The sequence below is a fragment of the Aeromicrobium sp. P5_D10 genome (genome assembly GCF_054049535.1).
The window spans coordinates 1-56,376 of the sequence record NZ_JBFUME010000015.1 but is presented as its reverse complement, the minus strand read 5'-3'; the positions used below and the strand labels follow the sequence as shown (position 1 = coordinate 56,376).

Sequence of the window (56,376 nt, the reverse complement as noted above, 5' to 3'; positions counted from 1 at the left end):
TCCGCCGACCAGCGCCAGCAGATCGCCGGTGAGCGCCCGGGCCGACAACGAGAAGTCCACACCGGTGATGACGAGGACACCCGCGACGGCCACCGCGATCCCGGCGACAACCGCCACCGGCGACCTCTCGCCCCGGAAGCGGTCGACGATCACGACGAACACGACCTGCATGCTGACCATCGCGGTGGCCGCCGCGACCGACGTCATCTTCAGCGCCGTGCACCAGGTCGCGAAATGCGCCGCGAGCATCAGGCCCGCGAAGATCAGGGTGCGCCAGCCATCTCGCCCGAGCGTGCGAAGATCGCCGCTGCCTTGCACCGCCGCGAACGGGAGCACCGCCATCGTCCCGAGAGCATTGCGCCAGAATGCGATCGCGAGCGCCGGTGCGACGGCTCCGGCCATCAGCGGGCCCGATGCGGAGACGCCGATGATGGCGACCGCGATCAGGAAGTAGTTCACCAGGCCAGTCTGCCGTGCCCCCGCCCCTCACCCCTGGGCGGTGCGCTGGCGTCCACTTCCGCTCTGATCTTGGACGCTGGCGCACCGCCCCGGGGGGGGTCTTGGTCAGCCGAGCGCGACGGGCAGCAGGCCCCGTCTCGTGTTCTCCGCGATCTGTTCGAGCGCATCCGCCAACGCCGGGTAGGCGAACTCGAAACCCGACTCGGTCAGCACCCGAGACTCGACCCACCGGCTCTTGAGCACCAGTTCGGCCTCCGTGCGGATGATCCTCGCCCCCGCCTCCAGCAACCACCGCGGCTCGGGGATCCCGCGACGTCGACCCATGGATCGACGAACCTGGCTCATCAGCTCACGATTGGTGACGACGTCAGGAGCGGCGACGTTGACGGGGCCGGCGATCTCGTCGTGTTCGTGGAGGTGCACGATCGCCCGTGCGACATCCTCTACGTGCACCCAGCTGAACTGTTGCCGTCCATCGCCCATCCGACCGCCGAAGCCGATCCGTGCCAGGTTGATGAACGGGTTGACCGCTCCCCCGCCTGCGCCGAGCACGATCGTCATCCGCAGCGCGATCTTGCGCACATCGGTCGGGGCATCCCACAACTCCCGCTCCCAGGCACGCGCGACCTCGACCGAGAAGCCGGATCCGATCTCACCCGTCGCCTCGCCCATCGGACGGTCTCGGGCGTCGCGATAGATCGTGCCGGTGCTGGCGTTGACCCATAGACGGGGCGGCGTCTCGACGCGGCTCAGAGCCGACCCCAACGCGGCAGTCGTCTCGACGCGGGACCGGAAGATCTCGTCGGCATTGCGCTTGGAGTACCGGCAACTGACCGACCGCCCGGCGAGGTTGACCAGCAGGTCGGCCCCATCGAGCAACCGCTCGACAGAAGCCGGATCGTCCCACACCCCATCTGCGGATGATCCGCGCCCGATGGTCAGGACCCGCACCCCGGACGATTCCAGGTGCGCCCGCAAGTACCCGCCGATATAGCCCGACGCCCCCGCGATGACGGCAGTCTTGAGATCTCTCACAGTTCCTCCTGAATTGAACGTGTTCAAATCAGACGGTAGACCAATTTCTGAACATGTTCAACTCGACGGTGAGGCGATCAGCCCCAGGACTTCTCGAGTTCCGCGAGAGACGACTCCAGATGAGTCAACAGGCGCTGCAGATGAGGCACCGAGCGGCGGCATCCGGTCAGACCGAAATCGAGGTATTTGTCTCGACTCGTCAGCGTGATGTTGAGCGCCTGCCCGTCGAGAACGATCGAGACCGGGTACATACCGTCGAGCTTCGCGCCGTTGAAGTACATCGGATTGCGAGGACCCGGCACATTCGACACGATCACGTTGAACGGCGGATGCGTGTACTTGACGAATCCCGGGATCGGCGTCAGCGCGAGCGGCAGCATCTGCAGTGCCGAGAAGGCCAGGATCTGGGTCGGCGACAGATCTCCCATGATCTTCTTGGCCTGCCGCGAGGAGTAGGCGATCTCTTCGAGCCGGGTCGCACCCTGCTCCCGGTCGGTTGCCAGGTTGACGACGATCGCGCCCACCGCATTTCCACCGTCGTCCATTCCCGCAGACTCGGCCCGCAACGCCAGCGACACCGGGACCATCGCCGTCATCGGATCATCCGGCAGCGCATGCTGTTCCAGCAGATACTCCCGCAACGCTCCGGAGACCATCGCGAGCACAACATCGTTCAGCGTCGTCGCCGAAGACTTCGCAACCCGTTGGATGCGCTCGATCTCCCACGACTGAGCCGCGAAACGGCGCGCCCCGCCCACCGGCCCGTTGAGGATCGTCTTCGGCGCACGCGGCAAAGTGATGTCGCCGTCGCGGACGATCTGGTTGCCGATGCGCAAGGACGCCGGCACGAGGCCGGCGATATCGCCCAGAGCACCGGCGCCCGTCCGCAGCAGCCCCATGGGATCGATCCCCCGCTTGGATCCGCCCGCGCCGCGTGGCGTCAACGCCCACGGGGGGAGACAGTCCCGCGCCTCGGGATCCTCGCTCAAGGACCGCTGCATGAGCCGCAGCGCCGAGACACCGTCGACCATCGAGTGATGGATCTTGCTGTAGACCGCGACGCGTCCGTCGGCCAGCCCTTCGACCACGTGCGCTTCCCACAACGGGCGATGACGGTCGAGCAATGAGCCGTGCCAGCGCGATGTCAGCTGGAGCAATTCACGAATCCGCCCGGGCTGCGGGACGGCCGAATGCCTCACATGATGGTCGAAGTCGATCGTCTCGTCGACCGTCCACCACGTGTTGCCGACCGAGCCGACAGGATCGGCGGGCCGCTTGCGGAACAACGGCGAGATATTGCCTGCGTGGCGAAACGCCTCGACCATCTCGCGCACATGCTCGGGCCCGGCATCTTCTGGCGGAACGAACAGCTGCAATCCCCCGACGTGCATCGGGTGCTCCCGCGACTCGACCAGCAGGAACATCGAGTCAGTGGGCGGCATGAACGGCATATGGCAGGTCCTCCGACGAAATGGGGATGGCTCGCAGTAGGCTAACGATCTGTTGTGACGCAAGTCACTGTATGTGACGTTCTCGTGAACTGTGGGCGTCGCACAAGGATCGTTCCCAGGGAGGACGAATCACATGGTGCATCTCGCAATCGCCGCCGAGCCTCACTACTTCCGCGGAGCCAGTGTGCAATCCAAGCTCCTCGGATTCGGCCTGCGCCGCACCGTGCGGCCAGTCCTCAACGCCTGGGCCTATCTGCCGTTCGAGCTGTTCCCTCCCAACGTCGTCGAGCACGCCGCGAAACTGCTGCCCGTCCATCCGGGCACCATGTGGCGCTCGGTCGACCACGCGACGTCACGCAGTGAATGGCTGCAGGCCAAGGGCGTGAGCGATATCCACGGTGGCAACGACAATGCGATCTTGTACTTCCATGGCGGCGCCTTCTTGACGTGCGGGATCAACACGCACCGCCGACTCGTCTCGCGCATCTCCTACGCCGCGCAGCAACCCGTGCTGAGCGTCGGCTACCGGCAAATGCCGCTCGCGACGATCGCCGAATCGATCTCCGACGGAGTCGACGCTTTCGCGTGGCTGCTCGAGCAGGGCTACCGGGCCGAGAACATCACGATCGCCGGCGACTCGGCCGGCGGCTACCTCGCGTTCAGCGTCGCCCGGGCCGTGATCGACAAGGGTCATGACCGGCCCGCCGGCGTCGTGGCGATCTCGCCACTGCTCGACTTCAGTCCTTCCGGCAAGCAGGTACATCGCAATGCCAATCGCTGCCAGACGTTCCCGGCTCGCGCCGTCGAAAGGCTGACCCATGTGGTCGAACGCATGGAAGAGCGCCGCGGCGTCGCAGGTCAGCGCATCGATCCGGTCAACATGTCCCTGGCCGATATGCCGCCGACTTTGATCCACGTCGGGTCGCGAGAGGTGCTGATGGCCGATGCCGAGCTGATGGCCAATCGGCTCGTGGCGGCCGGCGTGCCGTGTGATCTCCAGGTCTGGGAGAAGCAGGTCCACGTGTTCCAGGCAGCCGCATCCTGGGTCCCCGAGGCACGGCTCGCGATCGACGAGATCGGCGCATTCGTCCGCGATCTGGCCGAACGCGAGCTGCCCGTTCCGCAAGCGACGCAGGTCAGCATGCCTGAGACAGAACGCGTCGCGGCCGTACGCTGATCAGGTGACCGTCTCGAATCTCATCGCCGACCTGGCCAAGAAGTCAGGACTCGTCTGGGTCTCGTACGGCGGTGGCACCCACGCGATCTGGCACGAGTGGGTCGGCGATGCGGTGTGCCTCGTCACCGGCGGAACCGAACAGCAACTGCCCGGAATCGCCGATCAGCAGACCGTGACACTGCTCCTGCGCAGCAAGTCAACGCGCGCACTGGTAGCCGAGGCGCCCGCGCACGTCGAGGTCGTGGCGCCGGATTCTCCTCATTGGGAGGCCGTCACCACAGCTCTCAAAACCGGCCGCCTCAACCTGCACGACAGCGCCAACGCGATCGAGCGCTGGGCCCACGAGTCAGTCGTCATCCGCCTCGTGCCGACCGGCGTCGCCACGGTCTCCGGCGAGCTGCCCACCGGCATCGGACACACCGCTCCACGCCTCACTCACTAGCCGTCGGAGAAGGTGCGGGCGTCACGTGTCGGCGTGACAATGGGACCGGAGGCGAACATGACGAAACACAGCATCGATGAGAACGATCTCGAGGTCCACGACCAAAAAGACGCCGCCGCCGGGGTGACCGGAGTGGCCGTCGCGATGAAGCGCTCGCTGTCGCGCATGGGCGTGAAGACCACCGCCAAGACGCTGCTCAAGCTCAACCAGGCCGACGGCTTCGACTGCATGAGTTGCGCGTGGCCCGATCCGGATCCGGAGAACCGTCACACGGCCGAGTTCTGCGAGAACGGTGCGAAGGCCGTCGCCGACGAGGCCACGAGCGACCGGGTGACGCCGCAGTTCTTCGCCAACCACAGTCTCGACGAGCTGCGAGCCCGCGACGACTACTGGCTCAACGAGCAGGGCCGCATCACTCACCCGGTCGTCAAGCGTCCCGGCGGGACGCACTACGAGCCCATCGAGTGGGACGCCGCCTATGCGCTGATCGCCGAACACCTCTCCTCGATCGATCCCGACCAGGCCACGTTCTACACCAGCGGACGAGCGTCCAACGAGGCTGCGTTCCTGTACCAGCTGTTCGTCCGCGCCTACGGCACCAACAACCTGCCGGACTGCTCCAACATGTGTCACGAGTCGAGCGGCACGGCTCTGACGGAGTCGATCGGCATCGGCAAGGGCAGCGTGAGTCTGCGCGACATCTACGACGCCGAGTGCATCGTGATCGCCGGGCAGAACCCTGGTACCAACCATCCCCGAATGCTGTCGGCACTCGAGATCGCCAAGCGTCGCGGCGCCAAGATCATCGCGATCAATCCGCTGCGCGAGGCCGGGCTCACCAACTTCCGCAATCCGCAGGTGCCCCGCGGGGTCGTCGGCAAGGGCACCGACATCGCCGATCTCCACCTGCCGGTGCGCCTCAACGGCGATCTCGCGCTGTTCCAGGGCATCGGCCGCCTGCTGGTCGAGTGGGATGCCCTCGACCACGAGTTCATCCGCAAGCACTCACAGGGATTCGACGAGTGGAGCGCGCACGTCCTGGCCGCCGACTGGCAGCAGATCGAGGAAGTCACCGGTCTGAGCCGAGCGCAGATCACCGAGGCCGCGGAGCTGATCCGGGCCTCCGACGCGACGATCTACTGCTGGGCCATGGGTCTGACGCAGCACCGCAACTCGGTCGCCACGATCCGCGAGGTCTGCAACCTGGCACTGGCACGTGGCGACATCGGCAAGCGCGGCGCCGGACTCTGCCCGGTACGCGGGCACTCCAACGTGCAGGGCGATCGCACGATGGGCATTTGGGAGAGGGCGCCCCAGCACTTCCTGGACGCTCTTCAGGACGAGTTCGGCTTCGACCCGCCTCGCGAGCACGGCCTCGACACCGTCGACACGATCCGCGGCATGCGCGACGGCAAGGTCACCTTCTTCATGGGGCTCGGCGGCAACTTCGTCAAGGCCGCTCCCGACACCGAGGTCACCGCTGCGGCCCTGCGCCGAGCCGGCATGACCGTTCAGGTCTCGACCAAGCTCAACCGGTCACACCTCGACTGCGGCGAGACTGCTCTCATCCTGCCCACGATGGGACGCACCGAGCGCAATCTGTCGTCGACCGGCGAGGAGCAGTTCATCTCGGTCGAGGACTCGATGTCCGCGGTGCACGCATCGCGCGGGGTCGTCGATCCGGTCAGCAACCACGTGCGCTCCGAGATCGCGATCATCGCCGGCATCGCCCAGGCGACGATCGGCGACCGGCACGGCATCGACTGGGCGGCGATGGCCGACGACTACGACCTCATCCGCCGGCACATCTCGCACGTCGTGCCCGGCTGCGAGGAGTACACCCACAACGTCGACCGTCCTGGGGGCTTCGTGCTGCCGCATCCGCCGCGCGACTCCCGCACGTTCGAAACCGCGTCGGGCAAGGCCGAGTTCGTGCCGTCGCCGTTGGAGGTGCTGCAGGTCGCCGAAGGCCATCTAGTGCTGCAGACCCTGCGCAGCCACGATCAGTTCAACACCGTGATCTACGGCCTGAGCGACCGCTACCGCGGTATCGAGAACGGCCGCCGGGTGATCTTCCTGCACCCCGACGACATCCGCGACCAGGGGTTCGCAGACCGCGACCTGGTCGACATCGTGGCGCACTGGGCCGACGACGATGTCGTCCGCGTGGCCGAACGCTTCCGCATCGTGGAGTACGACACACCCCGAGGATCCGCGGCCGCCTACTACCCGGAGACCAACCCCCTGGTGCCGTTGGACTCGACCGCGTCGGGCAGCAACCAGCCGACATCCAAGTCCGTGATCGTCCGGCTCGTGCCGGCCGGCACCGGCCGCCGGCAGACTGTGCCGTCCGACGGTCAGGACGGTGTGGGCGCCGACGACGGACACAAGTCCAACCGCCAGCCCAAGCACCTGAGCTGAAGCCTCAGAACAAGTCTGCGGCCTTGGCGACCGTCTCGTAGATGCCGTAGACCAACGGCACCGCCACGACGATCCAGGCGATGACGATCAGCGGTCCGGCCGACGACACCGGGACGTCGTGCTCGGCTGCGACGGCGGCTGCCTCGGGGTCTTCACGACGATCCTGCGTGGCCGGTTCGTGGAACCGGGAGGCCACCGGCCTGATCAACAGATTGGCGCAGAACCCGACGGCCAGGATCGCGACCATCGTCAGCAACGCCGGGCGGTAGTCACCTGCGTTGAGCTGACCCGGCTCTCCTTGCGTGTCGAGGATGCCGTTCACGATCAATGGGCCCGCCACTCCGGCAGCCGCCCACGCCGTCAGTAACCGGCCGTGGATCGCGCCCACCTGGAAGGTCCCGAACAGATCGCGCAGATAGGCCGGAGCCGTCGCGAATCCGCCGCCGTAGAAGCTGAGGATCACGCCGGCGAGCAGGGCGAACAGCGTCGTGCTGCTCGAGCCCTGGGTGGCCAGCAATGCGTAGAGGACGAGCCCGACGCCCAGGTAGACCACGTAGATGTTCTTGCGGCCCACGACGTCCGAGGTCGACGACCAGATGAACCGGCCGGCCAGATTGAACAGCGACAGCAAACCGACGAAGCCGCCCGCCGCTGCGGCGGTGACCGACGACGTCGATCCGTCACGGAAGAAGTCCTGGATCATCGGTGCGGCCTGCTCCAGGATGCCGATGCCTGCAGTGACATTACAGAACAAGACGACCCACAGCAGCCAGAACTGCGGTGTCTTGATCGCGTTATTGGCCGAGACGTTGTCGGTCGTCACCAAAGCCTTGGCCTTGACCGTCGACGGGTCGAACCCCTGCGGCTTCCAGCCCTCCGCCGGTACCCGGATGAGCCAGGCCCCGAACATCATCAGCACCAGGTAGATCAGACCGAGCGTCACGAACAGCTTCGCGACCGCCGACCCCGAGGCCACGCCGGTCGCGGTGTCGTACGAGTCGTCGAACAGGCCCAGCAGCTTGGACGACAGCGGGCTCGCGATCATCGCGCCGCCGCCGAAGCCCATGATCGCCATGCCGGTCGCGAGTCCGGGACGATCGGGGAACCATTTGATCAGCGTCGAGACCGGCGAGATGTACCCGATGCCCAGACCGATGCCGCCTATGAAGCCGTAGCCCAGATAGACGAGCCACAGCTGATCGGTCGCGATGCCCAGCGAGCCGATCATGAATCCGCCTGACCAGAACAGCGCGGCGGCGAACATCGCCCGGCGGGGTCCCCCGGTGTCGACCCACGTGCCGAACACCGCCGCGGACAGCCCGAGCATGACGATCGCGATCGAGAAGATCACGCCGATCTTGGTCAGGCTGGAGTCGAAGTGCGCGACGAGCGACGCCTTGTAGACGCTGGTGGCGTACACCTGCCCGATGCACAGGTGCACTGCGAGCGCGGCCGTCGGGATGAGCCAGCGGTTGAAGCCGGGCTTGGCGACGGTGTGCCGACGATCCAGAAGTGTGAGCGACATGGTTCCCCCAGGATGTGTGACGCAGTTCTTAACGTAGGCCTGGATGTCATGGACCGCACGCCAAGCCGCTCCGGCGCCCCCGGCCGACGCGCAGGTAGGGTTTACCCGTGAGCGCAACGGCCGGTCGTATCTTCTTGTCCCGCATCGTCGGGCAGGCAGTCTTCGACCCCGCCGGCGATCAGGTCGGGAAACTGCGCGATGTCGTGGTCGCGGTCCGATCGGCCAAACAGCGACCGCGAGTCCTCGGGATCGTCGTCGAGGTCCTCGGGCGTCGTCGTGTGTTCCTGCCCATCACCCGGGTGACCTCACTGGATTCTGGTCAGATCATCACGACCGGCGTGCTCAATGTGCGCAAGTTCGAACAGCGTCGCACCGAGACCCTCGCGATCCACGAACTCCTCGACCGCACCGTGACCCTCCCCGACGGGAGCCTGGGCACGATCTACGACCTGGCGATGGTGCAAGACCCCCGTCGCGACTGGTACATCAGCGATCTGGCGGTGCAGGAGGCCGGCAAGCGCTTCGGACGTCGCGGGCCCCAGCACGTCTTCGAGTGGGACGAGGTCAGCGGAGTCACGAGCGATGAGACGGGCCAGGGCGCGACCCACCTGCTCGCGATGATGGACGAGATGCGGGCCGCCGATCTCGCGAACGCCCTACGCGATCTGACGCCGAAACGGCGCGTCGAAGTCGTCACAGAACTCGACGACGAGCGCCTTGCCGACGTCCTTGAGGAACTGCCCGAGAAATTCCAGGTCGAGATCCTCGGCGTGCTCGATCCGGGCCGCGCGGTCGACGTCCTGACCGAGATGGATCCCGACGACGCGGCCGATCTCCTCGGTGAGCTGCCCGTCGCGACCGCCGAACAGCTCCTGGCACAGATGGAGCCGGAGGACGCCGACGACGTGCGCCGCCTGCTGTCGTACGAGGAGCGCACTGCCGGCGGCATGATGACGACCGAACCGGTCGTGCTACCCGCCGACGCCACGATCGCCGAGGCGCTCGCGCGCATCCGCAATCCCGATCTCATCCCGGCACTCGCCTCGATGGCCTATGTGTGCCGCTCCCCCTTGGAGACGCCGACCGGAAAGTTCCTCGGCGTCGTGCACTTCCAGGCGCTGCTGCGTGAGCCGCCGTCGACACTCGTAGGCGCGATCGTCGACAACGGAATCGACTGGCCCCGCCCCGGGGCGTCGCTCGAACACGTCGCCAATCTGCTGGCCGCCTACAACATGGTGGCGCTGCCGGTCGTCGACGAGAATTCGCATCTGCTCGGGGCGGTGACCATCGACGACGTTCTCGACCATCTGCTGCCCGAAGGCTGGCGAGAGAGTGATCCCGACAACGCTGAGGTGGTCGAACGTGGCTGAACGCGCACGACTCGACCAGCCCAAGGAAGTCCGGCGCGGCTTCCGGCCCCGCCGCGGCGAGGTCGACCCCGAACGCTTCGGACGTTTCGCCGAGTCGGCGGCCCGATTCCTCGGCACCGCCAAGTTCATCGCCTGGATGACGGTCTTCATCGCGATCTGGATCATCTGGAACGTTCCTCAAGGACCTGATCGTCCGCGCTGGGACGAGTACCCGTTCATCTTCTTGACGCTGATCCTGTCGTTGCAGGCGTCCTATGCCGCACCGTTGATCCTGCTGGCGCAGAACCGGCAGGAAGCCCGCGACCGCGTCACGCAAGAGCAGGAACGCGAGGCGACCGCACAAGCCAGCGCCGATATGGAGTTCTTGGCCCGCGAAGTCGCGAGTCTGCGCCTGGGCATCGGCGAGGTCGCGACTCGTGACTTCATCCGCGGGGAGCTGAAGAACCTCCTCGCAGATCTCGAGGAACGCAACGAGTCTGAGGACTCCGAGAAGGACTGAGCGCCTCCCAGCGGCTGCAATTTCAACGAAAACCGAGTGTCAGTGGTGGCGTCTAGCTTGGATATATGGCCACCTCGACCGCTACCAGCATCCTGACCGACGCTGCGCGTGCGCGGGCGCGGGCCGAGGCCGTCGAAACCCTGGCGATGCTGGGCTACCGCGACGCCGAAATGGCCCGGACCGCACACGTTGAACCGCCGATGCGCCGTCTGGTCGAACGCTCCGCGATCGCGTTGACGATCGGTGAGGCCATGGGGCTGTCCGAGGGGCAGGTCCAGCATCGATTGTCGGTCGCAGACACGCTGCGTGACCAGTCGCCGACCACGTGGGACGCGTTCCTGGACGGTCGGATCGATCTGGGCCGTGCGCGCGAGATCGCCCACACCGTCAAACAGCTCAAACGAGCCGATTCCGTCCACCTACTCGACCAGAACGTCCTGAACTATGCGGCCGGCCACACCACCGCTGAACTGCGAGGATGGCTACGTCGATTCGTGCTGCGAGTCGAGGCCGACCTCGCCATCGAGCGCGCTGAGGACGAACGGACCAGACGACACGTGTCCATCAAGCACGGCGATGACTCCATGTCAGCCCTCTACGCCTACCTGCCATCCCACGAGGCGGCTGCGATCGAGGCGAGGCTACGCAAGGAAGCACGGCACGCGATCGACGATGACGATGATCGAACCGTCGCACAACGGGAGGCAGACCTGCTGGTCGCCTGGTGCACCGATTCGGACGCTGTCACCGCAGCCATCGACGCCAACATCGCCGTCACGATCGACGCCGACGTCCTCGCCGGAGCCGTCGCCGGATTCGCCGCATCAGCCGACGGCAGCTGGGCGGTCCCCGCAGGCTGGATCGCAGAGGTCGTCAAGACCGGGAACACGTTCTGGCACCGGATCGTCACCGAGCCGGTGACCGGCGATGTCCTGTCCCACGAATACGTCGGCCGGTTCTGCCCCGACACTCTCAACATCGCCCTGCGTTTTCTCCACAGTGTCTGCCAAGCGCCCGGATGCATGGTCCCCGCCAACCGGTGCGATATCGACCACCGGGTACCCCATCCCGAAGGCCCGACCAGCGCCGACAACCTCGGCCCGTTCTGTCGAAGACATCACAGCCACAAAGGACACGGCCTTCTGCACTGGTCGACCAGCCCACCTCGACCGCCGACACCACCGGTCGTCATCGAGTTGTTCAGTGAGCCGGTGCTCATGGAGTACGCGGCCTGAGCTCAACAGGCTGAGGTCACCGTGTGATGGAGTCCGGCACCGGCAGCACTCGGCGGATCGAGGCAGCGACGTTGTCGATGTCTCGCCGCCTCGCGGTACCGACAACACGGAGCCGGCAGCCCGACGAATGTTCGGACAGACTGACCTGCAGGCGATCCTCCCGGGTGAAGAGCAGGAACACCAGCCCGAACGGAAACAGCAGCACAGCTGCGAGAATCGTCCACCCCGCTCGCGAGTTGCGGGTCAGCGTGTAACTGCCGGCATGTGCCTCCAGGAGCGGAAGTCCGCGAACGTCGCTGAGCTCACGGAACAACACCTGATCTGCCGTCTCGAACGAGACTCCGTGCACGATTGCCTCGTCCGCGACGTCGTACGACCAACCACGAGGGACCAACACCAGAACCAGAACCACGAGCGGGACCAAAATGATCCCGACCTCGACTGCCCCGAGCCCCATTACCTGGCCACCCGGACTGCCTGCACGATCCCGTCGTGCATCGTGCCCAGGTGTCCCTCCCGCTCGATCGTGGCCAGCTCGATCGACGTCCAGTCCGACGGATCGAGCCAGTCCTCAACCTCTTCCGGCGTCCACCTGACGTCTGGAAAGTCATGATCGCCGTGTCGCGGATCCATCGGATGATGTCCGACCAGCAGCAAGGTGCCACCCGGCGCGACCGAATCGCCCAAAGCCCGGAACAACGCTGTCAACGCCGGCTGGTCGAGATACATGAACTGTGCCGACACCAGGTCATACGCGCCTGGCTCCCCCACCCAACCGTCGAGATCGACCCGGCGCCACGCCACGTCGACGCCGGCCTCGGCGGCATGAGCTGAGGCCTTGTGGAGGGCGACCTGCGACACGTCGATCCCGGTGACCTGCCAACACTGTCGGGCGAGCCAGACCGCATCGGCGCCCTCCCCACAACCGACGTCCAGGGCTGTCCCCGGCGTCAGGGACGACACTCGGTCGACCAGTTGCGGATTGGGCTTGCCGCTCCAGATGCGATCTTCGGAGCCATAGCGCTCATCCCAGAAACCTTCGCTGAAAACGTCCTGGCTCATCAGACTTGCCTGCCCATCGATCTGTCCTTCACTCGGCCTTCGTCCCACACCGGTTCATCTGACTCGTACAGGTTCCCGTCGGCACCGAAGACCAAGAAGCGGTCGAAGCCCCGCGCGAACCAACGATCGTGGGTCACCGCGACCACGGTGCCCTCGAAAGTACCCAAGGCCGCCTCCAGCGCTTCGGCCGACTCCAGGTCGAGGTTGTCGGTCGGCTCATCCAGGAGAAGCAAGGTCGCGTGCGCGAGTTCGAGCAGCAGGATCTGGAACCGTGCCTGCTGACCGCCCGAGAGTTGGTCGAAACGCTGATCGCCCGACTTGGCCAGACCGTAGCGATCCAAGGCCTTGGCCGACCCTTCCTGGCCCATCCCCTGCCGGTGCCCGTCGCCGTGATGCAGGATGTCGAGCAGGGTACGGCCCATGAGCGAGGGGTGCTCGTGCGTCTGTGCGAACCATCCGGGACGCACCCGCGAGCCCAGCCGGGCCATGCCGGTGTGATCGACCGACGGCGGGACGACATCGCCGACCGGTTCGTGTTCGAGATCGGGTCGCGAACCTCCTGCGGCCAGCAGCCGCAGGAAGTGCGACTTGCCCGAGCCATTGCTACCGAGCACCGCGACACGTTCGCCGAACCAGATCTCCAGGTCGAAGGGCTTCATCAACCCCGTCAGCTCGACCTGTTCGGCGGTGACGGCGCGCTTGGCCGTCCGTCCGCCCTCCAGTCGCATACGCAGATTCTGCGCGATCGGGACGGCCTCTGGCGGGCCTTCTCGTTCGAAACGCTCGAGCCTGGTCTCGGCCGCCTGCAGGCGCGAGGCCATATCGGAGTTGAAGGTCGACTTCTGCCGGTACATGATGACGAGCGCCTTGAGCTTGGCCCGCTCCTCGTCCCAGCGCAGGCGCCGCTCTTCCAGTTTGGCGTTCCGATCGATCCGGGCTTGCAGGTAGGTGGAGAACCGGCCCGGATGCACCCACAGAGTGCTGCCCGCGACACCGGGTTCGAGCGTCGCGATGCGCTGCGCGACCCGCTCGATCAGCTCGCGGTCGTGGCTGACGAACAGGACGGTCTTGGGCGACTCGACCAACTGCTCCTCCAACCAGCGCTTCGCCGGGACGTCGAGATAGTTGTCAGGCTCGTCGAGCAGCAGCACCTGCTCGGGGCCGCGAAGCAGCGCTTCCAGGACGAGGCGCTTCTGCTCGCCACCGGACAATGTCGAGACCTGCCGGTACTGCGCCTGCTGGAACGGGATACCCAGCGCCGCCATCGTGCAGACATCCCACATCGCTTCATGTTCGTAGCCGCCGGCATCCCCCCAGTCGACGATCGATTGGGCGTAGGCCATCTGATCGCGTTCTTCGTCGCGCTCGATCATGAGCAGTTCGGTCCGGTCGACCTCTTCGGCGGCCTGACGGACGGCTGTAGGAGCCACAGACACGAGTAAGTCCCGCACGGTCGTCTCATCGCGAACCGACCCGATGAACTGGCGCATGACGCCGAGGCCGCCGGTCACCGTCACTGCGCCCGAGTGCGGATCGAGGTCCCCGGTCGCGATCCGGGTCAGCGTGGTCTTGCCGGTGCCGTTGGGTCCGATCAGCGCGACCTTGACTCCCTCGCCGACACGCAGACTCACATCGTTCAACAGCGGACGTCCGTCGGACAGCGCGTAGTTGATCATGTTGAGTTCGAGGTGTCCCACGTCCCCATCCTCGCAGGACAGGCTAGGAAGGTCACACTGACTGAATAGATCATTGCGACGCCCGTACCATTGGACGTATGGCAGTTGTCACCGAAGAAGTCATTCTCGAAGCACTCAGCACCGTGATCGATCCTGAGATCAAACGCCCCATCACCGAGCTCGGCATGGTCGACGGCGTCGTGATCGAGGACACGCAGATCACGGTCAAACTGCTTCTGACTGTTTCGGGATGTCCGCTCAAGGACACGCTGAACCGCGATATCACCGAAGCCGTCGGCAAGGTGGCGCCATCGGCAGCCGTCGTCGTCGACATGGGCGTGATGTCCGACGAGCAGCGCAAGAACATGCAGACGATGCTCCGCGGCGGCCGCGCCGACCGTGAGGTGCCATTCGCTCAGCCCGGTTCGCTGACCAAGGTCTACGCGATCGCTTCGGGCAAGGGCGGTGTCGGCAAATCGACCGTCACGGTCAATCTCGCGCTCGCGATGGCCAAGCGGGGTCTCAAGGTCGGCATCGTCGACGCCGACATCTACGGCCACTCGATCCCCGACATGCTCGGTGTCGGCGACATCCGACCCACCCAGGTCGAAGAGATGATCATGCCCGTCCCGGTCAAGGGACTCAAAGTCATCAGCATCGGCATGCTCAAGCCCCGCAAGGACCAGGTTGTCGCCTGGCGCGGACCGATGCTCGACCGGGCGCTCGTGCAGATGCTGAGCGATGTGTTCTGGGGCGACCTCGACGTCCTCCTGCTCGATCTGCCGCCCGGAACCGGCGACATGGCGATCAGCCTGGGCCAACATCTGCCCAATGCGGAGGTTGTCGTCGTGACCACCCCGCAGCCCGCCGCGGCCGATGTGGCCGAACGGGCCGGCACGATGGCCTCGATGATGCATCAGCGCGTCGTCGGCGTGGTCGAGAACATGTCGTACCTGCAACTGCCCGGTGGAGAGCGCATGGAGATCTTCGGATCAGGCGGCGCGGCCAAGGTCGCTGAGACCCTCAGCGCACGTTTCGGCTACGACGTACCCCTGCTGGGTCAGATCCCGCTCGATCAGACTCTGCGCGAAGGCGGAGACGCCGGCGATCCGATCGTCGAATCCGAGCCCGGTTCGGAGTCCGCGCAGGTTCTGCAGGGCATCGCCGACGAGCTCAGCGGACGCTCACGTGGCTTGGCTGGCATGCAGCTGGGGCTGGCCCCCGCTGGTCGCCTGTAAGGTCTGACCATGTTCGGCATGGGCGTCCCCGAGATCGCAGTCATCATGGTGGTCGCCCTATTGGTCTTCGGACCTGAACGGCTTCCCGAGATAGCCCGCCAAGCCGGCGGGTTCGTGCGCTCGCTCAAGCAGATGGCCGACAACGCCAAAGAGGACCTCGGGCGCGAGATGGGGCAGGACCTGTCCGATCTGAACCTCAAGGACCTCGACCCGCGCGAGATCGTCCGCCGCAGCTTCCTCGACGACGATGACGACACAACGCCTGCGGCCACCAAGGAGATCCGGATTCTCCGTCCGGGCGAAGTTCCGCCGTACGATCCGGAATCGACCTGATTCAGGCCGCGCCCATCCAGGACGTCATCCGGTCGAGCCCGTCTCCCACGCGTCCGATCGGACCCGACGACGGCCGAGCGGTTGGCAGCTCACTGACGACACGCTCGAGTCGTGCACGATCGACATCCGTCACGATCGTGTAGACGGTTCCCTGGTCGTCCCATGTCACGACGAACGGATTGCCCTGACGGATCCATACCCGGGCACCGGCCATCGTCGTCGTGGCGAAGTCCTCGAGGCTTTCGGGCTCCAATGCGCCGTTCTGCTCGATCAAGGTCAGCCGCGACTGACCATCGGTGTACGACAGCACCACGGCCCGGCCCTCATCGGCATAGGCCCCCGACGTCCGGTGCAGATCACCCGCGAGGGTCTCGTGGCACGGCCAGCCCGAGGCATTGAGCTCGTGCAGATCGGACTCGCTGATCGTCGCACCCGCCTGCACCGTCGTCGCCCCGACGAAGTCAGCGACATAGCCGTCGTACGACGGTGCCACCTCATCGCCCACGCGCGTCTCGGTCCCACCGACGACATAGGCCGCCGCGACGACCGCAAGCGATGCTCCGACCAGAATGACGCCCAAGCGGACCGGGACCAGACGACCGACCCGTTCCAACCACCGTTCGCGCGGCGGGGGTGCCGACGCGAGGCCGGCCAGGGACGCCAGGAGCGCAGCAGGCGGCTCGGGAGCCTCGACGGTGGACATCCGTGACTTCAGGAGCCGTTGCTGCCTCACGGCGCGCTCACAGGCGTCACAGGACTCCAGATGGGTCGCGGCGTCGTGCATCGCAGGACCGGACAGCTGTCCGTCCACGAATGCGGCGACGTCGTCTCCCAGATGCACTGTCAGGCTCCGACCGGACCCACGAACCGGGTACGTCCCTTGGTCGGCGCCCGGTGCGCGAGGGCCTCACGCAGCTGAGTACGTCCACGGTGGATTCTGGACCGGACCGTGCCGAGCTTGATGCCCAGCACGTCGGAGATCTCCTCGTACGAAAGTCCTTCGACATCGCACAGCACGACCGCGACTCGGAACTCATCGGACAACGAGGACAGCGCGATCTCGATATCGGGATCGAAGTTGGCATCATGCACTGCGGACTCGGGCAGCACCTCGGCGCTCAACAGACGCTCCTCGGCACCTTCGCCGAAGCCGTCCATCCGGACCCGTGACTTGCGCCGGACCCGGTCGAGGAACAGATTCGTCGTGATGCGATGCAACCAGCCGGGGAAGTTGCCCGGCTCATAGGTGTCGAGTGAACGGAAGACCCGGATGAACACATCCTGGGTCAGGTCCTCGGCGTCCTGCCGGTTGCCGGTCAATCGGTACGCGAGGCGGTAGACCCGCGCTGAGTGCTCAGCCACGATCGTCTCCCAGTCGGGGGGAGCCTGGTCCAGCGTTGCCGTTGCCACGTCATCAACCTTCATGTATAGATCGTTGTCGGTCTACCTGAGAGAACGCACAGAACCAGCTGACTGTTCCCCACGTTCCTTGTCAGAGTCTTGCCGGAGCCTCCCGGCTCTTGGGCAGACACGCCGATAGTGTGGGATCAACAACTACCTAGGAGCCGACCATTACCACCGCCGCAAGCCTGGCCTTTGCCGAGGACCATCGAAGCGAGGACGAACATCTCGCCGCTGCGCGACGCCGCGCCGACGAAGTCGGGGTCGTTCCTGTGGGCCCTGGTGCCGGCACAGCCCTGTCGTTCCTCGCCTCGGCCGTCCAGGCCAAGTCCGTCGCCGAAATCGGCACCGGGACGGGTGTCTCCGGACTGTGGCTGCTGCGCGGAATGCAGCCCGACGGCGTCCTGACGTCGGTCGATCTCGAGGCAGAGCATCAGCGCCTTGCCCGTGACACGTTCACCGAGGCCGGATTCGCCCCGCAGCGATTCCGGCTCATCGCCGGGTCGGGCCTCGACGTCATGCCCCGACTGACCGACGCCGGCTACGACCTGGTGTTCCTCGACGGCGACAAGGTCGAGTACGGCGAGTACCTCGACCAGGCCCTGCGGCACCGCTAGTCGTCTTTGGAGCCGTGCTCGAAGTGGCTGCTGGAGCGGAAACCTGACGGTCCCCGGACCACCGCGACGATCTCACATGCCTCGATCAGAATCGGGGCCGAGCCGATCAGCTTCGACCCCGCCGATTCGGCAGCGATGGACTCGAACGACTTTTGGAACGCCGCTCGTGACTCGTCGGAGACGAACACATAACTTCCCTCGAACCACTCGCCCTTACGGGCACGCCAGGTCTTGACCCGCAGGCCGTCGAGGCCCGCGAACTTGGCGTAAGACTCATCCTCCACATAGGAGCGCAGGGCCTTGAGAGTTCCCTTCGGTGCGTCGGCCAATGACCAGCGCACCGTCAATCCGTACATCAGACGGCTTTGAGCTGATCGCCCAGCGTCGCAGCTTCCTCATTGTTGAGTTCAACGACCAGTCGTCCTCCACCTTCGAGCGGGACACGCATGACGATGCAGCGTCCTTCTTTGGTGACCTCCATCGGGCCGTCTCCGGTCCGTGGCTTCATGGCGGCCATCAGTTCCCCTCTCGTCTGGATCTTCCACCCAACGGGCGAAGCGTGTCTGCCATTATCGCCTATACCGAGACCGGATTCGACCGCAGTCCCCATAGGAGACACTTATGAACGTTCCCGCAGCAACTCCGGTCACATATGACGTGCAGGATGGAGTGGGCACGGTAACGCTCAATCGGTCCACGCAGATGAACAGCCTGACACTGGATGCGAAGGTCGCATTGCGCGATTCGCTGCACGATGCCGCCGCCGACAGCGCGGTGCGTTGCGTCGTGCTGACCGGGTCCGGACGCTCCTTCTGTGTCGGCCAGGACCTCAACGAACACGTGTCGTCCATGGCCGCGGAAGGTCCCTCGACGACGGTCGTCGACCACTACAACCCGATCGTGACGGCGATCGCGACGATGCCCAAACCCGTCATCGCGGCGGTCAACGGGATCGCGGCCGGCGCCGGATCGTCGATGGCGTTCGCGGCGGACTTTCGCATCCTTAAGCGCTCGGCCGGATTCAACACCGCATTCGCCGCGATCGCCTTCTCGTGTGACACCGGAGCCTCCTGGACGCTGCCGCGCCTGATCGGCCATGCCCGAGCCACGGACCTGCTGCTGCGCCCGAGGACCCTCTCGGCCGCCGAGGCATTCGATCTCGGTCTGGCCACGAGCGTCGTCGACGACGACGAGTTCGACGCGGCTGTGGCGGCTCTGGCACAGGAACTCGCTCAAGGACCGACGCTGGCCTATGGGGCCATCAAGCGAGCCCTTGCGTTCTCGGCCAGCCACGATCTGCCGGCATCGCTGGAGCACGAAGGGCAGAAGATGGCGCTGACCGGCGCATCGAAGGATCACGCGTCGGCGGTCAAGGCATTCCTCGCGAAGGAAAAGCCCGTGTACGAGGGCCGTTAGGCCAGCTTGCGTTCCTGCCAGGCCAGGAGCTCTGCGCGCACCTGGAGTTCGGCCGACTCGCTGGCTGCAAGCGCATCGCTCGCGTGCAGCAGATCTATCCGAGCAGATTCCAGATCGGACTGCGCCGTATTGGCATCGGCCTGCAACGCGGCGCTTCGGGCCCGTTCGGCCGACAGGCGCTCACGCGCTTGAGCCATTTCGATCTCGGCCGTCACGATCGCATCGCGCAAGGTCGCAATCTGAGAATCACGCAGGCTCACCCGCTGGCTCATCTGGTCGGCGAAGGCGATGTGCTCGCGCGACTTGACGACGGCGGCCTTGCGATTCTCGTCGGCCAACTTGGCCCGGTCGCGTGCCCAATCGCGACGCACGTGCGCGATCTCATTGGACAGCAAGCGGCCCGCAACAACACCGACGATCGAGGCGTACGACGCCGCGACGATCAGGACAGGCACGGTTGCCACGACGAGGCCGACAACGGCAACGGCGACGGCGGTGGCGAGCAGCACGGCTGCGCCGAGAGCTCTACGGGAGCGGGGAATTCTCCGGTTCGACATGTTCGGATCGTAAGCCACATGCCTGCTCGTTCCTGGTAGCCACGCTCAGGCGCGAACCGGTCCGTTGCGGGCGATGCAATCGGCCACGTGGTCATTGACCATCCCGGTCGCCTGCATCAGTGCGTAGGCCGTGGTCGGCCCGACGAATCGGAAGCCCTTCTTCTTCAACGCCTTGGCCATCGCGACTGATTCTGGTGTTGTTGCGGGCACATCTTCGAGCGTCGTCGGTGCTGGCGAGGGAGGCGGCGCGAATGACCACAAAACGTCGGTGAACGACTCATCGAGGTCAAGCAGCGTCCGGGCGTTGCTGATCGTCGCTTCGATTTTCATCCGATTGCGAACGATCCCGGCGTCTTCCAACAGCCGGGTGACATCGGACTCGCCGAAGGCCGCAACGATCTGCGGATCGAAGCCGGCGAACACCTCACGGAACCGGTCCCGCTTACCCAAGATGACAGCCCAAGACAGGCCCGACTGGAATGCCTCCAAAGACATCCGTTCGAACAGCAGTTGGTCGCCGCGTACCTCTCGCCCCCACTCGGCGTCGTGGTAGGCGATGTGGGCGTCGTTGTCGGCCCACGAACAGCGGATCACGACGTCCACGTCAGCCCCGGTCTTTGTGGACGAAATAGGCGACTGCTTCATCGATGTCGTCGGTCACATGGATCATGTCGACGTCGGCCTGCGCGATCTTGCCGTCTATCAGCATCGTCTCGCGCAGCCAATCGACCAGACCGCCCCAATAGGCGCTGCCGAACAGCACGATCGGAAACGAGGTGACCTTTCCGGTCTGTACCAACGTCAGCGCCTCGAACAGCTCGTCCATCGTGCCGAAGCCGCCGGGCAGCACGACATATCCCTGCGCGTACTTGACGAACATCGTCTTGCGCACGAAGAAGTAGCGGAAGTTGACGCCCAGGTCGACCCAGTCGTTCATGCCCTGTTCGTGCGGCAACTCGATGCCGAGCCCGACCGAGACTCCCCCACATTCGCTGGCGCCGCGGTTGGCCGCCTCCATCGCGCCGGGACCGCCGCCGGTGATGACCGCATAGCCCTCAGCACACAGCTTGCTGGCGATCTGTCGCGCCGACTCGTACATCGGATCGTCGGGTTTGGTGCGCGCCGAACCGAACACGCTGACGGCCGGTCCGAGCTCGGCCAAGGCGCCGAATCCCTCGACGAACTCGGACTGGATGCGCATGACCCGCCACGGATCGGTGTGGACCCAGTCGCTGGGTCCCCGCGAGTCGAGCAGTCGCTGATCGGTTGTGCTGTCAGGCAGCTGATCACCCTTGAGCCGGATCGGCCCACGACGGTGGATGGGACGAGAGGTCATGCGGTCAACCAATCTGTGAGAGTTGCGAGCACGCGATGCAGGTGCTCGACCGGCACCTGTTCATCGGCCTTGTGGGCGAAGATCGGGTCGCCCGGCCCGTAGTTGACGGCCGGAACACCCAGCTGGGTGAACTGGGCGACGTCGGTCCAGCCGAACTTCGGTCGTGGCTTCGCGCCGACCGCAGCGATGAACGCCGCGGCGGCAGGTTGCTGCAAGCCGGGCAGGGCGCCCGGCGCAGAATCGGTGACCGTCAGCCCGAATCCCTCGAAGGTCTCCTGCAGATGCTGATGTGCCTCTGCTTCGGACCGGTCTGGCGCGAACCGGTAGTTGACCGAGACGATCCCCTCATCGGGGATGACATTTCCAGCCACCCCGCCGCTGATCCCCACGGCATTGAGGCCTTCGCGGTACACCATCTCGTCGATTTCGACCTCGCGCGGGACATAGGAGTTGAGCCTCTCGAGGACCGGCGCGAGAGCATGGATCGCATTGCTGCCCATCCACGAACGCGCCGAGTGGGATCTTTCACCCGTCGTGCGGATGTCGACTCGCATCGTGCCCTGGCAACCGGCCTCGACACCGGCGTCGGACGGCTCCATCAGGATCGCGAAATCGCCGACCAGCAGATCGGGGCGTTCGCGGGCCAGACGCCCCAGACCGTTGAACTCCGCCGCGATCTCCTCGGCGTCGTAGAACACGTAGGTGACATCGCGGACCGGTTCGGGAATCGAGGCCGCCAACCGCAGGGCGACTGCGACACCGCCCTTCATATCGCACGATCCCAGCCCGTGCAGCACATCGCCTTCGAGTCTGGACGGGAAGTTCCCGTTGGCCGGGACGGTGTCGAGGTGTCCCGCGATGACAACTCGCTCGGCTCGCCCGAGGGAGGTACGGGCCACGATCGTGTGGCCGTCCCTGATGACCTCGAGGTGGCTGCAGGCACGCAGAGCGTGTTCGACCGCATCGGCGATCTCCTGTTCGGCCAAGCTCTCCGAGGCGATGTCGATGATGGCGGCGGTCAGGCTGACGATGTCGGTGTTCAAGTCGATGGTGGCCACGGAGATCACTTTGCCACGCCCCGTGCCGGGCCAATCACCGCCGTTCGAAGACGCAGAACTCATTGCCCTCGGGATCGGCCATGACGGTCCAGCGAGCATCGTCGTTCGGCTCGGCCAGGACCGTCGCGCCCACCGCGACGAGGTCGTCGACCGCGACTCCGGGCGCGAGGGTGACATCCCAGTGCAGCCGGTTCTTGACCGTCTTGGGTTCCGGCACCGGAACGAAGTCGAATGACTCGACCGGAGCGCCCGGAATGTCATCGAGGTAGGTGTAGCCCTCTCCGTGGCCCAAGGTTCCACCCCACACATCTGCCCACCAGGCGCCGATCTGCTCGTGATCGACCGAATCGACCACGACGTCCTTGAGACCCGCCGTGCGATCGGGTCGCAGGAACACGCAGAACTCATTGTCTTCGGGGTCGGCGAAGACGGTCCAGGCGAATTCACCCGTGGTCGAGATCTGCCGGCAGCCGGCGAAATAGTCGAGAGAGGGAGCCATCAGGTCGAGATGGACACGGTTTTTGACCTCACGTGCCTCCGGAACCGGATTGAGCCACACCGTCTGAGACTTCTGGCTGCCCCGCAACACGGCCGAGCCGTCATCGGCGAAGAACTCCCCCTCGAGGCCCAGGGCCCCGGCCCAGAAACCCTGCATCGCAGGGATGTCATTGGCGTCGATGCACAAGTCTTTGAAAGTCACGAGCGGCATATCGCCACGGTAACCGCGGTCGCGGACAGTTGCGAGATCTGCGTCACAGTGTGGACGCGTCGGACAGACTTGACCCATGACGCGTTCCTTCGAAGGCCACATCGCGGGACTCGGCACGACGTCGGGCACCCGGATCGTCATCGGCGCCTGGCACGAGAGCCCGTTCGGCACTTTCGCCGACGCCATGGTCGAGGACGCGGCGGGACGCCGCACACTCATCGCGCCGCGCGCCGAGATCGCCGATTTCATCGCGTCGACCTACTCGTTCGACGATGTCCGGATCGAACCCGTCTCGATCAAACAAGGCCCGGAATGGTCGCTGCACACCCGATCGCTGCAGGTGCGCTTCACGCCCGGACGACGGCTCTGGGTCAGTGCCCCTCTGGCGCTCGTGCCCGCTGCCCTGCGACGCACGGCGCTGTGGGCCAAGGCCTGCAATCCGGCAGCCGGACTGCTGCTTCCCGGCGTGCAGACGTACGGTTCTGCCGGCGGCGGACGTCGGGAGTGGTACGCGGCCACCGGAGTCCGCACCCTGTCATCCGCGCGCGCCACCTGGGAGGGCGAGGAGCTCGGAGAGCTGGCGCCGGTGTCGCCGCCGGTCCGTTTCGGCTTCGCATCGGCCCCGGCCCGGCCGGCACTTACGGCATTGACCTCGTACGTCCAGGAGCCTTAGCTCCTCAGTCCTGGACTGCCTTGATGATCGCGATCGCCGTCGTGACCCGGTCCTCCTGCCCGTCCTCGATCGCCCACATCGCGTTGTGAGCCTCCCGGACGATGATCCAGTCGCGCGCTCGCTCCTCGTCCAGACCGGCCTCGTCGATCACCGTGTGGAAGCGCCTGCGGACGGCCTTGCGGACATCACCGGTCGCCACGGCCTCGTCCCACCGGTTCCACAACAGCGGCGCCAGTTCGTAGTGCGGATCGCCCGAAACCGGCTTCGGGTCGATCGCCAACCACGGCGCACGGTCGCCGTCGAGAACGTTCTCGTAGTGCAGGTCGCCGTGAATCAGCCGGCCCACGCTCGCCACGTCGGCCACCAAGGAACGTCCGAGGTGCACCGCCTGCTCGACCACGCGGCGCGGCAACGGCGCCTCGCGCGGCAGCCTGGAGAGCTCGTCGGTCCACTCCGCTACATACTTCGTCAACGGCACCAGCTGTGCGGGAGCCGGCACGTGCAATCGGCGATAGAGTCCGGCGACGACCGAACACGCAGTCAGGACAGGCACCTGGCTCAGGTCGGTCGGCCGCAACCGTTCGAGCAGCATCCCCCCGCGTGTCGGATCGGCCCGGATCAGCCTGACGGCACCGCGACCGCCCCAATGACGAAGCGCCAGCGCCTCATGTCTGCCCTCGTCGTGCGGGAAGACGATCTTCAGGACGGTCGGCTGCCCGTCGGCGTCCACGGGCACGACCAGGGCCGTGTGCCCGTACATCGGTTGACCGTCCGGCACGAGTTCCCACTCGTCGAGCAGATCCCGCACGAGTCGAGGGACGCCGCGGATCCATTGCGACCAGTCATCGCCTCGGTCGGCGTGGGCGAGAAAGGCAGGTGGCAGATCGAACGGCAGAAGGGCCATGCCTCCAGCCTGCCGTACCCTGACCCGCATGAGGTCAGAGATCACGACGGAATCGGCACTACGGGACGTGCTCGGTGCCCCACTGCAGCGCGTGCTCGACAAAGATCGTCAGATGCTCGCGGCAGAACACCGCGCCTGGCTCGCCGCCTCACCGTTCTGCCTGGTCGCGACGTCGGACGGTGCCGGCAGACTCGACGTCTCCCCCAAGGGCGATCCGGCAGGTTTCGCCCTCGTATTGGACGACACGACGATCGCGATCCCCGAGCGGCCCGGAAATCGTCGCGCCGACGGATTCGTCAACATCTTGCAGAACCCGCGGGTCGGGCTGATCTTCCTGGTGCCGGGCCGCGGTGACACCCTGCGCATCAACGGGCGGGCGACTTTGCTGTCCGATGCGCCGTACGCCGACCAGATGATCGTCAAAGGCAACCGTCCGGCGATAATCCTCGAGGTCGCGGTCGAGCAGATCTTCTTCCATTGCGCCAAGGCGTTCCTGCGTTCGGGACTGTGGCGGCCCGAGAGCTGGGACCCCGACGCCGTTGCGAGCCGAGCGCAGATCGCCAAGAGTCTCGAACGTCCGGACGACACGATCGAAGAGCTCGAGGAGTACTACGGACGCGCCTACAGCGAGGGCTTGTATCACAGCAGCCCCTGAGACCTAAATCACGCTCCCCGCGACGAAGATCACACGCCGTGAATGAGGTGTAACCGGGCGTGAGGGTGAAGGCTTGTGCATGGGTTCACAAGATCCACCGACTCACAACTCCTCTCCTCGCATCCGGGTGATTTACGCGTGTCAACCAGCTCGTCCTCGCTCTCTGTCCGCCAGCAGCAGCGTCCCGCCGTCGTCCATACCGACGTCCTCCTCGTAGGAGCCGGAGTCATGAGCGCCACGCTCGGCTCCCTGATCTCCTCGATCGAGCCCGACTGGTCCATCAGCGTCTATGAGCGTCTGGACGGCCCGGCCCTGGAGAGCTCCGGGCCGTGGAACAACGCTGGGACGGGCCACTCGGCTCTCTGCGAGTTGAACTACACGCCACAACGTCCCGACGGCACGGTCGACGTCAGCAAGGCCATCACGGTCAACCAGCAGTTCCAGCTCTCGCGTCAGTTCTGGGCGCACGGTGTCGAGAACGGGCTGCTCGACTCACCCGAGTCGTTCATCAACGCCGTACCGCATGTCAGCTTCGTTCAAGGTGCTGCCGATGCGGCCTATCTCAAGGCGCGTCACCAGGCGCTCGTGGACAATCCGTTGTTCGAGGGCATCGAGTACATCGACGACCGCGACACTATCGCTGCCCGCCTACCGCTCATGGCCGCTGCACGCGGTGACGACGAGACGTTGGCGCTCAACTGGAGCGACGGCGGGACGGACGTCGACTTCGGCTCGCTGACCAAGCAACTCCTGCGAAATCTGGCCGATCACGGTGCCGACATCAACTACCACCACGATGTCCGCAAACTGCGCCAGAACCCCGACAGCACCTGGACCGTCGTCGTCAAGGACACCCAGACTGGCCAGAAGACCCAGGTCAACGCACGCTTCGTGTTCGTCGGTGCCGGCGGCGGTGCACTGCACCTGCTGCAGAAGTCGCGCATCCCCGAGATCCGCGGATTCGCCGGATTCCCGGTCAGCGGTCAGTTCCTGCGCACGACCAACCCCGACGTCGTCGCGAACCACCACGCGAAGGTCTACGGCAAGCCTCCTGTCGGCGCCCCGCCGATGTCGGTGCCGCACCTCGACACCCGCGTCGTCGACGGCGAGCGGAGCCTGATGTTCGGCCCGTACGCCGGCTGGTCGCCGCGCTTCCTGCAACAGGGCAGCGTGACCGATCTGCCTCGTTCCATCCGGCCCGGGAACCTGTTCTCGATGCTGGGAGTCGGCGTCAACTCGATGCCGCTGACGATGTACCTCATCAAGGAACTGCTGAAGAACCAGGACAAGCGCATCGAGACGTTGCGCGAGTTCGCCCCGGCGATCGAGGGAGCCGACTTCGAGCTCATCACGGCCGGCCAGCGCGTCCAGACGATCCGGCGCAATGGCATCGGCGGCACCTTGGAGTTCGGCACGTGCGTCGTCAACAAGGCCGACGGCACGATCGCCGGCCTGTTGGGCGCCTCGCCCGGAGCGTCGACGGCCGTCGCCGCAATGGTCGACGTCCTGGAGACGTGCTTCGCCGACCGCATCGACGCCTGGCGACCCAAGCTCAAGGAGATGCTGCCGTCGTACGGCGTCGACCTCGCAGCCGACCCGTCGCTCCTGCGCGATCTGCGTCGCTGGACCGACAAGACCCTGGGCCTGGCCCCCGAGAACGCCGACGAGGCCTGACGGTTTACCACGGTCCCGTGGTAAAGGTCGTCCCCCCGCGGGAAGCTTTCCACGGGGGGACGATGCTTGCTGCGGGAAGCCGAACTGTCGGGTCGGGTTGCCGCGGGACCGTGGTAAACCGACGAGGTGGTTAGCGGAAGCCGGTACTGCCGGCGGGATTGCGGATCTTCTCGCCCTTGGCTCGTGCGACGTTGGCCAGTTCCTCCTGGAAGGCCAGCATCTTCTGGGTCAGATCGGTATCACCCGTGGCGAGGATCCGCGCTGCCAGAAGCCCCGCGTTGCGGGCGTTGCCGATCGACACCGTCGCGACCGGGACCCCGGCCGGCATCTGGACGATCGACAGCAGCGAGTCCATCCCGTCGAGGTACTTCAGCGGCACCGGCACGCCGATGACCGGAAGCGGCGTCACAGCGGCCAGCATGCCCGGCAGGTGCGCTGCGCCCCCCGCGCCGGCGATGATGACCTCGATGCCGCGACCGTGCGCCTCCCGACCGTAGGCGAGCATCTCGTCGGGCATACGGTGCGCCGACACGACGTCAGCCTCGTAGGCGATGTCGAACTCGGCCAGCGCTTTGCCGGCGGCCTCCATCGTCGGCCAATCGGAGTCCGAGCCCATCACGATTCCCACGCGCGCCTGTGCAGTCATGGGAATCAGCCTATCGACGCCCAGATGATCGCCACCACGGCAACCATGACGCCGAGCCCCCACATCCAGGCGAGGAGACGATTGACCCGGCGCGCAACCGCCGGGACGCCCGGTCCGGTCCGCATGCCGACCGGTGTGCTGGAAACGAAGCGCAGCTCAAGCTTGTCAGCCTGCTCGGCTGCGGCCAGTCCAGCAGCGGGATCGCGGCGATACGCCGCACTGGCCGTTGTGCGGTACCACCAGGAGACCGTGGCCGGCAGCAGAACTGTGAGTCCGGCCAGCACGAGCATCAGCCCGAACAGCCAGAGCCCAGTCCAGACCCCTCGTGTCTCTTCGGGGCCGCCCATGGCATTGAGCGGCAAGAACACTCCCAAGGCGATGATCGCCGCTGAGAACGGCACAGCGAACAGCAGGTAGCCCGCCATCGCCCGGCGGCCCATTCCGGCAAGATGACGATGGTTCAAAACGACGCTCCGATGATCAGCAGACCTATCGCGGCCGCGTGACCCACGAGCGGCCATTGGCCGTTGACGAACCGCGCGGTTCGAGTCGAGCGGAGGCCGGCCAGGTCGACACCGGACAAATTTCGCAGCGTGTACATCCCACGCACGTGTGCGTGCTGTGACGCGAGCGATTGCAGGTAGTCGTCGTCCGAAGCCGCCAGATCGGGGACTTGCCGCCGGTACGTCCACACGACCCACGCGCACAGCCACACCCAGACCGCGAACCAGCCCACGGCAGGCATCATCACGATTGCCTCTGGCGGGATCTCGCTGTCGCCCAGCAGGCCCCGCAGTCCGACCGTCGCTCCGATCGCACCGAGCAGAACACACAGCCCCGTCCAGCCGACGAAGGCCGCACACGAGCGGCGGTGGACCCGATTGGCCTCTGCTGGGGTCAGGACAGCGTTCCGTCAGTGAAGAGGGCTCCCGCACGCCTGGCCCGGGCGAGCACGTCGTCGAGGTTGTCGCCGAATGCCGTGACATGACCGACCTTGCGCCCTGCCTTGACCGACTTGCCGTACAGATGGATCTTGACGTCGGGTTCAGCGGCGAGGACGACGGCGCGCTGTGCCACGAGATCGTCGACCTTCCCGCCCAGGATGTTGACCATGACGGTCCAGGGCTGGCGCGGCTCGGTACCGCCGAGCGGCAGATCGAGCACGGCACGCAGGTGATTCTCGAACTGGCTCGTGACAGCGCCGTCGATCGACCAGTGGCCCGTGTTGTGCGGACGCATCGCGAGCTCGTTGACAAGCAGACGGCCGTCGACGGTCTCGAAGAGCTCCACGGCCAGGATGCCGGTGACGTCGAGCTCGGCGGCGATCCGCTCGGCCAGCGCGCGCGCCTCGGCGGCCAGCGAGGGATCGAGATCCGGCGCGGGGGCGATGACCTCGGCACACACGCCGTCGGCCTGGCGGGACTCCACGACGGGATATGACCGGATCTCGCCGGACGGGGAACGGGCCACCAGCGCCGACAGCTCCCGGCGGAAGTCGACGAGCTCTTCGGCCAGCAGCACCCGCCCCGAAGCGAACGCCTCGTCGGCGTCGGCGGGCGTTCTGACGACCCAGACACCCTTGCCGTCATAGCCGCCCCGCGTCGTCTTGACGACAGCAGGGAAGCCGAAGGACGCAAGGTCTTCAGGTGAGGCGATGATCGCATTGCGGGGACACGGCGCACCCAGATCTCCGAGACGCTTCCTCATGGACCCCTTGTCCTGGGCGAACAGCAAAGCATCCGGACCCGGCCGGCACGCGTGCCCATCGGCCTGGAGCGCACGCAGGTGTTCTGGGGGCACATGCTCGTGATCGAACGTCACCACCGGCGCATCGGCCACGACCGCCCGCAGCGTGTCGAGGTCGGTGTAGTCACCGACCAAGTGATCGGGGACGACCTGAGCTGCCGAGACGTCAGGGCCCTCAGCGAGGAGCCTGATGTCGATTCCGAGACCGATTGCGGACTGCTGCATCATGCGGGCCAGCTGGCCTCCGCCGATGACTGCAAGCTGAGGTGTGGGCACGCCGACAGCCTATCGGGACCGGAATCCGCGCCGTTCGGTCACCGTGATCGGCGAGACGTTGCCGAAGCCCCGCAGCGGTCTGGGCGGCAGCGCCCGGGTATCGAACTCGCCAGTGAGAGCAGCCGCCGTCGCATCGTCGACCAGAACCCGGTTACTGCGTGCGACGTGCGACAGCCGTGCCGCGAGGTTGACCGGCGGACCGTAGACGTCACCGAGCCTGCTGACGACCGAACCGGTGGCGAGTCCGACGCACACATTGGGCAGTTCCGCACGCATCGCGATCTGCTTGACCAGATCGACCGCAGTTCGGGTGCCTTGCAACGGATCGTCGGTCACGAACAGCACCGCGTCGCCAAGAGTCTTGATAACCCGCCCGCCGTGCGCCGTGACGATGTCGGCGCACCTCGTCTCGAAGTTCTCGACCAGCGCCGCAAGCCCGCTGTCGTCGAGATCGTTCGACAACGAGGTGAAACGTGAAAGGTCGGCGAATCCGACCGTCATCTGAGTCGACAACAGCTCCTCGTCGGCAGCGCCCAACGCTTCGATACGCGCAGCAGCGGCAGCGAGGTGCCGTCGCCAGGCATAGATCATGAGCCCCTCGAAGCCCGGCGCGGCCGTGCGCGCCAGATCGACTGCAGCTTCGAGCCGAGTCTCGGACTTACCGTCATGAACATCGTGCTCGACCTGCTCGACGAGCGCCGAAACCTGCCAGTCGGCCAGCTTGGACATCGTGGTGCCCAATGCACGGGTCATCCGAAAAACGGTCGCCTCGTCCATCAGGCCCGTCTTGAGCGCGAGGGCCACCGTCGCGATCGCGTCGACGTCGGACTCGCTGTACGCGATGCTGTCGCCGGTGTCGGGGAAGCCGAAAGCCCGCCAGAGACGCTGTCCGTCCTCGAGGCTCAACCCGCCCTTGGCGGTGACCTCGGCACTGGTCAACGTCGGCTCGCCCCCGAGGATCAGCTGGGCGAGAGTGTCCCGTAGATCAGACCGCTTCATCGTTCCTCTGCGTATCGTGCTTCTCGAACACGAGGTTGGTCACCGTGCGGTGGAACGCCTCGATCCTGGGGATGTCACGCAACTGCAGGCCGGCCTGCTCGCTTGCGTCATGGATGATCAGGGTGCCACAGCCCAGAATGCGGTCATTGAGATTCTTCTCGAATGCGACGTCGTTGATGCGCGAGAGCGGGATGACCCGGCCGGTGCGGGTCAAGATGCCCTTCTGTTCCACGATGCGCTTATTGGTCAGCGTGTACGTCCAGGTGTACCAGGTCAGGAACGGCACGACCGCGCCGACGACGATCAGCACCGCGGCGAGCGCGAGGATGACCCAACCGACCTTGTCATTGCCTTTGTCGCCGATCTGCGCGAACAGCCAGCCGGCCGCGACGCAGACGACCAACAGGATCACGAACGGCAAGAACAGCACCTTGAGGTGGGTCCTGGTCGTGGCGACGGTCTGCTCGCCATCGATCATCAGCTTGCGTGGAAGGGTCATACCGCTGATTTTCTCACGTCACAGGGCGTACGTGGGTGATATCCCCCGCGCTGATTGCCTGATCGTCCACCAGGAGCCTGCCGGACTCGTCGATACCGGTCGCCAGGCCTTCCAGGGCGTCGGCATGCGGCGAGGTCACCCGCACCTGCTGGCCCACCGTCACGCAGCGTCGCACATAGGCCTCGCGGATTCCCCCGGCCGGATCGCCGGCCGATGCCGACCATGCGCGGTACAGCCGCTCGAGGTTACGCAGGAAGGTGCGCAGCACGATCGTGCGATCGGTTTCTGTGGCGCCTTCCAGCAGCAGGGACGTCGCGGTCTCCACCGGCAGCTCGTCCTGGCGCAGCGAGACGTTCAGCCCGACGCCGATGACAGCAGCTGCACCCAGATCCGTCTCGACCCGTTCCAGCAAGATGCCGGCGATCTTGCGTCCGTCGACCAGCACGTCATTGGGCCATTTGAGTTCGGATTTCACCCCGAACTCCTGGACCGTCGCGTCGACCGCCAATCCCGCCAGCAGCGGTAGCCAGACCCAGCGCGCCGCCGGGACGGCATCGGGCCGCAGCAGCACCGACACGATGACCCCGGACGCGGGCGGCGAGATCCAGACCCGATCGAGTCTGCCTCGTCCCGACGACTGGGCCTCCGTCGTGTGGACTGTGCCCTCCGAAGCCCCGTTACGGGCCGCGGCGACCACATCGGCGTTGGTGCTGCCTGTGTTGTCCGTCACAACGATGTCGGTCCACATCTGCCCTCCTCTCGTGAGAGCCGCGCTGAGAACGGCTGCATCGAGGGGTGGGCGGTCGAGGTCACGATAGGACATGAGAACAGCCTCACATATCGGAACTCGCCACTGATCGCTACGCTGACCCCCGTGACTGAACACGAGATCGTAGAGAAGCCCGAGCTGCACACAACGGCTGGAAAGCTCGCCGACTTCATCGAACGCCGCGACACCGCACTCGTCGAGATGGCCGCGCGGGCCCACGAGAAGCAGAGTGCCCGCGGACGCCAGAGCGCCCGCGAACGCGTGGACCAGCTCCTCGACGAAGGATCGTTCGTCGAACTCGACGCACTCGCCAAGCACCGCTCGACCGAATTCGGTTTGGAGAAGAACCGCCCGCTCGGCGACGGCGTCATCACCGGCTACGGCACGATCGACGGTCGCATGGTCTGCATCTTCAGCCAGGACTTCAGTGTCTTCGGCGGCTCGCTCGGCCAGGTCTACGGCGAGAAGATCACCAAGGTCATGGATCTCGCGCTCAAGTCGGGCTGCCCCATCATCGGCATCAATGAAGGCTCCGGCGCCCGCATCCAGGAGGGTGTCGTCTCACTCGGCCTGTACGGGGAGATCTTCAAGCGCAATGTGCACGCCTCAGGCGTCATCCCGCAGATCTCGCTGATCATGGGCGCCAACGCCGGCGGCCACGTGTACTCCCCCGCCGTCACCGACTTCGTGATCATGGTCGACAAGTCGTCCAATATGTTCATCACGGGCCCCGACATCATCAAGACCGTCACGGGCGAAGAGGTCTCGATGGAAGACCTCGGTGGCGCCCGTGCGCACACCACCAAGAGCGGCAACGCCCACTACATGGGTGCCGACGAGGAGGACGCGATCGAGTACGCCAAGGCACTCATCTCGTTCCTGCCGCAGAACAACATGGAAGAAGCGCCGGTCTACGACGAGACAGCGGATCTGGAGCGCAACGAGACCGATCTCGCGCTCGACACGCTGATTCCCGACTCGGCCAATCAGCCGTACGACATCAAGACCGTCATCGAGACCGTCGTCGACGACGGCGACTTCCTCGAAGTCATGCCGCTGTTCGCGCCCAATATCGTGATCGGCTACGGACGGGTCGAGGGTCGCAGCGTCGGCGTCGTCGCCAACCAGCCGATGCAGCTTGCCGGCTGCCTCGACATCGACGCCTCCGAGAAGGCCGCCCGGTTCGTCCGCACGTGCGATGCGTTCAACATCCCGATCTTGACCTTCGTCGACGTCCCGGGCTTCCTGCCCGGAACCGACCAGGAATGGAACGGCATCATCCGCCGCGGCGCCAAGCTGATCTACGCGTACGCCGAGGCGACCGTCCCGCTCATCACGGTCATTACGCGCAAGGCGTACGGCGGCGCATACGACGTCATGGGATCCAAGCACCTGGGCGCCGACCTCAACATCTCCTGGCCGACCGGTCAGATCGCCGTCGTCGGTGCGTCCGGCGCGGTGGGTCTGCTGTACCGCAAGGAGCTCGCCGCCTCGGACGATCCCGAAGCACTGCGCGCACAACTCATGACCGAGTACGAAGACACGCTCTGCAATCCCTACCTCGCGGCCGAACGCGGCTACGTCGACGCGGTCATCGAGCCCTCGCAGACGCGCGCCGAGATCGTCAAGGGACTGCGCTTGCTGCGGACCAAGCGCGAGACGCTGCCGCCCAAGAAGCATGGGAACATCCCGCTGTGAGCCCGTACTTGCGGGTCGTCAAGGGAGACCTGACACCTGAGGAGCTCGCGGCCCTGGTCGCGGTCGTGGCGGCCCGCAATGCCGCCGCGGCACACGCGGCGGGCACCAAGCCCGTCCCGCGGTCGGAGTGGGGTCACCCGGCCCGGATGGCTCGAAGTGCGCACTCATTCGGTCCTGACCACTGGCGCCGGTCTGCCTTCGGGCGCTGACCATGGCCTTGCGGCCTCTGACCGACCTCAGCCCGGGCGACTGGGTCGCTGAAGGCACTGCTGCGGCCGTGTTGCGGGCACGTCTCGGTCCGGCCGGGTTCGGCGCGTACGCACGGCTTCTGCACGCCACGAACGGCGATGACGAGCGGATGGAGGGCCACCTCACGGCTCCCCTGCTCGAGGCGCTCATCGACGTCCTGGGCCGGCACACCACGACTCCCGGCGAGTGCTACTTCGCACTGTGGGAAGGCTACGGCGATATCCACGGCGGCGAGGCGACCCGATTCCTCACCGCCTTCTCCGGACCGACGAAATGGCCGAGCCGCATCTTCACGCAGGAGAAACCAAAAGCTCCACCTCCACCGGCATTCCCACCCCACGTCATGGACGGCCCCCTCCTTGACACCGACGGGGAGCAGTACTTCCTGTTCTCCGGCGCGCTAGAAGAGGCAGGTGAGTGGGGCGCGGCGAGCTGGGGCAACGGGGTCCCACGCGGTATCAACAGCCCCAACCTGATGTGGCCGGCCGATCACACCTGGTTCGTGACGACCAGCATCGAGGGCACCTGGACGGGCGTGGGCGGCTCGGCGGCGCTCATCGACGATCTGCTGCGAGACAGCCGCCTCGAAGTCGTCCGTCAACGTTATGACGAAGGAGCCCTGCGATGAGGGTTGTGCTCGCCTCGAAATCGCCGGCCCGCCTCGCACTGCTGCAGAACGCCGGGATCGATCCCGAGGTCATCGTCTCGGGCGTCGACGAGGACCAGATCACGTCGACGGATCCGGCGAACCTCGCTGCAGCGTTGGCTCAGTTGAAGTGCCGCGCGGTCGCCGCGGACCTGACCGATGACCCGCTCGTGATCGGTTGCGACTCGGTACTGGCATTCGAAGGTGAGATCTTCGGCAAACCCTCGGATGCGGTCGACGCCGCCGGTCGCTGGCGCAGACTGCGCGGACGCAGCGGCGTTCTGCACACCGGCCACTGCGTCCGCCATGGCGAGATCGAACTCATCGAGACGGCATCGACGATCGTGCACTTCGCCGACATCACGGACGCCGAGATAGCTGCCTACGTCGCGACGGGTGAGCCGCTGCATGTCGCGGGTGCGTTCACGATCGACGGGCTTGGCGGGGCCTTCATCAGCGGCATCGAGGGCGATCATCACAATGTCGTCGGGCTGTCGCTGCCGGTGCTGCGCGGGCTCGTCGGAGAGCTCGGAATCTTCTGGCCGAGTCTCTGGAACCGGACGATCTGACAACTTCGTTGGTCAGGGGCCCGCATTAGTGGGAGACTGGACAGACGATGGCAACCTCACCGCGGCAGCGCCGCTACCACGCATCCAGTCCCTTCCAGGCCGGCCCCGAGGTCGTGCACGAGGTCTACGAAGTCGGTGCCCGGGTCTCACACGACACCTACGGCATGGGCCGCATCGTGAGCCTGCAGGGAACCCAGTCGGCCCAGGTCGACTTCGGCGAGGGGGCCAAGCACATTCCCCTCCCCTGCAACAAGATGACGGCGCTGTAACGCCCGGCTACGGCGTGAGCTCCTGACCGATCACGTCGACGAAAGCGTCCACATCGGCCTGGGTCGTGTCGAACGCCGTCATCCAGCGCACCTCGCCGGCCGCCCGGTCCCAGTCGTAGAAGCGGACCTTCTCGCGGATCCGGTCGGCCGCGTCGTTGGCGAGGATCGCGAACACGGCATTGACCTGGGTCGGCTGGCTGAAGCTGAGTCCGCAGACCCGTCCGGTCGAGATCAGCTTGTCGAGGGATCCCCGTAGACGGGCCGCCATCGCATTGGCGTGGCCTGCCGAGCGCAGGTACAGATCGTCCTCGAACAGCGCGATCAATTGCGCGCTCAAGAACCGCATCTTCGAGGCGAGCTGCATGTTGAGCTTGCGCAGATAGACCAGCCCCGTCGCAGCGGCGGGTGTGAGGACGACGACCGCTTCTCCGTACAGCGCGCCGTTCTTGGTGCCGCCCAAACTGAGGATGTCGACCCCGGCGTCGACCGTGAAGTCACCCATGGGCACCCCCAGCGCCGCTGCGGCATTGGCGATCCGGGCGCCGTCGAGGTGGAGTGTCATCTCCCTGGCATGCACGTGATCGGCTATCGCACGGATCTCGTCGACTGAGTACAGCGTGCCCAGTTCAGTGCTCTGGGTGATGCTCACGACCAATGGCTGGGCGCGGTGCTCATTGCCCCAGCCCCAGGCCTGGCGATCGATGAGCTCGGGGGTGAGCTTGCCGTCCGGCGTGTCGACGGTCAGCAGCTTGAGCCCGCCGATGCGCTCGGGAGCACCGTTCTCGTCGTTATGGATGTGGGCCGTTTCGGCTGTGACGACCGCTCCCCACCTCGGAAGCAGGCTGGTCAGCGCTGTGACGTTCGCACCGGTTCCGTTGAAGACCGGGAAGATCTCAGCCTGCCGTCCGAAATGACCGCGCATCACCTCGGTCAGACGTTCGGTGTAGGCATCCTCGCCGTAGGCGACCTGATGACCGCCATTGGCCTCGGCCAGTGCGGCAAGCACCTCCGGGTGGGTGCCCGCGTAGTTGTCGCTGGCGAATCCGCGGTCGTCCACGTCATGAAGTCTCACCTGACGATCCTGCCACCGTTACTCAACCGGCAGGCCGAGACCTCGCGCGATGAGCATGCGCTGGATCTCGGATGTGCCCTCACCGATCTCGAGGATCTTGGCGTCACGGTAGAACCGGGCGACCGGGTACTCCTCCATGAAGCCGTAGCCGCCGAACACCTGGGTCGCGATCCGCGTCGCGGTAACAGCTGCCTCTGACGTGTAGAGCTTGGCGATCGAGGCCGCCTGCTTGACGTCCTTGGCCGGTGCGCCGGCGTCCTTGAGCGCCGCCGCCTGGTACGTCAGCGCCCGTCCGGCCGCGGCCATCACCGCGAGATCGGAGATCTGGAACGCGACGCCCTGTTTGGTACCGATCGGGACGCCGAATGTCGTCCGCTCCCCCGCGTACTGCACCGACAAGTCGAGGCAGGCCTGGACACAGCCGACGGCGAGCGCCGCGATCGCGATGCGTCCGTCGTCGAGCGTCGCGAGGAACTGCGCATAGCCGCGTCCGCGCTCGCCGAGCAGATGGTCCTGCGGGACCCGGACGTCGGTGAATGACAGCGGGTGCGTGTCCGAGATGTGCCAGCCGAGCTTCTCGTACGGGGCCTCGGCCACGAATCCGGGCGTCCCGGCGGGCAGCATGATCGCCGAGATCTCGGGTGAGCCGTTGTCGCGGGTGCCGGTACGGGCGGTCACCGTGACCAATGAGGTGATCGCGCTGCCCGAGTTGGTGATGAACTGTTTGGAGCCGTTGACGATCCAGTCGTCGCCGTCGACCCGTGCGGTCGTCTTGGTCGCGCTGGCGTCCGAGCCGGCCCCCGGCTCGGTCAGACCGAAGCCGGCGAGCGAACGTCCGGCCACGAGGTCGGGAAGCCATTGCTCCTTCTGCGCCTGCGTGCCGTACTCGAGGATCGGCGTGATGCCGAGGCCGACCCCGGCCTCCAACGTGATGCCGATCGATTGGTCGATGCGTCCGAGTTCCTCGATCGCTACGCACAGGCTCGTGAAGTCACCTCCCGCGCCACCGAACTCCTCGGGCGCGGTCAGGCCGAACAGTCCGAGATCGCCCATCTTGTGGACCAGATCGACCGGGAAGTGATGATCGCGGTCCCATTGGGCGACGTGGGGCGCGACTTCGGCTTCGGCGAACTCGCGGACGCTGCGACGGAATGACTCGTGCTCGGGCGATAGGGCAAATGACATACCCGCATGTTAACAACCATTAACCTGGCTCGGCAATTGCACCAGGGTAACCAACCTCATACCTCCCATCCTGTCGAGAGGCCCTAGACTGCCGCAGGCAGCTGCGTCGCATCGAGGAGAGCAAATTCAGTGAGTAAACCCCTGACAAAAGTCCTGATCGCCAACCGCGGTGAGATCGCCGTCCGTGTCATCCGAGCCTGCAAGGACGCAGGCATCGGCAGCGTCGCGCTCTACGCCGAGCCCGATCGCGATGCACTCTTCGTCCGCCTCGCCGACGAGGCCTACTCGTTGGAGGGCTCGACCCCCGCCGAGTCGTACCTGTCGATCCCCAAGATCCTCGACATCGCCAAGCGTTCGGGCGCAGACAGTGTGCACCCCGGCTACGGCTTCCTGGCCGAGAACGCCGAGTTCGCCCAGGCCGTCATCGATGCCGGACTGATCTGGATCGGCCCCCCGCCGCACGCGATCGAAGCCCTCGGCGACAAGGCCAAGGCCAAGCAGATCGCCCTCGCGGCGGGCGCTCCGCTGGCACCGGGCCTCAAGGACGCTGTCCAGGACGCCGATGAGATCATCGGCTTCGCCAAAGAGCATGGCCTTCCGGTTGCCATCAAGGCCGTCTTCGGCGGTGGCGGTCGTGGCCTCAAGGTCGCCCGCACGATCGAAGAGATCCCCGAGGCCTACGAGTCCGCCGTCCGCGAGGCCGTCAGTGCCTTCGGTCGCGGCGAGTGCCTGGTCGAGAAGTTCCTCGACAAGCCTCGCCACGTCGAGACCCAGTGCCTCGCCGACAGCCACGGCAATGTCGTGGTCGTCTCGACCCGCGACTGCTCGCTGCAGCGCCGCCACCAGAAGCTCGTCGAAGAGGCGCCTGCCCCGTTCCTGACCGACGACCAGGTCGACCGCCTCTACGAGTCGTCCAAGGCGATTCTCAAAGAGGCCGGCTACGTCGGCGCCGGAACCTGTGAGTTCCTGGTCGCCGCCGATGGCACGATCAGCTTCCTGGAGGTCAACACCCGCCTGCAGGTCGAACACTGTGTGTCCGAAGAGGTCACCGGTATCGATCTGGTCCGCGAGATGTTCCGCATCGCGGCCGGCGAAGAGCTCGGCTACGGCGACCCCGAGGTCCGCGGTCACTCGATCGAGTTCCGAATCAACGCCGAGGACGGCGGTCGTGGCTTCCTCCCGGCTCCCGGCACCCTGACCAAGTGGGCTCCCCCGTCGGGCCCCGGCATCCGTCTCGACGGCGGCTATGAAGAGGGCGAGACGATCCCCGGATCGTTCGACTCCCTCATCGCCAAGCTCATCGTCACCGGCACGAGCCGTGAGCAGGCCCTGGCCCGCTCGCGTCGCGCCCTCGACGAGTTCATCGTCGACGGCATGCCGACCGTCATCCCCTTCCACCGCTCGGTGGTCGACGATCCGGCGTACACCGCCACCAACTCGGACGGGTCTGGCGGAAACTTCACGGTCTACACGACCTGGATCGAGACCGACTACGTCAATAACCTCGAGCCGTACGCAGGCGTCAGCGAGGACGCCGAGCCGTCCGAGCGCGAGCGGGTCACGGTCGAGGTCGGCGGCAAGCGCGTCGAGATCGTGCTGCCCGGCGGACTCGGCGCATCGGCTGCAGCGACAGGCGGCTCCAAGAAGTCCAAGCGCAAGGCCGGTAAGGGCACGGGTGCGGCCGCAAGCGGCGACTCCCTCGTCGCGCCGATGCAGGGCACCGTCGTCAAGGTGGCCGTCGAAGAGGGCCAGGAGGTCGCCGCAGGCGATCAGGTCATCGTCGTCGAGGCCATGAAGATGGAACAGCCCATCAACGCCCACAAGGCCGGCATCATCACGGGTCTGACTGTGACGGTAGGCGGACCGGTCGGCAGCGGCGAGGTTGTCGCCGAGATCAAGGACATCGCAGCAGCCGAATAGCCCACACGGCTCACGGAGGGGGAACATGAGCAGACGTCTGACCGCTGGTCTGGCCGTCTGCCTGTTCCTGCTCTTCGGCACGGCCGCGAACGCCGCGAGCAGTCCGTATCCCCGAACGCTCGAGGACATCGTGGCCGGGCTGCGCCAGGACCCCATCATGGTGCACACCGCGATGGGCACCGGCGATGCCGACGGCGTCCACGATCTGCTCACCGACCTGGCGGCGAAGGTCGACGTACCGGTCTACGTCGTATTGTCGAGCACACCCGACGAGCTGTCCGGTGCGGAACGTCCGGCCGAGCAGGCCACGGCAGTTCTGCAGCAGGCGCTCGGGGACGGTCTCTACATCGTCAAGTTCAATGACGGACCAAGTCACATCGCCGGCTACGGGGCGGCCAAGGACCTCGATTTCAACCCCGGCCAGCGGGCCTACACCCGTGCCCGCGATATGGGCCCGTACGAGTACAACGTGCCGACGGCGGCCCTGCAGGCCGAGCTCGTGCTCCGCTCGGCAGCTGATCCCGGCCAAGAGATCAGCGACTCCACATTGCGCGGCTGGCTCGACAGCCCGCGCGCATTCCAGCCCGACAGCGATGACTCCCTGGCCGATCTGTTGGCCAAGCGCTGGGTGTACGCGACGGGGGCCGGGGTCGCGGTCCTGCTCGGCTGCCTCACCCTCGTGTGGCTGTCGATCAAGGCTCCGTTGCGCACCCGCCGCGATCCGAAGGAAGAGGTCGCCGGTCCGCCCAGTCAGTTCGACGCCGAGGAACTTCCTCGGGCACAGGCTCGATACGACAAGCTACCGGCCGCCCAGCTTGGTTCGCCCCACGCCACCGCTGCGGAAGAAGCGCTGACCGCCGCCGACCTGGTGGCGGCGACGGGTGACGGGCTCGACCAGATCGGTGCCTGGGTCCTGGCCCGACAGGCCGATCGCGAACTCGATCGCATCTCCCGCTCCTCACTCGCGCCCTTCGTCCCCTGCATGATCAATCCCGAGCACGGCGAGGCCGGCACGACCGTCCGGCTCGCCGGATCCTCGATCGATGCGCCGGTATGCCGCAGGTGTGGAAACGAGCAGGGAGAGTTCCTGACCGCCTCGACGTGGCGTGGTGAACGCTCCTACCTCGACACCCGCACGGTGTGGGCCCGCACCGGATTCGGCGCCCTGGTCGACGATCTGGCCCGGCAGGTCATCGCCGACCGAAGCGTGCGCCGATGAAACTCATCATCGGGCTGACTCTGACGCTCACTGCCACCGCCCTGGCCGCGCTCCTGGGCTGGAACAGGGCCAGTCAGGCGCTGGAGCCGCGCCAGGGACCGGGAGACCGGGTCATGGCTGCCGTGGAGGGTCTGCGCGAGTCCCACCTGTACGTCGCTCCCGACTCCGAGCATCTGCTGACCGAGCAGGACCGCGCCCGGATCGAACGAGAGGCCGCCGCCACCCGTCCCGCGACGTACGTCATCGTCTGGGCCGACACGAGCGACGGCGGCTATCGCGGCTTCCTGGACCCCATGACCCAGATTGCCAGCGAGCTCGATCAACCGGGTCGCTACATCGTGGTCGAAGGCGACAACATCTGGGACCACGACGTGGGGATCGAGGGCGACTACGTCTCGTCCGAGAACTTCGACGAGGACGAAGAACGCACGCCCGCAGCGCTGGCGGCCAAGCTCTCGGCCACTATCGCCGCCGGCGACGACCGCGACTACTCCTCACAGAGCCTCACCCATAGTGACTACTGGGGCGGGACGGCTGGGGCGATCGGCGCCGGGGCGCTGATGGGCACCGGCGCCGGTCTCGGGCTGGCGCTCGTGCTCACGCCGATCTGGTTCATAGTTCGCGCGCGGACGAGGAGGCGTTGATGGACGAAGTCCCGTTCAAGCCCGACATCGCGGCGATCGTCGACGGACTCGGCAGTTCGCCGCTGTACGTCGACCCCTCGTTGGCCGGTGAGTTCACGGCCGACCAGATCGCGGCCATCTCCGCGTCGATCGAGTCCTCGCCGACGCCGATACACGTCATCGCCGTCCCGCTGAGCCGCAAGAGCGATCTGTCCCCCGTCCAGTTGATCACGCTGGTGCATCGTCAGCTCCCCGAGGACGGGATCTGGTACGTCACGCTCAAGTCGTACAACGATCGCTGGGACATCGAGTCGACGACGTACGGCGTCAAGGTCGACAACGCCAACAACCTGGCCAACTACGTCGCACGCGACCTGTACCCGACCGACCTGGGGCTGCAACTGGCCAAGACCACCGAGCTGATCGCGAAGGGCACCGCTCGCAAGGAGTACGACCAGCTCAATCGAGAATCCACCCAGCCTCCGCCCACTCAGCCAGACGATTCGTCGTCCGGCGTCAGCCTCCCCGTCGTGGGGGTCGGCCTCGGCGTCCTGGCGGTTCTGGTCGCCGCTGTCCTGCTCGGCCGCAGGCGCTCGGTCGCGCGCGGCGAGGTCGCGGTCAAGGGGCGGGCACTGCGGAGGATCTCGACGGCCCAAACCGATGCCTGGCGGCACCGCGCCGAGGTCGAGACCGCGCGCCTGGGCACCAGGATCAATGCACTGCAGATCGACGCCGATGCCGACAAGGATGCCTGGACCGCGGCGCTCGACCACTACGAGACCGCCAACCGGGTGCTCGACCGCACCAAGTCGGCTGCAGATTCGATCGGCGCCCTCGTCCTGGCCGAGCGGGGCCATGACGCGCTCGAACACGCGATCAAGGGCACCACATGGCAGCCGCGTCCGTCCTGCTTCTTCAATCCGCTGCACGGCGAGGCGACGACGAAGGTCACCTGGCGGACGGCTGCAGGCTCTCGTGACGTACCGAGCTGTCAGAGCTGCCGTCGCCTCGTCTCGAAGCGCAAGGAGCCGGACTTCCTCGACTTACCGGTCGGCGACACCGTGGTCCACTACGTCGACGCCGACGAGTCGGCCGAGCCGTGGGCGTCCACGGGCTACGGATCGCTCGATCCGGATCTGCTCCCGAAGCTCTAGCGGAGCTTGGCCGGGGGTTTGGTGTCGACTTCCCCGTACGCCACCCCAGCGGCCCACACGATCAGCGTGACACCGATCCAGGTGCCCCAGCCGTCGATGTAGAAACCACTCTCAGGCACTGCCAACTCGGTAATGACCAGGCCGAGCAGAGTCAGCACCAAGCCGCCCAGGATCGTGTACCCGCGGGCGAACCGATCGACTGTGCGCACGACGATGCCGCGCAGCAGAACCGTAAGCGCCGTGAAAAGCGCCACGGCGACGACGAACCAGCCGAACCGGATGTCGAAGTGATCGAAGATCCAGGCCGCGATGGCTAGTGACCCCGCATTGGCGGCCGCCGAGATCGCGATGGACTTGGCAACCGCAGGGGGAAGAGCAGGCATAGCTGTCAGTCTAGAACGCGAACCAGTTCGACTTGAGCCCGAACGCCCAGCGAGCGTCCGTGCCGGTGATCGCGACGGTCTTCTTCGACCCGACCAGACTGATCGACGCGACCCGGCCGCCGTACGTGCCGCCACCCGCGCGTTTGGTGATCTTGAGCTGCTTCAGGGTCCCGATCGCCGGATAGGCCTTCTGGACCGTCGAGGCCTTGACCGTCGCGGACCAGCTGCGGTTGGGATTGCCCGACCAGTCGTCATATGGATCGGCCACAGCCTTGAGGTACGGCTCGGAGCCGACTGCGGTGTAGCCGCCCGACGACGACGAGAATTGAGCCAGAGCCGGCGAGCCGCCATAGGTCAGGATCTTGCCCTTCGTCGCGGTGATCGCAGCATTGATCGATGCGGTCTCCCGCGCGACGCCGCCGTACACCTGGCACGCGGTCGTGTCACAGATGTCGTAGTAGCGGCTGGATGTCAGGCTGCGCGCGCCGTAGGTACGAGCGGCGACCGCTTGAGCTTTGAGCGCTTCGGCCGACCACCCTGAGGGCATCTCGGCGCCGACAACACCCCGCAGGTAGTCCTCGATCGTCAGCACGTTGACCGTGTTACGCGCTGTCGATCCGGCGGACGTCGGCGCGGATCGCAGCGCACCGCGATAGCGCACGGTCGAGCCGTTCGGCATGATCAGCCCTATCGCCGAGGGACCCTCGAACTGGCCGTCGCCGGTCCAGTGCGTGCTCTTGTAGCTTTTCCAGACGTCGGACGTGCGGTACTGCAGCGTCGACTTGGCCTTATTGCTCGACAACTGCAGGATGCGCCAACGAGTCACCTTGGCCCCGTTGACCGTCGTGGGCAGTGCCGACCTCTTGCCGGCCCGGACGTCACGGAAGTACAGCCCACTCGCTGCTGCGATATCGACCGAATCAGTCGTGTCCTGCGAAAGCAGGACCCGGATCGAGCCTGACTTCGTCGAGAGCTTGGTGCCCGGGTAGTACGTGGCCAGAATCTTGTCGTACTTGACGCCCTTCTTGGCCGCGCCCTGTGCGCCGTACTGGCTCATGCCGATGCCGTGGCCGTAGCCGCGACCCTTCAACGTCAGCGTCCCCGAGCTCGGCACCGTTTTGGACTCCACCGAGGTTGAGGCCTTCAAGTTGAACCCAGCCAGCGCGGACCAATTGCCTGCGACGCTGCCCTTCAGGGCACGCAGTTTGACGTAGTAATCGGTTCCGCTACGCGTCGTGAGGCTCGGGACCAAGGTCGTGGTCGCGGTGCCCGGGTTGGCTGACTTGGCGCATGACGTCGCAGTACGGCTCGTCAGCAGACATACGTTGTAACCGGTCGCACCACTGACCGGCTTCCAGCTGAGCCGGACCGAATGAGTGCCCGCCGAGATCGTGAGACCCGTGACATTGGCCGGCTTGGCCGACGGCGCGCTGCTGCCCTTGATGACCTTGCCACGCGTGTCGTAGGCCGTCGTCTTGCTGCCCGACTGGGTGATGTATCCCTTGGCGAACGTCACCTTCGAGACACCCGACTTGGTCGACGTCGAGGAGGTCGGGACGCCCAGAGCTCCTCCGGTCTCGCCCAATGCGACGTACATCGTGCTGATCGCGCCGGTCATGCTGTAGGCCTTCGACTTGCCCTTGGGCAGATAGATCCGGCCCTTTTTGAAGATTTGGCGGGTTGCGCCGGTCACGGCCGCAGCATCGCTGCGCGGGTAGCCCAGGGCGCCGGTCCGCGAACCCATCCGGTTGTACTCGGTCAGGAACGTGCCCGACACGATTCGCGCCGTGCTATTTCCTTCGGATAGCAGCTCCATCGATTTTGTCCACAGTCGACTACCCGTCGATGACTTGGACTCGCCGATGAAGATCGCCCCCGTCTTGGCGGAGCCGAGTGCCTTCCACCGGGTCTTGACCGGTGTCGAGTACTTCGCGATGTAGTTCGCGGCACGATCTCGCAGACCGCCCTTCTCCGACAGCCAGGCATAGCCGTACTTGCCGGGGCAGGCCGTGCTGATGACATTGCGATGTCCCGCGATCATGTTCAGCGTCTTGCCACCCAGGCTGTACGTGCCCTTGGCCGGCAGGTAGTTGGTGCCGAGACGCCAACCGATCAGCTTGACCATCGCATCCTTGAGCGCTGCCGACGGACGGGTCACGTCGTAGTTGCCCATCATCGACACACCCATGGTGTACGTGTTGACCGCGAGGTTGCCCGAATGCGCCGCACGGACGGCTCGATCGACGCCGCCGGCGCGTCCTTCAAAAATCTGACCGTACTTGTCGACCAGGAAGTTGTACCCGATGTCGCACCACTTGCGGGCCTTCATGTGATACGCCTGCGTCGAGCGAACTATGGCCTTGGAGTCGGCCTTGGAGTACGAGTTGGAGCCCGCTGTGTGGTGGACAATGACACCGCGCGTGCGGTCCCCCGAGATAGGCGAGTCGCAGCTTGTCCCCTTGGCTGCGCCCCAGCTTCCACGGGTCATGATCGAGGGTTTCGGCGTGTAGGCCGGGGAGCCCTCAGCGGCGGTCTGCACCGCGTCGGCGACACCATCGACCGGGCCGGACCACGACGCAGGCGTTGCGGCCTCCGCCTCGGCGGCGTCGCCTGTGTCGATCGTCGTGATCTTGACGTCCTTGGGCGTGCCCTTCGCGCTGGTGACGCGGGCAGCGACACCGTCAGCCTTGCCGACCCACCAACCCTCCGTGCCCGGATTGCCGGTTGATTCATCGCTGTCGACTTCGAGCGGTGTCCAGCCGGACCAGGTGCCGTCGGTACGGGTGCGGACCTCGACCGTGACGTCAGAGGCCGCACTGTTGGGCGCCCACGTCACACCGATCATGCGGAACGGGGAGGTCTCGGTCTGGTCGAGCCGCGCCACGACCCTGTGGGGGGACGTCTCGGGGGCCGGGGCCACCGCAGGCACGTCGGTCGTCTTGATGTCGACCGGCGGAGGCGCGGCAGACACCGCGCCCGGCGCCCCGGCGGTCGCCACGGTGCCGTCGGCGTGAGCGGGGACGGGAACGAGCAGGGCAAGGGTCACTGCTGCGGCAACAGTGGAGCCCGACATGCGTCGAGCCATTCGCCAGGAAAGCATGGGGAAGTCCATTCCTGTGACTGGTGTGACTGATGGGACTAAGGACGTAGGCCCCGATTATGCCCACATTTTTCACCAGAATGCGAACGAAAAATCGTTTCGAGTCGAACTACACGGCTGTCATTACTGCGGTTGCAGGCAACTTACTCATGGGCATGGAGCCGGCGGGCCGCCTCGGCGACCGATCCTGACATCGAGGGATACACCGTGAACGCATCGGCGAGCTGGTCGACTGTGAGCGGCACCGAGACCGCAAGCGACAGGACATGGATCAGCTCGCTGGCACGCGGACCGACGACAACCCCGCCGATGACGACCCCGACGCCGCGGCGCGCGAAGATCTTGACGAAGCCGTCGTGCACGCCCTGCATCTTGGCGCGGGCGTTGCTCGCAAGTGGCAACATCGCGACATCGACCTGCAGGTCGCCCTCGTCGACCTGCTTCTGCGAAAGCCCGACCGTCGCGATCTCGGGCGAGGTGAAGACATTGCTCGAGACCTTTCCGAGGTCGAGCGGATGCACCGCATCACCCAACAGGTGCGACATCGCGATCCGGCCTTGCTGCGCGGCGACTGAGGCGAGCATCAGGACGCCGGTGCAGTCGCCTGCCGCATAGATCCCGCGCACGCTCGTGCGCGAGACCCGGTCGACCTTGATGAATCCGCCATCGTCGACCACGACGCCCACCCGTTCGAGTCCGAGATCGGTCGTGTTGGGGATCGAGCCAAGCGCCAGGAGGCAGTGCGAACCCTCGACGGTGCGACCGTCGGTCAAGGTGACGAGGACGCCGTCTGCGGTCCGCTCGACCGAGGCCATGCGGGAATTGCCCATGACGGTCATACCCCGCCGGGTGAAAACGTCCTCGATGACATTGGCAGCATCGAGGTCCTCACCGGGCAGTACCCGGTCACGGCTCGACACGAGCGTCACCGCCGCACCGAGCCCGTTATACGCGCTGGCGAACTCGGCACCAGTCACGCCCGAGCCGACGACGATCATGTGATCAGGTAGTTCTTGCAATCCATAGACCTGTTCCCAGGTCAGGATGCGCTCACCGTCCGGCAACGCATCGGGACTGACCCGCGGATGGGCTCCGGTCGCCACCAAGATCGCATCCGTGTCGATGCGCTGCTCGCCGTCGCCGGTCTCCACCAGCACAACCGTGGGACTCTCGATCGTGGCCGTGCCGCGGATCATCGTGACGTCGCTGGCAGCGAGTCGCGAAGCGATGTCGTCGGACTGCGCCTGCGCCAGACGCAGCACACGGGCATCGACGATCGCCAGGTCGGCCTGGACCGAGGCCGGCACCTGTACGCCCAGCTCGGCGGCACCGCTGACATCGGTCAACAGATCCGAGGTGGCAATGAGGGTCTTGCTGGGCACGCAGTCGGTCAACACCGTCGATCCGCCGATGCCGTCGCGCTCGACGAGCGTGACCTCCGCACCCAATCGGGAGGCGACCAGGGCCGCCTCGTATCCACCAGGTCCGCCGCCGACGATCGTCACATGAGTCACGCCCTCATTGTCTCACCGGGCAAATGAGCTGAGCTGGCCGGTCAGTTCGTCGAAGATCGCGGTGTTGAGGCCGAAGATCGTCTTGACCTCGGCGAGCATGCGAGCGCGGCCGGCCTCATCGACCGGAAGGCCGTCGAGCTTGGCCCGGTAGTCGTCCTTGTAGAGCTTGGGCTTGGGGATCTCGGGGAAGTCGTAGAACGCCAGGCCCTTGCCGTCGAGCTCGAAGTGACGCGAGAGGATGCGGCCGATCGCGAGGCCACCGGACAGATCGCCGAGGTAACGGGTGTAGTGATGGGCCGCGTAGAGCCCGCCCCATTGGGCCGAAGCCTCGACACGGGCGACGTAGGCGTCGACGGCGTCGCTTTGCACCGTCAGGCCCGCGCCACGGGTCCAGTGCTGGATGTCGGCGTCGATCGCGGCCAGGCGCGCGAGCGCGGGATCGACCAGCACGCCGGCGACCTCGTCGTCGGCCATCTGCTGCGAGACACTCTCGATCGCGGCATACACCGGACGCAGCGAGGCGAGGTAGTGCGCGTAGCCGTCCTCGTTGACCCGGCCCTGCATGAGCTCGGTCATGAAGCCGACGTTCTCCGCCTGGGTGTGCTCGGACTGCGAACCCGTGCGCAGCAGAGCGGACAGCGAGAGTTCTGCGGGCGACAGTTCCGTCGGCGGGTGAGTGATCGTCATGTGATTCTCCAGGCTGGTCGAGGCGTTGACCGTCAGTTTATGACACTTCGTCAGAACATGATGACAGATGGTCAGCAAGTAGCGCCAGTGTAGAAGGTGATCCTAAGTAATGATAGCCTTACTTGGGCGAATGAGTCGGGGGTCTCAATCGCTGAAATCACTGCAGCGACCGAAGGATTTCTTGTGTCACGCCCCATTTCGCGATCCACCGCTCGCGCAATCGCATTCCTGCTCGCGTCCTCGGTCGTCCTGGCGGGCTGTGGCGGTAAGGCCGGAGGCCACGGCACAGACGACGGCGACACCGCCGCTCCCGACATCTCCAAGGTCGAAACACTCGCCGACCCCAAGGTCCACGTGGGCGAAGCGCACGCACCGCTGCCCGACACCGCGATCTCCCCCATCGCCGAGAACCCGACACCCAAGCTCCCCGTCACGATCACCGACAGCCAGGACACCAAGGTCACGGTCACCGACACGAGCCGGATCCTGGCCCTCGACATCTACGGCACGATCTCGCAGACGGTCTTCGAGCTGGGCCTCGGCGACAGCGTCGTCGGCCGCGACATCTCGACCCAGTTCCGCGAAGCCAAGGAGCTCCCCCTCGTCACGAGCAACGGACACGATCTCAACGCCGAGGCGATTCTCGAACTCGATCCGACGGTCATCTTGACCGACACGTCGCTGGGTCCATGGGATGCGATCTTGCAGATGCGCGATGCCGGAATCCCCGTCGTGGTCGTCGATTCGAGCCGTAGCCTCGACAACGTCGGCACCCTGACCCAAGAGATCGCCGACGCGCTGGGTGTCCCGGCCGAGGGCAAGGCCCTCGCGAAGAAGATCGTGGCCTCCGCCGACGCGGTCGAGGCGAAGATCGAAGCGATCGCCCCCAAGACCGTGCAGGACAAGCTGCGTACCGTCTTCTTGTACGTGCGCGGCCAGGCCGGGGTCTACTACATGTTCGGCGAGGGATCGGGAGCCGACGGCCTGATCGATGCCCTGGGCGCCTACGACGTCAGCAGCGAGATCAAATGGAAGGGCATGAAGCCGGTCAACGACGAAGGCATCATCGCCGCCCAGCCCGATCTCATCTTGATGATGTCCGACGGGCTGTCCTCTGTCGGCGGCGTCGACGGCCTGCTGGAACGGCTGCCCGCCATCGCCCAGACCCCCGCCGGCCAGAACCGGCGCATCGTCGATATGCGCGATAACGGCATCTTGAGCTTCGGCCCTCGCACCGCAGAGATCCTCAACTCCCTCGCCGTCGCGACCTATGCGCCGGATGCCCTGAAGTGACCACAACGGTGCCCCGGCAACGGAGCCGGCCTGACGACGCCATCACCAGCGCGCTCCCGCGCCGCCGCACAGGTCGTGCGACGGCGCTGTTCGCGGTCCTGGCCGTGGCGATCGTCCTGCTCACGCTCTACGCCGCAGGTCGCGGCCAGCTCGGGGTACCGGCCAACGAGGTCTTCGGTTCGATCATGCACCGACTCGGGCTCGACATCGGCACGATGCCGGCTCACCCCCAGGGCGACAACACACTGTGGAAGGTCCGCTTCCCGCGAATTGCGCTGGCGTTGCTGGTCGGTGCGGCGCTCGCGACGGCAGGCGCTCTGATGCAGGGCATCTTCGGCAATCCGCTCGCCGAGCCGAGTGTCGTCGGCGTCTCGACCGGTGCCGCATTCGCGGCCGCAGTGGTCATCGTCTTCCAGTTCTCGTTCATGGGCAGCTGGACCGTCGCGGTGTTCGCCTTCGTGGGCGGTCTCATCACGACCCTCGCGGTCTATTTCCTGTCCCGCTCCGACGGTCGCACCGAAGTCGTGACCCTGGTTCTGACCGGCATCGCGGTCAACGCGGTGGCCAGCGCCGGACTGGCCCTGATGATCTTCCTCGGTGACACCGCAGCCCGCGAACAGATCGTGTTCTGGCAGCTCGGCAGTCTCAACGGCTCGCGCTGGGAGCATGTCGGGATCGTGGCACCGCTCGTCGTGGTCGGCCTGATCGGCGCGATGGTGCTCGCCCGAAAGCTCGACGTGCTGTCGCTGGGCGATCGCGCCGCTCGTCACGTCGGCATCGATGTCGAACGGCTCCGGCTGGGTGCGATCGTGCTCGTCGCGCTGCTGACCGCCGCGGCCGTGGCGTTCGCCGGAATCATCGCGTTCGTCGGACTCGTCGTCCCCCACCTGATCCGTATGATCGTCGGCCCCGGGCACCGCGTACTCGTGCCTGCCAGCGCCCTGGCCGGCGCCCTGCTCCTGCTCGGCGCCGATCTCATCGCCCGCACCGCGATGACCGGCGCAGACCTGCCGATCGGCATGCTGACCTCCCTGGTCGGCGGCCCCTTCTTCTTCTGGCTGCTGCGCCGCACCCGCAAGACCGCGGGAGGATGGGCATGAGCCGACCCCTCACACTGACCGGCGTCAGCTCCACGATCGGCGACAAGCGCATCCTCGACGATGTGTCGATGCAGGTCTCGCCGGGCGAACTCGTGGCCCTCGTCGGACCCAATGGCGCCGGCAAGACCACCTTGCTGAGTGTCATGGCCGGCGATATCACCCCGTCTGCCGGCGAAGCCACCCTCGACGGCGTCCCGGTGCACCGCTGGAAGGCCGCCGAGCTGGCCCGGCATCGCGCGGTACTGCCACAGGAGCAGCAGCTCGCCTTCGGCTTCCGAGTCGTCGACGTCGTACGCATGGGCCGCTCGCCATGGGCCCGTCTGCCCGAGGAGGAACTCGACGACATCATCGTCGCCGAGTCGATGGCCCACACCGACGTCACGCCCCTGGCGGGCCGGACGTTCCCGACCCTGTCGGGCGGTGAGAAGGCGCGCACGTCATTCGCCCGGGTCCTGGCCCAGCAGACCAATCTGGTGCTGCTCGACGAGCCGACCGCCGCACTCGATATCCGCCATTCCGAGCAGGTCCTTTCCGAGGCGCGAAGGCTCGCACGGGCCGGCCACGCTGTCGTTGCGGTGCTGCATGATCTGACGGTCGCCGCAGCGCATGCCGACCGGATCTGCGTCCTGGCCGATGGGCGTCTCCGGGCCAATGGAACGCCCGAAGAGGTACTGACTCCCGATCTCGTCGCGGAGGTCTACCAGCACCCCGTGGACGTCATCACCCACGACGGACGACTTGTCGTCCTGCCCCGCCTGATCGCCCACACTGCGCCCATCACAACCCAGGAGGCCTCATGCGCACCCGCACGCTCCTGACGATCGCCGCGCTCGCCGCGAGCGCCGTACTCATCCCCGCGCCCGCTCAAGCAGCCGCGCGGGTCAGCGTCAGCAATGACCAGGGCTCGTCCAAGGCCGATCCGAAATACGCCACGACGCTCAAGCTCAGCGGATCGGGATTCCAGTCGATCAAGGGCGGTCACGGCGGGATCTACGTCTTCTTCGGCACCGTCAGCGGTGCTTGGCAGCCCAGCAAGGGCGGCCAGGTCGGTACCAACTACCGCTATGTGCCCGACAGCGAGAGCAAGAACAACCAAGGCTTCCAGCGCTTCGTCGCCTTCCCGGGCAGCGACACCGCCGCCGCGGCCAATGGCGGCACGATCAAAGCCGACGGCTCCTGGTCTGCTCAGATCACGGTGCCCGGCGCGACGTTCAACACCGTCAACCGTGCCGGCAAGGTTATCGAGGTCGATTGCCTGAAAAGCACCTGCGGCATCATCACGGTCGGCGCGCATGGGGTCAAGAACGCCAGGAACGAGACGTTCACCCCGGTGTCGTTCGGTTCCCTCAAGCAGGCTCCGACCACGCAGGAGTCGCCGGCCGCGCCCACGACAGGTGGCACGTCTGCCCCTGTCGCGCAGGTGCCCACCGCCAAATCTGTCGACCCGGCCAAAGCGGTAGCCACCGTCGACCGAGGAACCGCAGTTGTCGGCAGGGTGCTGTCGTTCACCGGAAAGGGTTTCCTGCCCGGTGAACAGGTCGTCGCGACCCTCGACGACGGCCGCGCGGCCGTCGGGCCTCTGACCGCCGGCCCGTCGGGCGAGATCGCCGGGGTCCTCCAGTTGCCGGAGGCCACCCAGGCCGGAACGCACGTCCTGCGGCTCATGGGTGCGGCCTCGGGCGCCAAGCCCGCCGTGAACTTCCCGATCGCGGCCGAGACGGTTGTCACGGCACAGTCCGACGACGAAGGTGGGCTGCCCAACTGGGCGCCGTACGCATTCCTCGCCCTGGCGATCCTGGCCCTCCTAACCGCCGCGACGTTCGCGGCGCTGCGGTTCCGGACGATCCGTCGCTCGCGTCCTGAGGGAGCAGCCCATGCGCTCTAAGTTCCACACCGCGATCGCGGCGCTCGTGACATCCCTACTGCTCATGGGTTCGGCCTCGGTCGCCCTGGCCGCCGACGGCGACGAGACCGGCCCGATCACGCCCTCCCCCAGCATCAGCCCGACCACTCCCGAACCCACGACTCCGCAGCCGACGCCCACGCTTCCCGTCACGACTCGCGKCGTCGACGACGCGCAACTGCGGTGGGGAATCAACAACGAGTCCAATAACAAGGCATTCGCGCCCGGCACGTTCAATTTCCTCTCGGCCGGAAAGATCGGCAACCCCGAAGCAGGCAACAAGCAGATCAACCCCAAGGACCAAGGTGCCACCTGGACCAACGGCAAGCCCGCCGATTGGCGTGCCAAGGACGGCAATGTCGCGCTCCAGAAGTACGTGAAGAAGGCCTGGAAGCCGGCGACGTTCGCCGGGGTCAGGACCAACTCGTCCGACGTCACCATGACCGGTAACAACGGGTTCAGCAATCACGAGATCGTGCTGTCCGGCGGCAAAGGCACCGTCGACCGCACGAAACGTACGGCCTCGATCCAGTGGACCGGTTCCTTCACGGTCATCTACTACTCGGGCTACAGCTTCTTCTACATCACCGATCCCAAACTCACCGTCACCAAAGGGGTCGGCAAGCTGACCGCGACGCTCAGCGGCTACGGCTCCTCGATGGAGGACCTCGACAAGTGGGAGGCCGTGGCGCCGGTCGAGAATGTCGTGCTGGCCACTCTGCCCAAGGTCGACCTCGGTTCGGACAAGGGTTTCAGCACCTCACCGGCATACCGCAAGGTCGCTGTCTCGGTACCGGACGATCAGACGACTCAAATCCGCGACGGCGCCTATTGGGGTTCGTTCCCGCAGTCGTTCATCAACTACCAGACCGCGTCGGGGACTGCGTCGTACTGGTACTCCAGCGGGGGTGCGGCCGACGCTCACAAGATCGCCCTGCCGGTCACGGTCAGCTATGCCGCAGGTGCGCCGGTCAAAGTCACCCCGCCGTCCACCAAGGGTGGCAAGACTCCCCCGATCAACAACGACGCGCCGAAGGCTCCACCCGCGGCCAATAACCCGCCACCCATACCGAACAACACCCCTGCCCTACCTGCGCTCACCCCCCCGTTGCCGGCCAGTGAGGTGCTGCAGGGCACGGGCTTCACGACCCAGTTCCGGCCCGTGTCGACCGTCACCGGCGTTCAGCCGGTGCCACCGCCGTCCAGCACGAGCGGCATCTGGATCCTCGGCGGGATCCTCCTCGGCGCGACGCTGCTGATTGCGGCCAGCCCGTTCGCCTACACCGCGCTGCGCCGAGCGAGCTGATCATGGCACCGGTCGCCGCGTGATACTCCACGGCCTCAATTCAAGTAAATAAGGAATGCCTTCCCTCACTTGCACGATCTCTCCCGCACGCCGGTACACCGGCACCATCTGAAAGGTAGATATGTCCATCAATATTCGAGCCCGCCGAGGGCTTGCCACCGCGATCGCCGCGGTGCTGGCCACCGGCGGCGTCACCGCACTGGCGTCCGCCCCGGCCCAGGCCGACCCGGTCAGCGTCACGACGGTCGGCGAAGCGCCCATCACGAACGCGAACCTCACGTGGAGCCTCAACGACGAGCAGGGTGGCGGCGCATTCAACGGATCCTGCAACTTCCTGTCCGCGGGCAAGGCCGGCAACACCGGCTCGAGCCGTGCCTGGACCGAAGGTGACAACTTCTACAAGACCGTCGACGGCAATGTCACGGTCGAAAAGCCCGACACATCAGATGTGTACTCCCAACCGACCTGGGCGACTAAGTGCCAGACGCCTGCGGGCGCTAACGTCTCGGCCGGCTCGGTGACATCGCTGTCCAAGAACCGCGTCCGTCTCGCAGCAGGCAGCGGCAGCTTCGATCCGGCCACGGGTGCCGGGACGATCAACTGGACCGGTTCCTTCACCTCGGCCTTCTACGGCGGCCTGACCTACTGGAGCGCGACCAACCCGCGTCTCGTGGTCGACGCCACCGGCAATGGCACGCTCACCGCGACCCTCAGCGGCTACGGCGCCAACCCCGACGACACCAGCGTGTGGACGACGATCCCCAACACGCCGGTGACGCTCGCAACGCTCACGAACGTCGACCTGGACGCCGATGGGTTCACCGTCACGCCTGAGTACCTCGGCAAGACCGTCACGGTCTCCGCCGGGACGCCCCAGAACACGACTGGCGCCAAGTGGGGCTCATTCCCCCAGTCGTTCGTGGACTTCCAGATCCTGACCGGCCAGTCCTCCTACTGGTACAGCTCTGGCGGCTCACGTGACGCCGCCAAGCCGGCAAGCCCGATCACGGTCGACGGATACAGCGTCGGCGCGCGACCTGAGGTGACTGTCGACACCGCCGAGGCAAACCTTGACGGAACCACGACGATCACGGTGTCGGGACAGAACTTCAACCCCGATCTCGCCAAGGGCACTCGCCCGCCGTTGGCTGGCCAGAACGCTGGTTCATATGTCGTTTTCGGCAAGTTCGCTCCTGTGTGGCGTCCGTCCGCCCTCGCTGCGTCCGATACCCGCAAGACAGCTACAGCCGCCAACAACGGCCTGAAGTGGGCAGTGCCCGCGGCCAGCATCGCCACGGTCGGGGGAGCCCCCGCGGGCGCCGTCGAACTGACGCCCGAGGGCACGTTCTCGACGAGCCTCAAGATCGACAAGGCGGCACTCGACGCCACCGTGACCAACCCTGCTCTGACGAACTACGGCATCTACACCTACCCGGGTAGCGGCGCCGTCATGGGTGCGTACGAGACCTACACGCCGATCGCCTTCGCGAAGCACACGGCGAGCGTCGAGGTCACCGAGGCTCCCGAAAGCTCGGTCCACGGAACGTCCAACACCGCCAAGGTCACAGTCGACGGGGCAGCTGGTGCGCCCGATCCGACCGGCACCGTGACCGCCAAGATCGGTGCTACGACGCTCGCGTCGGCGGCTGTCGGCACCGACGGCCTCGCCACGATCACGCTGCCCGGCACGATTGCGGCCGGCTCATCGAGCATCACGTACGCCTACTCCGGCGATGACAACTACAAGGCTGCCGAGACCAGCAAGGGCCTCACGGTCTCCAAGGCTGCCTCGAACGTGGCTGTGACCAGCGTTGCGTCGTCCACGAAGTACGGCGTCGGCGCCACCGCGCGGCTGAAGGTCACGGGTGTCGCTGGCGGCACCGCTGCGACCGGAACCGTCACGGCCAAGATCGGCGGCACGACGATCGGCAGCGGCGCGGTCGGCGCAGCCGGCGCTGCGACGCTCACACTGTCGAAGTCACTGAAGCCCGGCACGTCGACAGTCGTCTACACGTACTCCGGAAACGGCAACTATGCCGGTGCGACGGCGTCCAAGACTCTGACCATCGCCAAGGACGGCGTCTCGATCTCCGACAAGGTCACCAAGAAGCCCACGACCAAGAAGTCGGGCAAGATCACCGTCACGGTCAAGGCCAAGTCGTCCAAGATCAAGCCCACCGGCAAGGTCACGGTCTACTTCAAGAAGAGCGGCCAGAAGACCGTCAAGACGTCAGTCGGCACACTCAAGAACGGCGTCGGGTCGCTCAGCGTCAAGAAGCTGAAGAAGAAGGGCACTTGGAAGATCTACGTCAAGTACTCGGCGGGAACGGGTTACAACTCGGTCTCCTCCAAGTACGTCGGCACCGTCAAGGTCACCAAGTAGCACCTGCACCACCCCGCTGAGCCTGGCGCCTCGTCCCCTGATTTTTAGGGGTTAGGGCGTCAGGCTCGGTCTCGTTCACGGCCCGGAACCCGCACTTGTGGACAACCGCGCTGCAGCCAAAACCGGGTGTCGGAGGCGTCTTCTAGGTTCGATGTATGGCCTCAGAAATCGACCCGGCGCAGGTGATCCTCGACCGGATCGCCGCACGTGAGGTCGAGCGTGCCCAAGTCGAGGCAGCGACGTCG

Annotated in this window: 58 protein-coding genes (1 of these 58 only partly in view); 28 read left to right on the top strand and 30 right to left on the bottom strand. The window is 66.0% G+C overall.

What is annotated here, in order from left to right:
- From ACXJKC_RS21305 to ACXJKC_RS21295, 3 genes are all read right to left on the bottom strand, one after another.
- Positions 1-459: the 5' portion of a DMT family transporter gene (locus tag ACXJKC_RS21305; protein WP_456698765.1), read on the bottom strand. The gene continues 414 nt to the left of window position 1, outside the view; only the first 459 of its 873 coding nucleotides appear in the window; its start codon is at positions 457-459; its stop codon lies beyond the left edge, outside the window.
- A gap of 105 nt (positions 460-564) precedes the next feature.
- Positions 565-1,494 carry a TIGR01777 family oxidoreductase gene (locus ACXJKC_RS21300; RefSeq protein WP_456698764.1) on the bottom strand — a complete coding sequence of 310 codons (930 nt, stop codon included), beginning with the start codon at positions 1,492-1,494 and terminating at the stop codon, positions 565-567.
- Positions 1,495-1,571: 77 nt separating this feature from the next.
- Positions 1,572-2,945, bottom strand: a complete 1,374-nt coding sequence (locus ACXJKC_RS21295) for a WS/DGAT/MGAT family O-acyltransferase (RefSeq protein WP_456698763.1) — start codon at positions 2,943-2,945, stop codon at positions 1,572-1,574.
- Between the two features lie 133 nt (positions 2,946-3,078).
- Here ACXJKC_RS21295 and ACXJKC_RS21290 point away from each other — a divergent pair, with 133 nt between their 5' ends.
- From ACXJKC_RS21290 to ACXJKC_RS21280, 3 genes are read left to right on the top strand one after another with little or no spacing between them, the layout of a single operon-like run.
- A complete protein-coding gene (locus ACXJKC_RS21290) occupies positions 3,079-4,122 on the top strand; it encodes an alpha/beta hydrolase (RefSeq protein WP_456698762.1) in 1,044 nt (347 codons plus the stop codon).
- Positions 4,123-4,126: 4 nt separating this feature from the next.
- On the top strand, positions 4,127-4,564 hold the full coding sequence (locus tag ACXJKC_RS21285) for a hypothetical protein (protein ID WP_456698761.1): 438 nt from the start codon (positions 4,127-4,129) through the stop codon (positions 4,562-4,564).
- A 57-nt stretch (positions 4,565-4,621) separates the two neighbouring features.
- Entirely contained in the window at positions 4,622-6,985 is a 2,364-nt protein-coding gene (locus ACXJKC_RS21280) for an FdhF/YdeP family oxidoreductase (RefSeq protein WP_456698760.1), read from the top strand.
- Between the two features lie 4 nt (positions 6,986-6,989).
- Here ACXJKC_RS21280 and ACXJKC_RS21275 read toward each other — a convergent pair whose 3' ends face one another.
- On the bottom strand, positions 6,990-8,510 hold the full coding sequence (locus tag ACXJKC_RS21275) for an OFA family MFS transporter (RefSeq protein ID WP_456698759.1): 1,521 nt from the start codon (positions 8,508-8,510) through the stop codon (positions 6,990-6,992).
- Positions 8,511-8,617: 107 nt separating this feature from the next.
- On the opposite strand from ACXJKC_RS21275, the gene ACXJKC_RS21270 reads away from it, so the two are divergent.
- From ACXJKC_RS21270 to ACXJKC_RS21260, 3 genes are all read left to right on the top strand, one after another.
- A complete protein-coding gene (locus ACXJKC_RS21270) occupies positions 8,618-9,880 on the top strand; it encodes a magnesium transporter MgtE N-terminal domain-containing protein (protein WP_456698758.1) in 1,263 nt (420 codons plus the stop codon).
- On the top strand, positions 9,873-10,379 hold the full coding sequence (locus ACXJKC_RS21265) for a DUF1003 domain-containing protein (protein ID WP_456698757.1): 507 nt from the start codon (positions 9,873-9,875) through the stop codon (positions 10,377-10,379). The genes ACXJKC_RS21270 and ACXJKC_RS21265 overlap by 8 nt, the downstream gene beginning before the upstream one ends.
- Positions 10,380-10,444: 65 nt before the next feature.
- Positions 10,445-11,614: a DUF222 domain-containing protein gene (locus ACXJKC_RS21260; protein ID WP_456698756.1), complete on the top strand. Its 1,170-nt coding sequence runs from the start codon at positions 10,445-10,447 to the stop codon at positions 11,612-11,614.
- A 16-nt stretch (positions 11,615-11,630) separates the two neighbouring features.
- Here the strand turns inward: ACXJKC_RS21260 and ACXJKC_RS21255 are convergent, their stop codons facing one another.
- From ACXJKC_RS21255 to ACXJKC_RS21245, 3 genes are read right to left on the bottom strand one after another with little or no spacing between them, the layout of a single operon-like run.
- Positions 11,631-12,071, bottom strand: coding sequence for a hypothetical protein (locus tag ACXJKC_RS21255; protein WP_456698755.1), 441 nt, complete (start codon positions 12,069-12,071; stop codon positions 11,631-11,633).
- On the bottom strand, positions 12,071-12,676 hold the full coding sequence (locus tag ACXJKC_RS21250; RefSeq protein WP_456698754.1) for a class I SAM-dependent methyltransferase: 606 nt from the start codon (positions 12,674-12,676) through the stop codon (positions 12,071-12,073). Before ACXJKC_RS21250 ends, ACXJKC_RS21255 begins: the two co-directional genes overlap by 1 nt.
- On the bottom strand, positions 12,676-14,373 hold the full coding sequence (locus tag ACXJKC_RS21245) for an ABC-F family ATP-binding cassette domain-containing protein (RefSeq protein WP_456698753.1): 1,698 nt from the start codon (positions 14,371-14,373) through the stop codon (positions 12,676-12,678). The genes ACXJKC_RS21250 and ACXJKC_RS21245 overlap by 1 nt, the downstream gene beginning before the upstream one ends.
- A gap of 77 nt (positions 14,374-14,450) precedes the next feature.
- Here ACXJKC_RS21245 and ACXJKC_RS21240 point away from each other — a divergent pair, with 77 nt between their 5' ends.
- Together ACXJKC_RS21240 and ACXJKC_RS21235 are read left to right on the top strand one after the other, a co-directional pair.
- The gene (locus tag ACXJKC_RS21240) at positions 14,451-15,590 is read left to right on the top strand and encodes an Mrp/NBP35 family ATP-binding protein (RefSeq protein ID WP_456698752.1); all 1,140 of its coding nucleotides are present in this window, start codon (positions 14,451-14,453) and stop codon (positions 15,588-15,590) included.
- A 9-nt stretch (positions 15,591-15,599) separates the two neighbouring features.
- Positions 15,600-15,923 carry a sec-independent translocase gene (locus tag ACXJKC_RS21235; RefSeq protein ID WP_456698751.1) on the top strand — a complete coding sequence of 108 codons (324 nt, stop codon included), beginning with the start codon at positions 15,600-15,602 and terminating at the stop codon, positions 15,921-15,923.
- A gap of 1 nt (position 15,924) precedes the next feature.
- Here ACXJKC_RS21235 and ACXJKC_RS21230 read toward each other — a convergent pair whose 3' ends face one another.
- Together ACXJKC_RS21230 and sigE are read right to left on the bottom strand one after the other, a co-directional pair.
- Positions 15,925-16,764, bottom strand: coding sequence for an anti-sigma factor family protein (locus ACXJKC_RS21230; protein WP_456698750.1), 840 nt, complete (start codon positions 16,762-16,764; stop codon positions 15,925-15,927).
- 2 nt (positions 16,765-16,766) lie between these two features.
- Positions 16,767-17,348, bottom strand: coding sequence for an RNA polymerase sigma factor SigE (sigE, locus tag ACXJKC_RS21225; RefSeq protein ID WP_456698749.1), 582 nt, complete (start codon positions 17,346-17,348; stop codon positions 16,767-16,769).
- Positions 17,349-17,596: 248 nt separating this feature from the next.
- On the opposite strand from sigE, the gene ACXJKC_RS21220 reads away from it, so the two are divergent.
- Positions 17,597-17,941: an O-methyltransferase gene (locus tag ACXJKC_RS21220; RefSeq protein ID WP_456698748.1), complete on the top strand. Its 345-nt coding sequence runs from the start codon at positions 17,597-17,599 to the stop codon at positions 17,939-17,941.
- On the opposite strand, the gene ACXJKC_RS21215 is transcribed toward ACXJKC_RS21220, so the two are convergent.
- Entirely contained in the window at positions 17,938-18,297 is a 360-nt protein-coding gene (locus tag ACXJKC_RS21215) for a hypothetical protein (RefSeq protein ID WP_456698747.1), read from the bottom strand. The two genes, ACXJKC_RS21220 and ACXJKC_RS21215, sit on opposite strands and share 4 nt — an antisense overlap.
- On the bottom strand, positions 18,297-18,458 hold the full coding sequence (locus tag ACXJKC_RS21210; RefSeq protein WP_082530405.1) for a DUF3117 domain-containing protein: 162 nt from the start codon (positions 18,456-18,458) through the stop codon (positions 18,297-18,299). Before ACXJKC_RS21210 ends, ACXJKC_RS21215 begins: the two co-directional genes overlap by 1 nt.
- A 104-nt stretch (positions 18,459-18,562) precedes the next feature.
- Here ACXJKC_RS21210 and ACXJKC_RS21205 point away from each other — a divergent pair, with 104 nt between their 5' ends.
- Positions 18,563-19,357: an enoyl-CoA hydratase-related protein gene (locus tag ACXJKC_RS21205; RefSeq protein ID WP_456698746.1), complete on the top strand. Its 795-nt coding sequence runs from the start codon at positions 18,563-18,565 to the stop codon at positions 19,355-19,357.
- Here the strand turns inward: ACXJKC_RS21205 and ACXJKC_RS21200 are convergent.
- The 5 genes from ACXJKC_RS21200 to ACXJKC_RS21180 are packed head-to-tail and all read right to left on the bottom strand — an operon-like array spanning position 19,354 to position 23,017.
- Positions 19,354-19,914, bottom strand: a complete 561-nt coding sequence (locus ACXJKC_RS21200) for a hypothetical protein (protein ID WP_456698745.1) — start codon at positions 19,912-19,914, stop codon at positions 19,354-19,356. The two genes, ACXJKC_RS21205 and ACXJKC_RS21200, sit on opposite strands and share 4 nt — an antisense overlap.
- A 45-nt stretch (positions 19,915-19,959) precedes the next feature.
- Positions 19,960-20,517, bottom strand: a complete 558-nt coding sequence (locus ACXJKC_RS21195; RefSeq protein ID WP_456698744.1) for a DNA-3-methyladenine glycosylase I — start codon at positions 20,515-20,517, stop codon at positions 19,960-19,962.
- 1 nt (position 20,518) lies between these two features.
- A complete protein-coding gene (locus tag ACXJKC_RS21190) occupies positions 20,519-21,250 on the bottom strand; it encodes an LOG family protein (RefSeq protein WP_456698743.1) in 732 nt (243 codons plus the stop codon).
- Entirely contained in the window at positions 21,247-22,308 is a 1,062-nt protein-coding gene (gene dapE / locus ACXJKC_RS21185) for a succinyl-diaminopimelate desuccinylase (RefSeq protein WP_456698742.1), read from the bottom strand. The genes ACXJKC_RS21190 and dapE overlap by 4 nt, the downstream gene beginning before the upstream one ends.
- Positions 22,309-22,342: 34 nt before the next feature.
- On the bottom strand, positions 22,343-23,017 hold the full coding sequence (locus ACXJKC_RS21180; protein WP_456698741.1) for a VOC family protein: 675 nt from the start codon (positions 23,015-23,017) through the stop codon (positions 22,343-22,345).
- A gap of 76 nt (positions 23,018-23,093) precedes the next feature.
- Between ACXJKC_RS21180 and ACXJKC_RS21175 the strand changes: the two genes are divergently transcribed.
- Positions 23,094-23,690 (top strand): hypothetical protein, encoded by a 597-nt coding sequence (locus ACXJKC_RS21175; protein WP_456698740.1) that lies wholly within the window; start codon positions 23,094-23,096, stop codon positions 23,688-23,690.
- Between the two features lie 4 nt (positions 23,691-23,694).
- On the opposite strand, the gene ACXJKC_RS21170 is transcribed toward ACXJKC_RS21175, so the two are convergent.
- Positions 23,695-24,594: an aminoglycoside phosphotransferase family protein gene (locus ACXJKC_RS21170; RefSeq protein WP_456698739.1), complete on the bottom strand. Its 900-nt coding sequence runs from the start codon at positions 24,592-24,594 to the stop codon at positions 23,695-23,697.
- 28 nt (positions 24,595-24,622) lie between these two features.
- On the opposite strand from ACXJKC_RS21170, the gene ACXJKC_RS21165 reads away from it, so the two are divergent.
- Together ACXJKC_RS21165 and mqo are read left to right on the top strand one after the other, a co-directional pair.
- The gene (locus tag ACXJKC_RS21165; protein WP_456698738.1) at positions 24,623-25,249 is read left to right on the top strand and encodes a pyridoxamine 5'-phosphate oxidase family protein; all 627 of its coding nucleotides are present in this window, start codon (positions 24,623-24,625) and stop codon (positions 25,247-25,249) included.
- Positions 25,250-25,324: 75 nt separating this feature from the next.
- The gene (mqo, locus tag ACXJKC_RS21160) at positions 25,325-26,923 is read left to right on the top strand and encodes a malate dehydrogenase (quinone) (RefSeq protein WP_456698737.1); all 1,599 of its coding nucleotides are present in this window, start codon (positions 25,325-25,327) and stop codon (positions 26,921-26,923) included.
- 130 nt (positions 26,924-27,053) lie between these two features.
- Here mqo and purE read toward each other — a convergent pair whose 3' ends face one another.
- The 7 genes from purE to ACXJKC_RS21125 form a co-directional block, all read right to left on the bottom strand.
- Entirely contained in the window at positions 27,054-27,569 is a 516-nt protein-coding gene (gene purE, locus ACXJKC_RS21155; protein ID WP_456698736.1) for a 5-(carboxyamino)imidazole ribonucleotide mutase, read from the bottom strand.
- A gap of 5 nt (positions 27,570-27,574) precedes the next feature.
- Positions 27,575-28,033, bottom strand: a complete 459-nt coding sequence (locus ACXJKC_RS21150) for a hypothetical protein (protein ID WP_456698735.1) — start codon at positions 28,031-28,033, stop codon at positions 27,575-27,577.
- The gene (locus ACXJKC_RS21145; protein WP_456698734.1) at positions 28,030-28,317 is read right to left on the bottom strand and encodes a hypothetical protein; all 288 of its coding nucleotides are present in this window, start codon (positions 28,315-28,317) and stop codon (positions 28,030-28,032) included. The genes ACXJKC_RS21150 and ACXJKC_RS21145 overlap by 4 nt, the downstream gene beginning before the upstream one ends.
- A 149-nt stretch (positions 28,318-28,466) precedes the next feature.
- Positions 28,467-29,591 (bottom strand): 5-(carboxyamino)imidazole ribonucleotide synthase, encoded by a 1,125-nt coding sequence (locus ACXJKC_RS21140; protein WP_456698733.1) that lies wholly within the window; start codon positions 29,589-29,591, stop codon positions 28,467-28,469.
- Positions 29,592-29,600: 9 nt separating this feature from the next.
- Positions 29,601-30,590, bottom strand: a complete 990-nt coding sequence (locus ACXJKC_RS21135) for an adenylate/guanylate cyclase domain-containing protein (protein WP_456698732.1) — start codon at positions 30,588-30,590, stop codon at positions 29,601-29,603.
- Complete coding sequence (locus tag ACXJKC_RS21130) at positions 30,577-31,089, bottom strand: PH domain-containing protein (RefSeq protein WP_456698731.1); 513 nt, start codon at positions 31,087-31,089, stop codon at positions 30,577-30,579. Before ACXJKC_RS21130 ends, ACXJKC_RS21135 begins: the two co-directional genes overlap by 14 nt.
- A 13-nt stretch (positions 31,090-31,102) precedes the next feature.
- Positions 31,103-31,837 carry a biotin--[acetyl-CoA-carboxylase] ligase gene (locus ACXJKC_RS21125; protein ID WP_456698730.1) on the bottom strand — a complete coding sequence of 245 codons (735 nt, stop codon included), beginning with the start codon at positions 31,835-31,837 and terminating at the stop codon, positions 31,103-31,105.
- Between the two features lie 126 nt (positions 31,838-31,963).
- Here ACXJKC_RS21125 and ACXJKC_RS21120 point away from each other — a divergent pair, with 126 nt between their 5' ends.
- The 5 genes from ACXJKC_RS21120 to ACXJKC_RS21100 are packed head-to-tail and all read left to right on the top strand — an operon-like array spanning position 31,964 to position 35,289.
- Positions 31,964-33,556, top strand: a complete 1,593-nt coding sequence (locus tag ACXJKC_RS21120) for an acyl-CoA carboxylase subunit beta (protein ID WP_456698729.1) — start codon at positions 31,964-31,966, stop codon at positions 33,554-33,556.
- The gene (locus ACXJKC_RS21115) at positions 33,553-33,765 is read left to right on the top strand and encodes an acyl-CoA carboxylase subunit epsilon (RefSeq protein WP_456698728.1); all 213 of its coding nucleotides are present in this window, start codon (positions 33,553-33,555) and stop codon (positions 33,763-33,765) included. Before ACXJKC_RS21120 ends, ACXJKC_RS21115 begins: the two co-directional genes overlap by 4 nt.
- A 2-nt stretch (positions 33,766-33,767) precedes the next feature.
- Entirely contained in the window at positions 33,768-34,433 is a 666-nt protein-coding gene (locus tag ACXJKC_RS21110; RefSeq protein WP_456698727.1) for a hypothetical protein, read from the top strand.
- Positions 34,430-35,020 (top strand): Maf family protein, encoded by a 591-nt coding sequence (locus ACXJKC_RS21105; protein WP_456698726.1) that lies wholly within the window; start codon positions 34,430-34,432, stop codon positions 35,018-35,020. The genes ACXJKC_RS21110 and ACXJKC_RS21105 overlap by 4 nt, the downstream gene beginning before the upstream one ends.
- 47 nt (positions 35,021-35,067) lie before the next feature.
- A complete protein-coding gene (locus tag ACXJKC_RS21100) occupies positions 35,068-35,289 on the top strand; it encodes a hypothetical protein (protein WP_456698725.1) in 222 nt (73 codons plus the stop codon).
- 7 nt (positions 35,290-35,296) lie between these two features.
- Here the strand turns inward: ACXJKC_RS21100 and ACXJKC_RS21095 are convergent, their stop codons facing one another.
- A complete protein-coding gene (locus ACXJKC_RS21095) occupies positions 35,297-36,361 on the bottom strand; it encodes a threonine aldolase family protein (RefSeq protein WP_456698724.1) in 1,065 nt (354 codons plus the stop codon).
- 18 nt (positions 36,362-36,379) lie between these two features.
- A complete protein-coding gene (locus tag ACXJKC_RS21090; protein WP_456698723.1) occupies positions 36,380-37,546 on the bottom strand; it encodes an acyl-CoA dehydrogenase family protein in 1,167 nt (388 codons plus the stop codon).
- A 129-nt stretch (positions 37,547-37,675) separates the two neighbouring features.
- Between ACXJKC_RS21090 and ACXJKC_RS21085 the strand changes: the two genes are divergently transcribed.
- The 4 genes from ACXJKC_RS21085 to ACXJKC_RS21070 are packed head-to-tail and all read left to right on the top strand — an operon-like array spanning position 37,676 to position 42,462.
- Positions 37,676-39,466 (top strand): acetyl/propionyl/methylcrotonyl-CoA carboxylase subunit alpha, encoded by a 1,791-nt coding sequence (locus ACXJKC_RS21085; RefSeq protein WP_456698722.1) that lies wholly within the window; start codon positions 37,676-37,678, stop codon positions 39,464-39,466.
- Between the two features lie 25 nt (positions 39,467-39,491).
- The gene (locus ACXJKC_RS21080; RefSeq protein ID WP_456698721.1) at positions 39,492-40,685 is read left to right on the top strand and encodes a hypothetical protein; all 1,194 of its coding nucleotides are present in this window, start codon (positions 39,492-39,494) and stop codon (positions 40,683-40,685) included.
- Positions 40,682-41,329 carry a hypothetical protein gene (locus tag ACXJKC_RS21075; RefSeq protein WP_456698720.1) on the top strand — a complete coding sequence of 216 codons (648 nt, stop codon included), beginning with the start codon at positions 40,682-40,684 and terminating at the stop codon, positions 41,327-41,329. Before ACXJKC_RS21080 ends, ACXJKC_RS21075 begins: the two co-directional genes overlap by 4 nt.
- Positions 41,329-42,462, top strand: a complete 1,134-nt coding sequence (locus tag ACXJKC_RS21070) for a hypothetical protein (protein ID WP_456698719.1) — start codon at positions 41,329-41,331, stop codon at positions 42,460-42,462. The genes ACXJKC_RS21075 and ACXJKC_RS21070 overlap by 1 nt, the downstream gene beginning before the upstream one ends.
- Here the strand turns inward: ACXJKC_RS21070 and ACXJKC_RS21065 are convergent.
- The 4 genes from ACXJKC_RS21065 to ACXJKC_RS21050 form a co-directional block, all read right to left on the bottom strand.
- Positions 42,459-42,845 carry a hypothetical protein gene (locus ACXJKC_RS21065; RefSeq protein WP_456698718.1) on the bottom strand — a complete coding sequence of 129 codons (387 nt, stop codon included), beginning with the start codon at positions 42,843-42,845 and terminating at the stop codon, positions 42,459-42,461. The two genes, ACXJKC_RS21070 and ACXJKC_RS21065, sit on opposite strands and share 4 nt — an antisense overlap.
- A 10-nt stretch (positions 42,846-42,855) precedes the next feature.
- A complete protein-coding gene (locus ACXJKC_RS21060; RefSeq protein WP_456698717.1) occupies positions 42,856-45,945 on the bottom strand; it encodes a SpoIID/LytB domain-containing protein in 3,090 nt (1,029 codons plus the stop codon).
- Between the two features lie 143 nt (positions 45,946-46,088).
- On the bottom strand, positions 46,089-47,459 hold the full coding sequence (locus ACXJKC_RS21055) for an NAD(P)H-quinone dehydrogenase (protein ID WP_456698716.1): 1,371 nt from the start codon (positions 47,457-47,459) through the stop codon (positions 46,089-46,091).
- 12 nt (positions 47,460-47,471) lie between these two features.
- Entirely contained in the window at positions 47,472-48,146 is a 675-nt protein-coding gene (locus tag ACXJKC_RS21050) for a biliverdin-producing heme oxygenase (protein WP_456698715.1), read from the bottom strand.
- Positions 48,147-48,329: 183 nt separating this feature from the next.
- Between ACXJKC_RS21050 and ACXJKC_RS21045 the strand changes: the two genes are divergently transcribed.
- The 6 genes from ACXJKC_RS21045 (at position 48,330) to ACXJKC_RS21020 (ending at position 56,131) form a co-directional block, all read left to right on the top strand.
- Positions 48,330-49,439, top strand: a complete 1,110-nt coding sequence (locus ACXJKC_RS21045; protein WP_456698714.1) for a heme/hemin ABC transporter substrate-binding protein — start codon at positions 48,330-48,332, stop codon at positions 49,437-49,439.
- Positions 49,436-50,539, top strand: coding sequence for a FecCD family ABC transporter permease (locus ACXJKC_RS21040; RefSeq protein ID WP_456698713.1), 1,104 nt, complete (start codon positions 49,436-49,438; stop codon positions 50,537-50,539). The genes ACXJKC_RS21045 and ACXJKC_RS21040 overlap by 4 nt, the downstream gene beginning before the upstream one ends.
- Positions 50,536-51,357, top strand: a complete 822-nt coding sequence (locus tag ACXJKC_RS21035; protein WP_456698712.1) for a heme ABC transporter ATP-binding protein — start codon at positions 50,536-50,538, stop codon at positions 51,355-51,357. The genes ACXJKC_RS21040 and ACXJKC_RS21035 overlap by 4 nt, the downstream gene beginning before the upstream one ends.
- Positions 51,336-52,424, top strand: a complete 1,089-nt coding sequence (locus ACXJKC_RS21030) for a hypothetical protein (protein WP_456698711.1) — start codon at positions 51,336-51,338, stop codon at positions 52,422-52,424. The genes ACXJKC_RS21035 and ACXJKC_RS21030 overlap by 22 nt, the downstream gene beginning before the upstream one ends.
- Positions 52,414-53,748 (top strand): hypothetical protein, encoded by a 1,335-nt coding sequence (locus tag ACXJKC_RS21025; RefSeq protein ID WP_456698710.1) that lies wholly within the window; start codon positions 52,414-52,416, stop codon positions 53,746-53,748. The genes ACXJKC_RS21030 and ACXJKC_RS21025 overlap by 11 nt, the downstream gene beginning before the upstream one ends.
- A gap of 121 nt (positions 53,749-53,869) precedes the next feature.
- Positions 53,870-56,131 carry an Ig-like domain repeat protein gene (locus ACXJKC_RS21020; RefSeq protein ID WP_456698709.1) on the top strand — a complete coding sequence of 754 codons (2,262 nt, stop codon included), beginning with the start codon at positions 53,870-53,872 and terminating at the stop codon, positions 56,129-56,131.
- Positions 56,132-56,376 lie beyond the last annotated feature (245 nt).

Excerpts from the sequence above, each read along its gene's own strand:
- ACXJKC_RS21135 (WP_456698732.1), bottom strand. The coding sequence starts at position 30,590 with ATGAAGCGGTCTGATCTACGGGACACTCTCGCCCAGCTGATCCTCGGG.
- ACXJKC_RS21240 (WP_456698752.1), top strand. The coding sequence starts at position 14,451 with ATGGCAGTTGTCACCGAAGAAGTCATTCTCGAAGCACTCAGCACCGTG.
- ACXJKC_RS21215 (WP_456698747.1), bottom strand. The coding sequence starts at position 18,297 with ATGTACGGATTGACGGTGCGCTGGTCATTGGCCGACGCACCGAAGGGA.
- ACXJKC_RS21255 (WP_456698755.1), bottom strand. The coding sequence starts at position 12,071 with ATGGGGCTCGGGGCAGTCGAGGTCGGGATCATTTTGGTCCCGCTCGTG.
- ACXJKC_RS21180 (WP_456698741.1), bottom strand. The coding sequence starts at position 23,017 with ATGCCGCTCGTGACTTTCAAAGACTTGTGCATCGACGCCAATGACATC.
- ACXJKC_RS21105 (WP_456698726.1), top strand. The coding sequence starts at position 34,430 with ATGAGGGTTGTGCTCGCCTCGAAATCGCCGGCCCGCCTCGCACTGCTG.
- ACXJKC_RS21100 (WP_456698725.1), top strand. The coding sequence starts at position 35,068 with ATGGCAACCTCACCGCGGCAGCGCCGCTACCACGCATCCAGTCCCTTC.
- ACXJKC_RS21060 (WP_456698717.1), bottom strand. The coding sequence starts at position 45,945 with ATGCTTTCCTGGCGAATGGCTCGACGCATGTCGGGCTCCACTGTTGCC.
- ACXJKC_RS21070 (WP_456698719.1), top strand. The coding sequence starts at position 41,329 with ATGGACGAAGTCCCGTTCAAGCCCGACATCGCGGCGATCGTCGACGGA.
- ACXJKC_RS21165 (WP_456698738.1), top strand. The coding sequence starts at position 24,623 with ATGAGGTCAGAGATCACGACGGAATCGGCACTACGGGACGTGCTCGGT.
- ACXJKC_RS21145 (WP_456698734.1), bottom strand. The coding sequence starts at position 28,317 with ATGATGCCTGCCGTGGGCTGGTTCGCGGTCTGGGTGTGGCTGTGCGCG.
- ACXJKC_RS21275 (WP_456698759.1), bottom strand. The coding sequence starts at position 8,510 with ATGTCGCTCACACTTCTGGATCGTCGGCACACCGTCGCCAAGCCCGGC.
- ACXJKC_RS21090 (WP_456698723.1), bottom strand. The coding sequence starts at position 37,546 with ATGTCATTTGCCCTATCGCCCGAGCACGAGTCATTCCGTCGCAGCGTC.
- ACXJKC_RS21030 (WP_456698711.1), top strand. The coding sequence starts at position 51,336 with ATGCGCACCCGCACGCTCCTGACGATCGCCGCGCTCGCCGCGAGCGCC.
- ACXJKC_RS21080 (WP_456698721.1), top strand. The coding sequence starts at position 39,492 with ATGAGCAGACGTCTGACCGCTGGTCTGGCCGTCTGCCTGTTCCTGCTC.
- ACXJKC_RS21205 (WP_456698746.1), top strand. The coding sequence starts at position 18,563 with ATGAACGTTCCCGCAGCAACTCCGGTCACATATGACGTGCAGGATGGA.
- ACXJKC_RS21280 (WP_456698760.1), top strand. The coding sequence starts at position 4,622 with ATGACGAAACACAGCATCGATGAGAACGATCTCGAGGTCCACGACCAA.
- ACXJKC_RS21190 (WP_456698743.1), bottom strand. The coding sequence starts at position 21,250 with ATGACCTCTCGTCCCATCCACCGTCGTGGGCCGATCCGGCTCAAGGGT.
- ACXJKC_RS21250 (WP_456698754.1), bottom strand. The coding sequence starts at position 12,676 with ATGAGCCAGGACGTTTTCAGCGAAGGTTTCTGGGATGAGCGCTATGGC.
- ACXJKC_RS21235 (WP_456698751.1), top strand. The coding sequence starts at position 15,600 with ATGTTCGGCATGGGCGTCCCCGAGATCGCAGTCATCATGGTGGTCGCC.
- ACXJKC_RS21200 (WP_456698745.1), bottom strand. The coding sequence starts at position 19,914 with ATGTCGAACCGGAGAATTCCCCGCTCCCGTAGAGCTCTCGGCGCAGCC.
- sigE (WP_456698749.1), bottom strand. The coding sequence starts at position 17,348 with ATGAAGGTTGATGACGTGGCAACGGCAACGCTGGACCAGGCTCCCCCC.
- ACXJKC_RS21170 (WP_456698739.1), bottom strand. The coding sequence starts at position 24,594 with ATGGCCCTTCTGCCGTTCGATCTGCCACCTGCCTTTCTCGCCCACGCC.
- ACXJKC_RS21290 (WP_456698762.1), top strand. The coding sequence starts at position 3,079 with ATGGTGCATCTCGCAATCGCCGCCGAGCCTCACTACTTCCGCGGAGCC.
- ACXJKC_RS21295 (WP_456698763.1), bottom strand. The coding sequence starts at position 2,945 with ATGCCGTTCATGCCGCCCACTGACTCGATGTTCCTGCTGGTCGAGTCG.
- ACXJKC_RS21175 (WP_456698740.1), top strand. The coding sequence starts at position 23,094 with ATGACGCGTTCCTTCGAAGGCCACATCGCGGGACTCGGCACGACGTCG.
- purE (WP_456698736.1), bottom strand. The coding sequence starts at position 27,569 with ATGACTGCACAGGCGCGCGTGGGAATCGTGATGGGCTCGGACTCCGAT.
- ACXJKC_RS21130 (WP_456698731.1), bottom strand. The coding sequence starts at position 31,089 with ATGACCCTTCCACGCAAGCTGATGATCGATGGCGAGCAGACCGTCGCC.
- ACXJKC_RS21260 (WP_456698756.1), top strand. The coding sequence starts at position 10,445 with ATGGCCACCTCGACCGCTACCAGCATCCTGACCGACGCTGCGCGTGCG.
- ACXJKC_RS21050 (WP_456698715.1), bottom strand. The coding sequence starts at position 48,146 with ATGACGATCACTCACCCGCCGACGGAACTGTCGCCCGCAGAACTCTCG.
- ACXJKC_RS21035 (WP_456698712.1), top strand. The coding sequence starts at position 50,536 with ATGAGCCGACCCCTCACACTGACCGGCGTCAGCTCCACGATCGGCGAC.
- ACXJKC_RS21110 (WP_456698727.1), top strand. The coding sequence starts at position 33,768 with ATGGCCTTGCGGCCTCTGACCGACCTCAGCCCGGGCGACTGGGTCGCT.
- ACXJKC_RS21065 (WP_456698718.1), bottom strand. The coding sequence starts at position 42,845 with ATGCCTGCTCTTCCCCCTGCGGTTGCCAAGTCCATCGCGATCTCGGCG.
- ACXJKC_RS21020 (WP_456698709.1), top strand. The coding sequence starts at position 53,870 with ATGTCCATCAATATTCGAGCCCGCCGAGGGCTTGCCACCGCGATCGCC.
- ACXJKC_RS21075 (WP_456698720.1), top strand. The coding sequence starts at position 40,682 with ATGAAACTCATCATCGGGCTGACTCTGACGCTCACTGCCACCGCCCTG.
- ACXJKC_RS21125 (WP_456698730.1), bottom strand. The coding sequence starts at position 31,837 with ATGTGGACCGACATCGTTGTGACGGACAACACAGGCAGCACCAACGCC.
- ACXJKC_RS21210 (WP_082530405.1), bottom strand. The coding sequence starts at position 18,458 with ATGGCCGCCATGAAGCCACGGACCGGAGACGGCCCGATGGAGGTCACC.